This window comes from Falsiphaeobacter marinintestinus, from assembly GCF_007923355.1.
Lineage (GTDB): Bacteria > Pseudomonadota > Alphaproteobacteria > Rhodobacterales > Rhodobacteraceae > Phaeobacter_A > Phaeobacter_A marinintestinus.
In genome coordinates this window covers 1-55,761 of record NZ_VOGO01000010.1, presented here as the reverse complement: position 1 = coordinate 55,761, position 55,761 = coordinate 1, and the positions used below count along the sequence as shown (strand labels likewise).

Here is a 55,761-nt window from a genome sequence, read left to right as displayed (position 1 = left end):
ATCCTCTGGCGCTCACACGGCTGCGCTCGCAAATGCTTAGGCGGATCTCAATTGTGACAGGCGACGCGATGGTCCGCGATCTTCTGATTATGGAATTTGTATTGAACTAGGAGGCAACAGTGGAACTGATTGCAGATATTCTTCTGGTCGCGGGCGCCTTGGGCGCCGGATTTTACTGCTACGTGCTTTCCAGGCGGTTGAGCCGCTTCAATGATCTGGAAAAGGGCGTCGGCGGCGCCGTGGCTGTATTGTCTGCTCAGGTCGATGACTTGAACCAGACTCTGGGTGCGGCAAAGTCGTCCTCGGACGGGTCGAACCAGGCCTTGGAAGCGCTGACGACGCGGGCCGAGGCGGTTGCACAAAAGCTTGAACTGATGATGGCGTCGATGCATGACGTGGCGGAGTCCGTTTCGCCAACGCCAGACGGCAAGCCGACAGAAGAAGACCAGTCGCCGCGACCTGAATCTGGTCCTATGTTTGTTCGCCACGGCCGCGGGCACACTCAGGCGTCACAATGAGTAAGGTCACAACACAAAACCGACCGCGCCGGTTGCGTGGCGGGGTCTTGATGCTGATTTCCATGCTGTTGACCGGATCAGCGCTTTTACGGTTCGGGGTAGAGGCTGCACCGGCAATCGGGCGGGAAATTGCGCAAGCCGATCACCCGGTTGAGGAGCAGTCAGCGCCAGAAGCCAAGGAAGCCGCGAAGACACAAGGGCCGGTGGCGTTGCAACACGTGCTGGCAGCCTTGCAGGAACGTGAAGAACGCCTGGAACAGCGCGAACTTATTCTTGAGGAGCGGTTGGAAGCGTTGAGCATTGCAGATGCGGCCATCGACCGGAAACTTGTGGCCTTGGTCGAAGCCGAAGAAACACTGCAGCGCACATTAGCGATGGCAGATGGCGCTGCTGAAGGAGACCTTACCCAACTTACGGATGTTTATGAAAAAATGAAGCCAAAGGATGCAGCTGCGCTGTTCGAAGAAATGGCGCCAAACTTTGCCGCAGGTTTTCTGGCACGGATGAATCCCGATTCGGCGGCGGCAATCCTAGCCGGCCTAAGCCCCAGAGCAGCCTATACAATCAGTGTTGTTCTGGCAGGTCGTAACGCAAATGTGCCGACTGAGTGAAATTCCAAAACAGTCAGTCTTTCTTAAGCAGTCAGGCCCAAGTTGAACCGGAAGCGACGGAAATCGGAGAGCGGTCATGATCGGTATCATCGGAATCATTGTCATCTTTGCTATGGTGTTCGGCGGATACCTCGCCGCCGGAGGTAAACTGACGATTATCCTAAAATCTCTCCCATTCGAAATGATGATGATCGGTGGTGCAGCAACGGGCGCCTTTCTTATCAGTAACGACATGCCCGCGATCAAACACACGATCAAAGATATTGCCAAGGTGTTCAAGGGAGCGAAGTGGAAGGCCGACGATTACCGCGATCTTCTTTGTCTGCTTTTTTCTTTGATCCGCGTCGCGAAAAGCAGCCCTGTAGATCTGGAAAAGCACACGGAAGACCCACAAGCGTCAGACCTTTTTAGTAAGTACCCGAAAATCCAATCTGACAAAGAAGTTGTTGATCTGATCTGTGATACGCTCCGCTCGGCGTCAATGAACTATGATGATCCGCATCAGGTCGAGGAAATACTCGACAAAAGAATGGAATCCAATCTCCACCATGCCATGCATTCCAGCCATGCCCTTCAGACAGTGGCGGATGGTTTACCAGCGTTGGGTATCGTTGCGGCGGTATTGGGTGTGATCAAAACGATGGGCTCGATCGACCAACCTCCTGAAATTCTTGGTAGACTGATCGGTGGGGCTTTGGTGGGGACCTTTCTCGGGGTGTTTCTGGCCTATGGCCTCGTTGGACCATTTGCATCCAAGCTTCAGGCCGTCACGGAAGAAGACAGCCACTTTTACCATTTGATCCGTGAGGTTCTTGTGGCCAATCTCCACGATCACGCGGCGGCCATCTGCATCGAAGTCGGACGTCAGAACACACCTTCGCATATCCGGCCTGGCTTTGGTGACCTTGAAGAAGCCTTGAAAGCGGTCAAGCAGGAAGCTGCATGATGACGTTGCTCAGAATGCTTGTGCTGACCTTTTTGTTGGGTCCGCCAGCCTTCGCCCAGACAGTTGAAGTTCGGACGGGCGAACATGTGGGGTTCACTCGCATCGTCGTTCCGATGCACAAAAGCCAGCAGTGGACGGTTCGCAGTTCGGGGCGCACTACATTTTTGACCGTGGCCGCAACGCAGATTGTGTTTGATTTTTCGACCGTTTTTGACCGAATTCCACGTACCCGGGTATTGGATGTTTCCCAGTCTGGCCCCGGCAAGGATCTCGTTATTCATCTTGGCTGCAATTGTCGGGTAAACAGTTTCCGAGCATCGGATTCGTTGATTGCCATTGATGTTGCTGATGGGCCCGAAGGATCTGCAGGTACAGATTTGACCTTGCCCGTGGTGGCAAGGTCGGATGTCTTGCATCCGTTTGATTCTGGCACTGCTTCCAGTACCGCAGATACCATAGGTGAACCAGCGAACCTGGTATTGGAACGACCGCTGGGGCGGACTCCAAATCCGATCATTCTGAAATCTTCGGAGCAGCGCTTGTTAGAGCAGCTCGACCGGGCAACCCAGCAGGGTGTTTTGGAACCGGATCATACGGAGGCTGGCGGCGCTCGTCAGGTTGGCGATACAGATAGCTTGAACCTGCCCGGACGTAAGGCGCTCCAGATTTCGGCTATAACTGTCTTCGATCAGGAAATTGACCGCGTTACGCAGAAGTCAAAGCGAACTCATGAGCAACAGTGCATCCCGGACCGTGCAATAGACGTCTTGGCCTGGACCAACGGAAGGTCCTTTCCAGAACAGATTACGGCGATACGTGCCGATCTTTATGGAGAGTTCGACAAGGTAAATCCCAAGGCCATGACAGATCTGGTGAGGCTCTACCTGCATTTTGGTTTTGGCCTCGAAGCCGAACAGGTGTTGGGTCTCGGGCAAGACAACTCTGCGAATGACAGTATTCTTCGCGCGTTGGCCCGAACGATGGATGAAATGGAGCAAACGGAAGAACTCCCTTTGGCCGGTCAGCAGCAATGTGAAGGCACCGTCGCGTTGTGGTCTTTGTTATCTGAGGCGCGATTGAGCAAAGACGCAAACCTGAATGCCATTCAGAAGGCGAATGCCGGGCTTCCCGCGCATCTTCGCATGCATCTGGGGCCGCGACTGGCAGAGATTTTGGTTGCTGGGGGGCGTCCGGATATCGCAAAAGCGGTTCTGCGGAACACAACCCGTGCGGAGGAAGTTACTGCGCCCGCTGTTGAATTGGCAGAAGCGATGATTGCTTCTGCTGAGCAAAACTACCCAAAGGCGCTGGAAAATGCCGAAAAGGTTGCTTCGACCGAGTCCGAGTTGACCGCGCGAGCCCTGGTCGCACAAGTTGAAACCCTTTTGAAGACCGGCGACACGCTGCAACCGAACATCCCTAAGCTAATCGACGCCTTTGTTGTCGAATACCGTGATGCCCCTGTTGTCGAGGATCTCAAAAGGGCCCGCATTCTGGCGTATGCCATGGTGGGCCGATTCGATGTCGCCTTGCCTGAATTGGAGTCGATAAAACCCAATGACAGCAGGCTCACAATACAACTACTTCCGCTGCTCACCGATCTGGCGGATGATCTCACATTTCTTGATTATGTTCTGGCACCCCAAAGCGACGTATCAGCCGTGGCTGAAGCCGGCGTCGTTTTGGCTATAGCCAGACGCTTGCTAGACCTTGGTTTTCCGCGCCATGCACGAGAGATTCTAGATAAAGCGTCAGGCCAAGACGTCGATGATGCGCGACGGTTGTTGCGGGCAGAAGCGGCCTTGGCAGACGGCAAACCACATCACGCGCTCGTGGACGTTCTGGGTATCAGCGGACCCGAAGCTGACAAGATAAGGGTGTCAGCCATATGGCAGAACCAAAACTATGCTGAGGCGGCGGATCTGGCAGCGAAGATCCGTGATAACGAGAGCGCAGCCAGGGGCTTTTTCCTGTCCGGGGACTACGATGCGATCCCCGCGGAAGAGACACGTTTTGTACACGCCGGAGATGCTGCCCGGCATCTCGTCCGGCGCGAGCCGGTGGAATTTCCGCCACTGAAGCATGCGCATGCCTTGTTGGACAAGAGCGCAGCGACCCGTGCTGAGATCGATCGATTATTAGAAGAAACTTCGATGCTGAAACAGGGCGTGAACTGAACGTATCCTCTTGCAGCTGATTTGCAGACTTTAGACAACCTGGCTAACCATTTGTAAAAGAACAGCGCTTAGCCTGAATGCCAATACACCAACAATTTCAGGCAAATGCCCATGATCCTCGAATGGCGCCAGTCGCAAAAGGGCTACCCAGTTCTCCGGTCACCTGCGGTGTTCGCAGCATTCGCTTCTATACTGATATCGTCAGCCTTGGCAGCCGCGGCGGCGGCCAAGGCATATGATTGTGATCAGGCGGCAGAGGTCGCGGCGCAAAGGCACGACATTCCGGTCGATATTCTTCTGGCGATCACACGCGTTGAAACCGGTCGAACTGGCAAAGAAGGGTTGTCGCCTTGGCCATGGACGGTGAATCTTGAAGGTGCCGGACATTGGTTCAAAACCGAGGATCAGGCACGCGCGTTTGTATTTCGGCATTTCAAAAAGGGCGCCAGAAGTTTCGATGTCGGGTGCTTTCAGATTAACTACAAATGGCACGGCCGTGCTTTCCAGTCGATCGAAGACATGTTTGACCCTGTTTTGGGTGCCGACTATGCGGCTCAGTTATTGAAAAATCTCTACGCGGAACTGGGAAACTGGTCTGAAGCTGCGGGCGCCTATCATTCCAGAACGCCAGCTTTGTCCCGCAAATATTCCGCGCGGTTCGATACAATTCGCACATCATTGCCTGATTCAAATCCAGCGGGCGACATGACTAAACGCTCGTCCAGCCGTGCCGCTCGCCCACTGATCGGATCCACGCCCGCTAGTCTGGGTTCATTGGTTACGTTTCAGGACACAGACTCCCGACAACGTCTGTCTTTGATTAAACAGCGATAAAACAAAACCATGCCCAAACTCAAACTGGACTCCATTTTTGATCCAACAGTTCTTCTGGCGCTGGCTTTGATGGCGATTATTGTGATGATGATCCTACCGGTGCCCGCTTGGATTCTGGATGTCGGGCTTGCAGCGTCGTTTGCCCTGGCAATCCTTATATTCACCATCACGCTTTTCATCGAACGTCCGCTGGATTTCTCGTCGTTCCCGACAATCCTGCTGGCGTCTTTGATGCTGCGTCTGTCACTTAACATTTCCTCGACGAAGTTGATCATCGGGCAAGGGCATACAGGACCTAACGCGGCTGGTGATGTGATCGAAGGCTTCGCGCAGTTCGTCATGGGCGGCAGCGTGTTTCTTGGCCTTGTTGTTTTTGGCGTTCTGCTGATCGTCAACTTTATGGTCATCACCAAAGGGGCCGCGCGTATGGCTGAAGTGGGAGCCCGTTTTGCCCTTGATGCAATGCCAGGAAAGCAAATGGCCATCGACAGCGACATGTCGGCGGGTGCCATCGATCACAATGAGGCCCGCGAAAGGCGAGAACGCGAACAACAGGAAACGACCTTTTTTGGGTCGCTTGACGGGGCGTCGAAGTTCGTCAAGGGCGATGCCATCGCGGGGCTGCTGATCACATTGCTGAACCTTGTTATGGGGCTGATTATGGGGACCGTGGTCCACGGGATGCCGATAGGGTCAGCGTTTGAAACCTACGCCATTCTGACGGTCGGTGATGGTTTGGTCACGCAGATCCCGGCAGTGATCATTTCTATCGCGTCTGCGTTGCTGCTGGCCCGGGGCGGAACGCCCGGCGCAACTGATCTGGCCCTTTTGTCCCAGTTGGGGCGCCACCCTGCCGCGATCGCGACAGTTGCCGTTCTGATGTCGCTGTTTGCCCTTGTACCCGGACTTCCATTTCTTCCTTTCATTATTGGTGGCGGGGCGTTGGGTTTCGCTGCATATCGGTTACGCGCCGGGCCTGTCAGGTCAGATGGTGCCAGCGATCCGGAAGATGGCGGTCCTGCAGGCCCAATTGTAAAACCACTGGGCGATCTTCTCGATCTTGATGATTTGCATGTACAGTTTGCTCCCGATCTTGTCAGCATGGTGCTGGACCCCGGAACAGGGCTGGATGTGCGCATCGCAAACATGCGAACCCATGTGGCTTCGGTTTTTGGTCTGATTTTGCCGGATATCCGGCTGACGGATGAACCCGAATTGCCTCCCGGGACATATGTGATCCGTATTCACGGCGTTGAACAGGCCCGTGGCGTCTTGCATCCCGATCTGGTCCTGGCGTTGTCACCGGATGGAGTTGTTGATCTGCCCACAGGCAATGACGTGACAGAACCGGTTTATGGCGCGCCAGCGCGCTGGATCTCGCGCACTGATCAGGAGACTGCGGCGATAGGCGGCGCAACAGTTGTGGCACCTCCTGAAATTTTGGCGACCCATCTTCTGGAAGTCATAAAGCAGAATTTCTCCCGACTTCTGACGCTTAAGTCGCTGCGCAGAATTTTGGGAGAGATGACTCGTCTCAGCGATCCGGCCCGGTCCGAGGCAAATCGCAAACTTCTGGACGAACTGATCCCGGACAAGGTTCCGATCGATACTCTGCATGCCGTGTTGAGGCTGTTGCTGGAAGAGCGTGTTTCGATCCGGAATCTTCCACTGATCCTAGAAGCCGTTGCCGAAGCTCGGATTGTCACAACCCAACCTGAAGGGATTTGCGAGGCTGTGCGGCAGAGATTGGGGTTTCAACTGGTTGCCGAGCTAAAGCGCCCAGATGGCAGCATCCCTCTCGTACAACTCGCGCCCGAATGGGAAGATACGTTTTCCGGCTATCAGATCGAAAGCCGCAGTGGCGGTTTAGACGTGGCTTTGCCTCCCGATCTGTTCAACCAACTTGCAAATGGAATTGCCGAGCGGCTGGATCAGGTCGGTAATCAGGGTATTGCTGCGGCTCTTGTGACGTCATCGCCACGTCGCCGGTTCTTGCGCACGCTGATGCACGCCCGAGGTATTTCCAACCCTGTGTTTTCGTTTGAGGAAATCGGGTTGGAAGCCCGCCCGGCGCTTGTCGGCGTTGTTGCTGCGTGATGCAGGTTGCTGTCGAACTTCTTGAGTATCTGCAAAGCGGGGCTTGGCAGGGCGCGATCGTGTTTCTTCGGGTTGCGGCCACCGCATCCTTGTTGCCCGCGTTTGGAGAGCAAACGATTCCTATGCGCCTGCGACTGGTCATTGGGGTGGCGTTCTCTGTGATCGTCGCCCCGGCTGTTCCGCCTTTGGAAACGCCTGCCGGACCTGCCGGATTCGCAGCGCTTGCCGTAAGCGAAACCGCAATCGGATTGGCACTCGGGATAATGGTGCGGATGTTTGTGTTTACCCTGCAGATCGCTGGATCTATCGCTGCGCAAGCCACGTCGCTGTCGCAACTGCTTGGCGGATCCGTCTCGGAACCCGTACCGGCCATGGGGCATTTGCTGGTGACCGGAGGGTTGACGCTGGCTGTGATGTTCGGACTTCACATTAGGGCGGCAGAGTTAATGATCGGGTCGTACGAAGTCTTCCCACCAGGGGAAATCTTGCCAGCGGGCGCGTTATCTGAGTGGGGCGTTGCGCGCATATCATATGCTTTTTCGTTGGCATTCGGTCTGGCGACACCGTTCGTGATTGCTGCATTGGTCTATAATTTGACGCTCGGGGTCATAAATCGCGCTATGCCGCAGCTTATGGTCGCCTTCGTGGGTGCCCCCGTCATCACGGCAGGCGGGTTGTTGCTTTTGATGTTGGGAGCCCCGCTGATCCTCGCGGTCTGGGTGGAGGCGATGCAGGGTTTCTTTGACAACCCTCTGGATCTGACACCATGAGCGCGGGCGATAATGATACCGAGAAAAGCTTTGACCCGACCCCGCAAAAACTTCAGCGGGCTCGGGAGAAAGGCGAATTTGCAAGATCAACGGACTTGTCTGTTGCCGCTTCCTATGCTGGTTTGCTGCTGGCTTTTGCGGGATTTGGTCTTTCCCTTGTTCAGGATAGCGGCGAAATCCTTGCGTCTTTTCTGGATAAGCCAGACCGGATGACCAATCTCGTTTTTCAGGGCTCGGGCAGCGCGGGGATTGGTGCCGCCCTTTGGGGGGTGGCCCAGTCGCTCGCGGCCATGATGATGGTCCCGGCAGCAGCCGTTTTGTGTTCGATTCTGGCCCAGCGCGCCTTTGTGGTTGCGCCTTCAAAACTCGCGCTTAAGTCGAGTCGAATTTCGGTTTTGTCAAATGCGAAACAAAAATTCGGGCGGGCAGGACTGTTCGAGTTCTCCAAGAGTTTTGCAAAACTCTTGCTGTATTCGGTTTGTCTCGCATGGCTGTTGACCATCCGTTTACCCCTGATCCTGTCGGCCAGCGCCGCCCCGTATCAGTCGGGGTTATCCTTGATGGGCCGGATTTGTCTTGAGTTCCTCTTCCTTGTTCTTCTTATTTCGACCGGAATTGGGGTAATCGATACGATTTGGCAGCATCAGGAACACAGGCGAAAAAACATGATGTCGCGAAAGGACATCCAGGACGAAGCCAAGGATTCCGAAGGGGATCCCCACATGAAGCAACATCGCCGTCAACGTGGACAGGAAATTGCGGCGCGCCAGATGATGGGGGATGTTCCGAAAGCCGACGTCGTTATCGTAAATCCGACGCATTACTCAGTGGCGCTTAAATGGGACAGGGCACCAGGTTCAGCACCCGTCTGCGTGGCGAAGGGCGTTGACAAGATAGCGGCCCGTATCCGTGAAACGGCCATTGAAGCCGGGGTGCCGATCCACTCTGACCCACCGACAGCAAGGGCGTTGTTCGCGACAGTTGATGTGGGAGAGGAGGTGCGCGAAGATCAGTACCGCGCGGTCGCGGCCGCGATCCGATTTGCCGACCGCATGCGTCAACGGGCGAAGGGTGGCATCTGATGCGTGATGATCTTCCGCGCTTACTTGAGATCGTAAAAGTTCAATATCTGAAAGAGCAAGAAAGGATGCGCGCCGTATTGGCGGAAGAGTCCGCGCTGCGTGGCAAACTGGCAAAGCTGGACGAGCTGGCCGACCAGGCACAAACTGATTTGTCCCAGCCACAGGCCATGCAACAAATCGGCGCCGATCTCCTTTGGCAATCCTGGCGTGACCGGACACGACGGCAACTGAACCAAGAGCTGGCCCAGATCATGGCGCGGAAACAGCCGTTTCAAGAGAAACTGAAAGCCAGTTTTGGGCGCAAGACCGCCCTGGAACGAATGATTGTTAATGATACGCTTAGGAGGAAGAAAACAGCGGCCCAGCGGCGCGATGAACGGCTGCTTGATAGGCTTTAGAGATCATGTATTCTGCCGTGCCAGATCAGTGATCAGAACATTGATTACGTCATCACCCAGTTCCTTGCGTGCGACGTCTCGAAGAGCCCCTCTCAAGGGGTCAAGCGCCGATGCGCTGGTGAAAGCTCCGTCGAATCCGCCCATATTGGCGTGATCAAACAAGGTCTGAAGGAAGACATCTCTTAGCTTCGGCTCTCTCGCATAGAAAACCTCAGACAAGCCGGGTTGGGCTTCGAGACTTAGTGACATGACGACCAGCGCCGAAACCTCGTCGTGTCGGATGATTGGAACAACAAACTGGCTGTGCAGCTTGATGAACTCTGTTCCACCCTTATCGTCGTGGCCGTCTTTGCTATGTGTTTTTTGTTGGTGCTGATCAGGTTCGTGATCTGAGTCAGCGTTTTCCTCGGGTGGCGGGCTTAGGAAAATGCCGGCTCCGACACCAGCGCCAATACCAAGAGTCAGAAACAGTAATGGGAGGAGTTTGGACAACATAGAGGAACCTCAGAATGGCAGGATTGCGTCCAGAACCTGCTGGCCGTAGCGAGGTTGCTGAACATCTGTAATTTGACCTCGTCCGCCATAAGAAACCCGCGCCGAAGCGATCTTGTCGTAGGTGATTTCATTCTGACGGGAGATATCGTCAGGCCGGACAAAACCCGACACCAGCAGCTCGCGAATTTCAAAGTTGACCCGCACTTCCTGTGATCCCGAAATCGAAAGAACGTTGTTAGGCAAAACGTCGATGACCGTGGCAGCAACCCGCAATGTCAGTTTCTCGCTACGTTTGACCGAACCCTGACCGCTGCTGTCGCTGGAGCTGTCGATGGCCACGGCCTGATCCAAAGAAGCCCCGTCTGGGAGCCGTTCATTGGCGCGTTGCGGTAGCCCAAAAAGATGCGGGGTCCCAAGCGCTTCGGACCCGCTTCTGGATCGTTCCGTATTGTTCGAGATTTCCGCCTCTTCGTCGATTTCGATCACGACAGTCAGAATATCACCTTTCCGCAGCGCCCGCCTGTCTCCCAGGAGGGATTTCTGTTCGCCGCTCCACAATGAAGACTGGTCGACCGTGCGTTGTGGCTGGCTGTGCATGGGTAGTCCTGGCCAAAGCATGGCGACATGCTCCGAAGACTCCGTTGCAGGCGAAAAGCTGGGTGGTTTGCCCAGATGGTCGATCCGGCCACAGGCGAGCAGACTCGTAAAAGACAAGAGCGCTGTGGCGATTTTGAAGTGGACAGATTTCATTAGCGTACCTCAATTGAGCCGTCTGGCCGGACAGTCCCGCTGACGGTCATGCGGGAAGTCGTATTCATCGCCCGAACCAGATCGCCTTCGCCACCACGGCCAAGCGCCCGACCTTCAGCGATAATTTCCAGCCCGCCGTGCGTGAAGATCAGCAGAACCGTGTCGTTGCGGTCAACAATAGCTGGGGGGCCGACATCGCCGGGACGGATTGGCCGACCGGGATACAATGCGGCCCGCGCTTCCAGCCCAATAATTTCCCAGGGGTCACTGATTGCGCCGGGGACGTTTGCCGTCTTGTTCGCAAGATCGTCGGCGACAATGATTTCCCGTGCGCGGATAGTCCGTGCGGGCACGACAATGTCAGCCCATCCGGGGCCAGCAAGCAGCAGTAGACAAAAAACCAACCGTTTCATCAGCGCACCTGCGTTGTTGCGCCCATCATCTGATCGACTGCGGAAATGACTTTGGCGTTCATTTCATAACCGCGCTGCGCTTCGATCAGCTCGGTCACCTCCCGCACGGCATCAACGGAACTGTCTTCGAGATAACCTTGCCGCAGTGTGCCCAAACCGTCTTCGCCGGGATTTGAGACCAAGGGTGGTCCCGAGGCTTCCGTTTCGGAAAACAGATTGCTCCCCAGCGCCTCCAGCCCCTTGGCATTCGTGAATCCGGCCAGAGTGAACTGGCCCAGCAATTGGCCCTCGGCCGTGTCCGCAAAGTAAGCATACACTTCGCCTTCGTTGTTGATCGACAAACTGCGAGCGTCTTGTGGTATTGTGACTTCGGGGATGACTGTGTACCCGTCTGACGTCACGATAAGTCCATCAGCGGATCGTTTCAGACCGCCATCGCGGGTATAGGCCGTCTGGCCCGAGGGCAGTTCCACTTCGAGATATCCGTTGCCTTCGATTGCGAGGTCAAGATCGTTCCCCGTGGCGGAAAGCGCGCCTTGCGAAAGGTGCACCGATACGGCGGCCGGGCGCACGCCGAGACCGAGTTGGACACCAGTTGGCAAAACGGTCCCATCAGAGGCATTAACTGTGCCGGCACGGGAAACCTGTTGATAATGCAGGTCGGAAAACTCGGCCCGTCGAGCGTTGTAACCGGTGGTGTTCATGTTCGCGAGGTTGTTCGAGATCGTCTCGACGCGCATTTGTTGTGCGCTCATGCCTGTAGCGGCGATTTTCAGGGCCCGCATGGGTGCCTCCTTGGATGTGTATCAGGGCATCAGTGACTTCATGGCGTTCCGGATTCTTTCATCCTCGGCCTGAAGAAAACTCTGCCCCATTTCATAAGCGCGCTGGATTTCTATCATCCGGGTAACCTGCGCGATGGCGTTGACGTTGGAGTCTTCCAGGAATCCATGGACGATGCTGGCGTCGGTAGCCGGGTCAAAGCCCGCGTCGCTGGAAAACAGAACGCCGTCTTCCCGACTTATCCCAAGAGGGTCGACCGGTAAGAACAGGCCAACCTGGCTGATGGGGCGCCCATTGGCGCTGACCGTACCGTCGCTTGCGACGCGGACGTCGGTGGCATCGGGGGGGATGAAAATCGGTGTTTGACCTGTATCCAGCACGCGATGGCCGTTCATATTCACCAGATCTCCATCCGCATTCGGTGAGAAGTTACCGGCACGGGTCATCCGTTCACCGGCGGGTGTTTCGACCAGAAAAAACCCCTCGCCTTCGATGGCAAGATCGAACGCACCGTTTGTCTGGGTTAACGCACCCTGTGTCATCGAGGTGTTGCGTATCCGAGCCTGGGACATCGAAAGGGAGGGTTGATCGGGCCCGGAATGAATGAACTCGGAAAACATCAGACCTTCTTGCCGATATCCGGTCGTGGCGGCGTTGGCGATGTTATTGGCCACGATCTGCATCTCGCGCATCAAACCCGATTGCCGGGACAGGGTGGCATAGCCTGCATTTTCCATCATGAAGCTCCTATAATCATTGGGATGATCTGTTGTCCGAAAAAGTCGACCAGTGTTTTGGTCATGAACCCCATGGAGACCCAGAACACGGCAACGATCGCCAGAAGCTTGGGAACGAAAGTCAGGGTCATTTCCTGTATCGACGTCAGCGCCTGAAACAGGCCAATGACCAACCCGACCAAAAGCGCTGCAGTCAGGATCGGAACCGAAATCAGAACGGCCGTCATCAATCCCTGACGTAGCGTGTCATAAAATTGCCCATCACTCATCATGTCAGACAGGCATCCTCAGGATTTCCTGATAGGCTTCGACGACCTTGTTGCGCACGGTCACCGCAGCCTCGACCGCAAGTTCGGTTTGGACCAAAGCCTGGACCAGTGCATGCGGGTCAGCGTCACCTGTCATTGCTGAAAGAGCTGCGTCTTCCCCTTGTTTCAGGGTTGTCGCAAAGTCTGTGGCCGCGCCTCGAAGGGCTGCGCCCACCGTATCGCTGTTGGAGTCAGGCCGCGTCGCTGGTCGGGCGAGTGCATAGTTTTGAAGGGCGGAAAGACCTCGGGTATCCATTCTGGAACCTCCTTATTTTCTCAACAGATCCATCAATGCAGTGGACATCTGTCTGGTCTGGTCAAACATTTTCAGATTGGCTTCGTAGCTGCGCTGAGCCTCTCGGGCATCGGCGATTTCGATCATCAAATCGACGTTGGAGCCCGCATAATGACCTGAGTCGTCGGCTAGGGCATGGCTCGGGTCAAAAACGCGGTTCAAGTCGCTTTGATCCAGCCGGATCCGTCCGAGAGCAACAAGATCGGCTTTGTCTGCGCGGCCTACCACGGTTTCAAATGATACCGTCTTGCGACGATACCCCGGCGTATCAGCGTTGGAGATGTTTTCTGCCACGTGACGCAGACGCGCCGATTGAGCCTTTAGCGCGCTGGCCGACAAGGCGAGGGATTGACTGAATTCGCTCATGAGTCACCCATTTTCAAAAACCGCGACCAAGGCTGGTCCGTAGGACCGACAAAGCGGATCTGTAGATCGACAACGCGCGTTCATGCTGGCGGGCCACTTCGACGGCCTTCAGCATTTCTTCTTCGATTGAAACGGAGTTTTCGTTTGGATCTGTGGTAAGACGGGACGTGAATTCAGGCCATTGATACGCATTGTCGCCGCCCATACCCGGGGGTTGTGAAACACCGTCCCGATGCTCTTTCGACATCGCCTCGGCGAAAGGGACAATGTCGCGAGCATGGTATCCGGGCGTGTCTGCGTTCGCGATGTTTTGCGATACAACAGATTGGCGTTTTCCGGCATGGCTGGCCATCGCGTGAGCCAATTGAAAGACATTCAGATCTTGGAACATCGGGGCTTCTCCCTCGATTGATTTCAACCAAGGCTTAACTCCGATTCCTTTAGAAACGGTTTGCAGGAAATCATTAAGGGCCGGGAATGATGGCGCACGATCTGACAACTCTAAAACTGGAAGTCGAAAACCTGCCGCAAACGGTGCCTGTTGGCCGTGTTATCGGGGTTGAGGGGGGGCAGATCCAGATTTCGGGTCTGTCCGACAAGGCCGAGATTGGTGATCGCCTGGTACTGCAACGCGGCTCCGGAGAGCACCTGTCGGGTGAGGTTCTGCGTATTGCGTCCGAGACCGTTCATATGTTGCCAGATGCGGCGCCGGACGGGGTGGCTCTGGATAATCCTGTGTTTCTTTACCGGGTGCCGGCATTCGCGCCCAGCAACCGATGGATTGGTCGAGTGATCGATCCGTTTGGCCAACCTTTGGATGATAAACCGTTGTCGCGAGGACCGATCCCACGACCTGTTTTTGCCGCCCCACCCCGCGCCGGATTGCGGCGTCCGATGGGTCAGCGGTTGCCCACCGGGCTCGCAGTTCTGAACACTGTATTGCCGATCGTGGCCGGGCAGCGCGTTGGACTGTTTGCTGGATCCGGAGTTGGGAAGTCGCGACTTTTGGCAGGATTGGCCAAAGGGATGCACGCTGATGTTGTGGTTCTGGCCCTGATCGGGGAACGCGGGCGAGAAGTGAACGATTTCGTACATCGTGTCTTGGGGCCGGATGGTATGAAACGGGCTGTTGTCGTAGCAGCGACGTCCGATCAATCGGCATTGGTCCGTCGGCGTTGCGCAGGAGCGGCCATGGCCGTGGCCGAACATTTTCGCGACCTTGGGCAGAACGTGTTGTTCCTGGCCGATTCGGTGACACGATTTGCAGAAGCGCACCGAGAGATTGCTTCGGCTATGGGAGAATCCCCGTCGCTTCGCGGGTACCCGCCATCTGTGACCCCGCAGATCACGTCCCTGTGCGAAAGAGCGGGTCCCGGCGGGCCGTCGCAAGGTGATATCACAGCCGTGTTTAGCGTTCTGGTCGCAGGGTCCGACATGGACGAACCGGTTGCAGACATCCTGCGCGGTGTGCTGGATGGGCATGTCGTGTTGAGTCGCGAGATTGCGGAACGCGGGCGCTTTCCAGCAATAGACGTTGCCCGATCCGTATCGCGCAGCTTACCGAATGCAGCCAATGAAAGTGAAAACCGGATTATCGCAGAAGTGCGGAAGCATCTCGGCTCTTACGAACAATCCGAAGTCATGATCCGCGCCGGGTTGTACACCGAAGGTTCAGACCCGGTACTAGACGCGGCCGTTCGTCTTTGGCCCGATCTAGATGCGTTTTTCGCCCGTTCTGACCATAGCGACGCGGCAGATATCAGGGGCAGTTTTGATCGCTTGACTCTGGTCTTGCGCCGCGCCGGAATTTCGATTCTATAGCGGTAATCACGACTGCAGCAGTGTCAGCGCGATTGAGGCTCCTGAATAGGTGTTGGCCAGTTCCGAGATTTGTGAGCGGGCGAAGAAGAGGTCGGTTAAATGGCTGACTTTGTCAGGGTCGGTGAATTGACCTACGGTTTCACCTCCAAACGCCGACGTCGTCTTTTCCCGAAAAACCTCCAATTGTTTGTCGATGTCGAGTTGCGAAAATGATGTCGGCAAGCCGAGGGCTGTTTCGAACATGCTGCGCATGGCAGGAAGGCTCATCAGTGTATACCACTTCGTCTCTTCACTTTCCGAACCGCTGGCCAGATCAGCCAGTTCGCGCTGGGCATAAAGTGCGATTCGCAAACTGTCGTCCTGTTCACCAACAGCGACTTCGAATTCGTTTTCGAAATAGGCGTCGACGATGCGCGACATCGCGGTTTGGTTGCCAGTTTGTTGGATTTCGCCTGACCCAAATCCAAAGGCGGCGCTAAGTTGTTTATATCGGTCGTCAGAAAGCTTGTTGGCCAAGGAATCGCTGGCAGAGGCCCCTTCCTCCAAAACTTTTTGAATGAAGTACGTGTTGGAAATGTCGTCCTGCAACCCGAAGGCCCCCAAAGCCACATTCAGAAGTTGTCGGTCTGCGACCAGATCCTGAGCAGAGGTGACCGCGGCGATTTTCTCCCGAAAGGTCGCGGTGTCGCGCTGAAGCTGACCGGACTGCGAAAGCGTATCCAACTGGCTTTCATAAGTGCGTTGTAAAAACCGCCAACCGCCAAGACCGCCGGACGCAATTAGGGGCTGAAAACTCATGAAGGGGCCGTCGCCAAAAGACGGTCTTCCCTTGGCAAGAGGTTTCGGAGCGCTTTCAGGCATCGATAATGATGATCCTGCAGCAACGCTTCGCTGGCCTCAGTCAATGAGGCACGGCTAATTGGGTCCGTAAAGACTTGCGCAAGATCTTCGATTCCACGCAGCAGCGACAGGCGCGCGCCTGCAGGATCTATATCGCCGGACAGCAAGAGCTGGGCGGCATAGCAGACGCGTCGGACAGGGGTATTGGCCTCTTCCGGATGAATTGCGTCGCGCAGGCGTAGGATGTTCGCGTCCGGCGTTACGATGGACAGGCGGCTGCGTCTGTCGCCGTTTTCAATTACGGCACCGTTTATCAGGATGCGTTCTTTTGGTGCGAGTTTTAGGACTAGTCCGGCCATGTCAGGTTGCCTCTCCTCGCAGACCGCGCAAAACGGCAGTGTTGATCTCAAGTAGCGGGGTTACGGTATCTTTCCGGGCCAAAACCTTGCTTGTGTGGTGCCGGGTGAATTCAGAAAGATAAAACAGACGTGCCCTGAGATCAGGCGGCAATCCATTATCTTTGTCGGCCAGATCAGCCGCGAAAATCGTCCAGAGTCGGACGTTTTCGTGTAGCGCAGCGACCAGGGCAGGAAACCCGGCTGTTCCGTTTTGGGCAGCGTCCTGAATACGGGCTGTTATGCGTGCGACGGCTTCGTATTCGATGCTTTTGGGCGTGCGGGTCGGCGCAGAAGCAGCCGAATAGGCGCGGCGCGCCTGGGAAAGGGCGTTCACGTCAGGTCCTCATCTGTTGTTGAGAAAAAGATGCTCGGGGCGCGCCATTCTGAGCGCCCCGAGTAAAATGGATTAGCGGAACAGTGACAGGATCGTCTGAGGAGCCTGGTTGGCAATCGACAAGGCCTGAACACCCAGCTGCTGCTGAGTTTGGAGCGCCTGCAAGCGCGCCGAGGTCGCCTCCATGTCGGCATCGACCATGGCACCGATGCCGGATTTCAGCGAGTCGGTCAGGTTGGAAATAAACTCGGACTGCGTCGAGATCCGCGACTGAACCGAACCAAACGAGGCCGCAGCATCGATTGCTGTGTCGATCAAGGTTTCGACCGTCCCAAGAGCGGCCGCTGCGCCAGCGTCGCTCGACACATCAATTCCGCTCATGGCACCCAATCCGCCCGACCCTGCATTCGTGAACTGGCCGGTAATCGTCAGATCGTCACCACTGGCGTTGGTGAAATCCAGCTGCCCGGGGCTGCCGCTGTCATAGTCGACAGTCAGGCCAGTGATCCCCAGCGCATCGATGGCGCCTTTCAGGCCGATTGCCACGATGTCGGAAGTGGTGGTTGCAGCCGCGTCGTCAGCTGTCACGGTATAGGACACAACCTCATCCCCGAGACGAAGCTCGATCTTGTCTCCGGCTGCAAAAGCCGTACCCGCCGAATCGTCAATTACAATGTTATCGGTGCCACCGCCGTTATCCAGCGACAAGGCGACTGTGTCGCCATTGGCCGAAGGTGTACCACCGGACGACCCGAAAACATCGTTCGCTGTATAGGTGCCGACCGACAGATCCTGCGCGCCGACCGAGATTGAACTGGCTGTGACATTGCCCGAGCTGTCACGATCAAGCGACGCGAGTACATCCGTTGACGCGACGCTGCCATCAACCAGGTTTAGGCCGTTGAATTGGGCGGCGGACAGAACCGAGCTGATCTGATCCTTTAGCGCTGTTACGTCTGCATTGATTTTCGTACGATCAACATTGTCTTCCTGCGCGTTTACAATCTTTTCCTTCATCTGTGTCAGAAGGTCGGTGATGGTTTCCGAGGCCTGACGCGCGACCGCAACTGTAGATTCGCCTTGGCTGAGGCTGTCGGAAATTGCGGTAAACCCTTTGACATCGGACTCCATCACCTTGGAGATCGCCCAGATTGCCGAATTGTCCTTGGCGGTTGCGATATCCTTACCGGTGGAAATGGCGCTTTGGGTTTCGGCCAGATCGGAGTTGATGGATTTCAGCGTTTGCAGCGCCACCATGGCGCTATTGTTTGTCAGAATGCTGGACATTGCGTTTTCCTTCAGGCTTGGGCGCGTTCCGCCCTGTTACAACCCGCCCCTTGGAGCGGCCTAAACGTCTTTCTGACCAATGCGTACGCTTGCTGGCGTCGCGCCACCCTGTTTTCAAGGTGCGATGTCACCATGCCCGGTGATGTGCTAACGGATTGCTAAACGCCAAAGGATTGATAGATCGCATTTTTGTAAACCCGCGAATCAAGCGCGCTTTTCCAGTGCCGATTTCGTACCGGTGCTGACGCGTGTTTTCAGACCGGACCGGTCATAGATCTCCAGCCCCTGGCGCACTTTTTGCAAATCGGCCATTCGGTCCGAAACGGCCCGAATACCGTCCAGGGCGCTGTTCAATAGCGTCTGATTGCGCGCGATCTTGTCTTGTAGGGCCAGCAACTGCTCTTTCTCGAAATTCTGTGCGGTCCCGACGTCTTCGATCAATTTCGCTTTGCGTTCACCGAGTTTGCGAAGGGTTTGGAAATCCCCTCGGATCAAAGCATCTCTTTCGTGGGCGAGCAGACTGAACAAAGCATCAACCGCTGAATCTTTCTGCTCAAACATCGTTCTGGGTCTCCGACAATGACCGGAACAGAGTTTCGGCCAGACCGATTCCGCCTGCCCGGGCGATTTGATCGGCCTGTGCCCTGACCAGGAAAGATCCAAACTGATCCTCCCCAGTGCCGCCGTCAAACGATTGCCGTGCGTTGCCCAGACCTGCTGCATTCAACATTTCGGCCAGGAACGTCGCTTCAAGCTTTGTGGCGGCTTCACGCAAAGCGACCGTTGTGTGTATCTGTTGTGTCTGGGCTGTAACCCGTGACGCGTCCGTTAGAGCGTTCATGTTATCCCCTAGAATTTTCAAGACTTTCGAACAATGCACATGAGTCGGTTAAAAATTTTGAAACTGGTTTGGCCTCAGTGTCTGCAAGGCACTAACCAGAACGGGGCGGCATGAACGACATGAACACACTGAATTCGACGCAAACAGCACCGCCATCTAAACAAGCTGGGGCCGTCACGTTGGATATGACTCCATCGGACCGAGACACGCAGCTGTTCTTTGATCTGTATTCTGACATGTCTGCAAAATCCGGTTCCGAAGACGCGGTCAGTGATGATTCTATGCGGGACATCGATCAGTCTTCACCTCAACAAGAAACCACCGAGGAGACCGTCGAACCAAAGTCGATTGACGACAAAAACAACGATCCCGGGAATTCTGCAACGTTCACAACAAAAGATGCCGATCTCGCCCGACATGTGCTTGGTTCGATTGCGGATCCGGGCGCAGAAAACGGCACGGTCAGCAGATCGCATCCAGAAACCGTTTCAGATATCGGAAACGCGTCTGCAACCAGAGGTATTGACGGCATCAGAGGCACGACAGCTTCCGTTCAAATTGCGAGCTCAATATCGGGTTCGATGGAAGAGGCGACCGTTTCGACACGTGATTTAGGCCGATACCAGACGATTCTTGGCGCAGAGAGTGGTGGCGATTCGTCGCGCGATGAGTCTCTGGGAAAGCTGTTTTCGGAAAAGGTCTATCCGAACCGGACTGATGCCGGGCAAACTGGCAGTGCATTTCCCGGGCAAGAACTGGCAGCAAAAACGGCCACCAACGGACCTTCAGAGCAACATTTTGGACATCTGGAAGCAATAACACCGAGAACGGGAGAGGAGCAGAACCGGCTTCCGTTTCCTGATGTGAAGTCAACCCGACCCGTGCCTTCGAAAAACGGTATTGGGTCGTCTACCCGAGAAGCCTTTACCGCACATAAAAGCGGAACTTCTGATCTGGAAAGGGGTCAGAATCACACAACTTTGAAATCGGATCTTGTCGCTGAAAAAACCGCTGACTCTGATAGAATAACCGTTGCTGACGAGTTGCAGTTCAGCAACGAGGCAAAAGGGCGGGTTGGTCAAAAAGCACTAATCGCTCAGATGAATCAGAGCGCTCTTTCCGATCAAGCCTTTTCAGGCTTCGGGGTGCTCGATAAGGAACATGCAAGCCCGCGTCAGAACGGCCTTCTGATACATGTTGCCGGACCGGCCGCAAATTCGGCAGTGTCGGAAAGGGATTTTTCTGAACAAACCCCGCCTAAACCGCCAGAAAACCAGAGTGGGGCAGCATCAAGGCTCAATCAAAATGCTGTCCGGACTCAGACGCCTCCCCTGCATCAGGCAAACAGTCAAGACTCCATACGCACCCGTGCTTCGACCATTCGAGCTTCGGACCACCTTCAGCCGCCGCAGCGCTTGTCCGGGTCAGTATTGCCGGAACTGAACATTACGGCTCAGCACGAAAACTGTGCAACATTTCGGCTGGCCACCCAAGTCGCGCCGGGCTCCGCAGATGAAGCAGGAACATTCGATGGGGTGAAAAAACCGATTCTGACAAGGGAATGGGGTAATCCAAGCATCGTGCGTACAGCGTTTGGTGCACTAGAACAGAGAGTAGCTGGGCAGACGGGATCGACGCAACAAACGGCAGAGCAATCTTCGCTAGGCCCCAACCATGTTGATCGTGACAGGCAGCCCGAAATAGAAGTTAAATCGCTCAGCGGACAGCAAGGCTTTGGATCTCATGACCAGACATCTGATCATATGGGAAAAGAACCAAAACCCTCCAACACAGCAGGTAATTTGACGATATCTGGTTTAGGACCAAACGACAGGCAGGTCGCTTCGGTGACTGTTGTTCAACCGCGGAACAGCTTTGATCGACCAGAAACAGCAACTAACGGTGGGTCTGCCAGTTCTGATTCCGAGGCAACGGTTCACAATCTAAATCTCGCAACGTCGCCGGTTGCAGCTCACCGTGATCACGTCTGGATAAACGCTTCATTCCCAAACAGCGGTGAAGGGGCGGAAGATCTACTCCCTCGACAGGCTCCGCCTCCTGTAAACGGTCCGACCCGGCGGCCAGGCGATGTCGGGCGAACACAACTGAACGTACCCACCACCCAGGCGGATCAAGCCGTGAAAAGCTTTGCGTCAATTGCGGGTGGGAACAGCATGGAAGGTTTGGGAGTGATCACTGGCGATTTAGCTCCGTCCGAACCCCTTATCGTCGCCGGCCCTTTGCTGTCAGGGTTCGAGGCGATAGCACAATCTGGTCGGGCACATGCGCTCCCGAGTGCATCCGCCGGACCCCAGCTTCCGACCACCGCGCAGATTTTCGAATCCTTACCGACTCAGCCAGGTCAAAGCGTTGAAATCGTTCTTCGGCCAGAAGAATTGGGGCGGATTCGTATGACGTTGACCCCGTCCGATGGGGGCATGGTGTTGACGGTTGTCGCAGATCGGGCAGAAACTCTGGATCTGATGCGCCGCAATATCGGTGATCTGGGATCCGAGTTGAACCGGATGGGATACGAATCCGTTGACTTTAGCTTTTCCCAAAGCGGCGATGATCAGGATTTGCCGCAGAACCAGCCCGGATCGGATGATGGCGTCGCGCCAGGTTCTGCAGAAGTTGATGACCGATGTTCATCTGACTCAATTGTTTCAGGCATAGATATGAGAGTGTAAGCTAATGATCACAGACGTTTCTTCCGTCGGCACGCAAGGTGCCGCTGCAGACGCCCAAACGCAGGTCAGGGCCACTGCTCTGGCCTCGGACTTTGAAACCTTTCTGAAGATGCTGACAGCGCAGGCAAAGTACCAAGATCCTTTGGAACCGATCGATTCATCGGAGTATGCAGCGCAACTGGCGCAGTTTTCGATGGTTGAGCAACAAGTCCAGACCAACGAAGCACTAGCGGCTCTTCATGCCGACATCGGGTTGTCGAATATGGCTGGGTTGGCCAATTGGGTTGGAATGGAAGCACGGGCAGCAATGCCTGCATATTTTGATGGGGCATCGATATCGGTTTCGGCAAACCCGGTGTCGGTGGCTGACAAGGTTGAGTTGGTGGTCCGGAATTCCGCCGGGGAAGAAATCGACCGGAAGGACATTCCGGTTTCGGCCAAAACAGTTGAATGGGCAGGTCAGGCAGCCGGCGGGGCGATTCACCCTTGGGGCACCTATACCTTCACCGTGGAAAGCTATGCTGGCGGGTCACTGATCTCGTCCGAGCAAGCCGAAGTCTATGACCGGATCACCGAGGCACAGGCGCAGGGCGGTGAAGTGGTGTTGATTTTCGAAGGCGGGCAGGCAGTCGTGTCCACCGCCGTAACTGGACTCAGGCAACCAGACTAGTCACAGATCGCCCAGTTTCAAAGCGCCATAAAGCGCAGGCATGATGACCCGTCGGGCGCGACCGAGTGGAAATCGGGCCATAGGCTGGCGCATCTGAGACGGGTATGGCAGGTCTGGTATGGCTTCCATTGCAAGATCGGCCAACAGGCGCCCGCTATAGCTGCCCATTGCAACGCCGTTGCCGTGGAATGCCAACCCGGCAAACACTCCTGGTTGTTCTGGCACAGGTCCCACAAACGGGACCCGGTTTCGGGCCAGGCACACCATTCCGGACCAGGTATGAGTTGAAGGTACCGCGCGCCACGCCGGAAACATCTTGTCAAAATCGGCGCGGGTTCTTTTGCGGGCGGCGTGTTCGGCAGAGGGTGATGACATCAGGCCGCCGCGCATTCCAAACAGGAACCGCCGGTCTGGCATCAGTCGAAAGTAATGCAACAAATTGCGTGTATCAAATGCCATCTGGTCACTGGTCCAACCCTGCGCTGCAAGCTCATCGTCGGTCAGCGGTCGGGTCACCAAAACGGTGGATTGCGCAGGTAAATAACGACCCGCCAGCCACTTCGGCAAGTCCTCGCTGGAGTATCCATTGGTTGCAACGACTACCTTACTTGCTGTTAGTTGGCCAAAAGACGTTTCGAGTGCAAATCGGCCATCGCGGCGCGCGATGCGCTGCACTTCGGTCTGTTGATACACCTCCGCTCCGGCGGTCTGCGCGGCGTTGGATAGGCCAAACAGATACTTTCGGGGGTTCAACCCAAACCCTTCTGGTCGGGTCAGCGCACCAAGAAACGGGCCTCCGAATCCAGCTTGATCAAGGTCGGCCTTCTCGATCAGATCCGGGGTTTCCCCCGCCAATGACATCGCCTCGGCCTCTTTGCGAAGCGCGGCCATGGCCCGAGGCGAGTGCGCCAGTTCGGTTTCGCCCTTCGAATGAATGTCTGCGTCAATATCCAAACGGTCTAGCAGCTCGGCAACCAGATCAATCGCCGCAGATTCGGCAGCCTGATACACCGCCGTATCCGAAGAGCCATAAGTGCGTTTCATACTGGCCGGGCTAAGCTTTGCTCCGCCCAGACAGCAAAACCCACCGTTGCGTCCCGAGGCACCCCACCCGGGGGACTGCGCTTCCAATACAGCGACCGAAGCGCCAGTAGTTGCAAGATGATAGGCTGCGGAAAGACCTGTAAAACCACCCCCCACAATCGCAACATCGACGTCCGTCCCGCCACCGTACACAGGCCAGTCCGGGGCCGCGATGGTGTCATCCCACCAGCAACCCGCGCGTGGCCCCGGCCCATAAGTGTAAGGCGGGAAGATACGTTTCATTGCGCCCGTGCAGCAGCCTGCTCGTCGCGCTGTGCACGGACCCGGCTTTGCTTGGTGACAAGCGATGCGGTGATCACCCCGATCGTCACAATCGCGATCATGATCGTCGACAGCGCATTGATTTCGGGGCTGACCCCCAGCCGCACCGCCGAAAAGATCTTGATCGGCAAGGTTGTCGCCGACGGACCAGAGGTGAAAGACGCGATCACGAGGTCATCAAGCGACAGCGTAAAGGCCAGCAACCAACCCGAGATCACGGCGGGCGCGATAATCGGCAATGTCACCAACCGGAACGCCTGTGCCGGAGAACAGCCCAGATCCAGTGCAGCTTCCTCTAGCGAGCGATCAAAGGTCACCAAACGCGACGACACAACGACCGAAACGTAACACATTGAAAACGTTGTGTGCGCCAACACGATGGTCAGAACGCCCCGGTCCAGCCCGATCCCGATGAACAGCAACAGCAGCGACAGACCTGTGATGACTTCGGGCATCACCAACGGCGCATAGATCATGCCCGAAAACAGGGTCCGCCCAAGGAACCGACCACCCCGCACTAGAACATAGGCCGCCATAGTGCCCAGAACTGTGGCGATAGTCGACGAAAACACAGCGACTTTCAGCGTGACCCAGGCTGCATTCAGAAACGCTTCGTTGTTGATCAGCTCGCCATACCATTTGGTTGAAAACCCGGCCCAGACAGTGACCAGTTTGGACTCGTTGAAGCTGAAAATGATCAGAATGATCATCGGAATGTACAAAAAGGCAAACCCCAGCGTCAGCGAGACTGTGTTGAACCAGCTCAGCCTGTTCATTGCTCGGCCTCCTGCTGTTTTTGCTGGTTGCGCTGGAACAGCACGATCGGAACCACAAGGATCAACAACAGGATAACCGCCACGGCGCTGGCCACCGGCCAATCGCGGTTTGAGAAGAATTCTTCCCACAGGACTTTGCCGATCATCAGCGTGTCAGAACCGCCCAACAACGACGGGATCACGAATTCACCCAAGGCCGGAATAAAGACAAGGAATGACCCGGCAATGATGCCGTTTTTCGACAGTGGTATGGTCACCAGCCAGAACGCCTGAGCCCGGGAACACCCCAGATCCTCAGCCGCTTCGATCAGGGATCCGTCCAAACGCTCTAGCGCGGAATAGATCGGCAGGATCATGAACGGCATGTAAGTATAAACGATGCCGATATAGACGGCGGTCGACGTGTTCAGGATGGTCAGCGGCTCGCCAATAAGCCCCGTCCACAGCAGAAACTGGTTCAGAAAGCCTTCCTGACTAAGGATACCCATCCACGCATAAACCCGGATCAGAAACGAGGTCCAGAACGGCAGGATGATCAGCATCATCAGCGTAGGGCGCCATTCTTCGGGCGCGCGGGCCATGGCATAAGCGATGGGATAGCCGACGATCAGCGTCAGAGCGGTCGAAATGAGCGCGATTTTAAGACTGCTGAGATAGGCTTTCCAATATAGAGCGTCCTGTGCCAGCCAGGTGAAATTTTCAAAATCCAGCTGTTTCAGGAACGCCCACACCCCGTCATCCCAGCTGAACGTGGGCGTATAGGGCGGAATCGCAAGCGCGATATCGCTGAGCGAGATTTTCAGGACGATGACGAACGGCACCAAGAACAGTGCCAGAAGCCACACATACGGAATGGCGATAAGGGCGAAACGGCGCATCAGCTTTCCAGCAAAACACCGGCCGTGGCTGTCCAGGACAGCCAGACGGTGTCTTCCCAAGTGAAACTGCGGCGTGCGATCCGACGCGTGTTGGCAGTTTGTGCCTTGATCATGTGTCCGTTGGGCAGCTTGACATGATAGGTGGAGAGATTGCCCAGATAAGCGATGTCATGCACCGTACCCTGCAGAACATTTGCTGCGTTTTCGGGCCGCTCAGATGAAATCGCGACCTTTTCCGGGCGGATGGCAAGGTGACAGGTCTGATCGTTTGAAAACGACCGAGTCGAGCTTGCAATTAAAGGTTGCTGCCCTTCGGCCCAGTCGATCTGGTATTGATTTTCGCCCGTTGCGCGGGCGCGTCCTTCGATAATGTTCACGTCACCGATGAAATCCGCAATATAGACAGTCGCCGGGGCCTCATAGATCTCATCGGGCGTGGCAACCTGCATCAACTTGCCTTCGTCCATAACGGCGATGCGACTGGCGACGGTCATCGCCTCTTCCTGATCATGAGTCACGATCACGAAAGTGGTACCGGTGGTTTCCTGAATATCCATCAGTTCGAACTGGGTGTCCTGACGCAGCTTCTTGTCCAGCGCGCCCAACGGTTCATCCAGCAACAAAAGCTTTGGCGCTTTGGCCAGTGACCGGGCCAGTGCGACTCGCTGGCGTTGTCCACCCGAGATTTGATGGGGTTTGCGGCGAGCGAATTTTTCCAGCCGGGTCAGTTTGAGCATCTCTTCGACGCGATCCTGAATATCATGCTTGGGCAGGTTGTCGCGCCGCAGACCAAAGGCGATGTTGTCCCAGACCGACAGGTGCGGGAACAACGCATAGGATTGGAACATCATGTTCACGGCGCGTTTGTTTGGCGGCACAGGAGCGATATTCTGCCCGGCCAGTTCAATCCGGCCTGCGCTGGGCGATTCAAACCCGGCCAGCATCCGCATCATCGTGGTCTTACCGCAACCCGATGGGCCGAGAAGGGCAAAGAATTCTTTCTCAAAGATATCAAGCGACAAGTCGTCGATGGCGGTGAAGTCACCGAACCGCTTGGTGACATTCTGAAAACGGATCAGCGGCTTTTCATCCGGGTCGACCCATGGCGCGAAAACGGTGGCGTTCACGACAAGCCCTCGCTGATTGAAAACTGGGGTGACGGGCCCAGACAGGGCCCGTCCATGCAAACCGGGGTCAGGTGCCCGACTTGATCTTGGTCCACAGACGGGTCACGACCCGCTGCACCTTCGCCGGATAAGGTGTGGTGGTGTACAGCGTTTCCAACGCAGCTTCGGTCGGATAAATCGCCGGATCGCCGATCACGTCTTCCTCAAGCATCGGCTGCGAGGCCAGATTGCCGTTGGCGTAATAGACATAGTTCGACGCGTCCGCCATGTTCTGAGCGTCCATGATGAAGTTCAGGAACACATGCGCGCCATCAGGGTTCGGCGCATCAACCGGGATCGCCATCTGGTCGAACCACATCAGTGACCCTTCCTTTGCAGCGTTATATGCGATTTCCACGCCGTTTTCGGCTTCGGCAGCGCGGTCGCGGGCCTGAAGAACGTCACCCGACCAGCCGACAGCAACGCAGATATCTCCGTTTGCCAGCGCGTTGATGTATTCTGACGAATGGAACTTTTGGATATAGGGGCGCACAGCGGCCAGAACCGGCTCGGCCTTGGCGATGACGGCAGGGTCGTGGCTGTCTGGATTTTCGCCGATATAGGCCAGCGCGGCCGGAATAATCTCAGCCGGGGCATCCAGGAAATGCACGCCACAGTCGGCCAGTTTTTCCATGTTAGCTGGATTGAAGATCAGCTCCAGACTGTCGATCGGGGCGTCTTCGCCCAGGGCTTCGGTCACTTTTCCGACATTCACACCGATGCCGGTGGTGCCCCACATATAGTTGATCGAATAAGCGTTGTCGGGGTCGTACGCGATGGTGCGCGTTTCAATTACGTCCCACATGTTCTTGTGGTTGGGCAGTTTGGCCATGTCCAACTTCTGGAAGGCTCCGGCCGTGATCTGGCGCTGCAGGAAGGTGCCAGACGGCACCACCACGTCATAGCCTGACCCACCGGCCAGCATCTTGGTTTCCAGAACTTCATTGCTGTCGAACACGTCGTAGATCAGCTTCAGGCCGGTTTCTTCTTCGAATTTCGACAGCAGTTCTTCGTCGATATAGTCTGACCAGTTGTAGACGCGCACTTCGTCGGCGAAGGCTGCGGCACTGCTCAGAGCCAGCACCGCCGTCAGTGACAGAGTTTTGAAAGTCATAAATGTCTCCCCATGGACGCGGCGGTTTTTTTGAACCCGCCTGCGCAGATTTGATCAAGTTTTGCGTTCTATGACAACACTGGCTATGTTTCCACGCGCAGCGACACGACGCAAGCGTACACGGGGTATTCGGGATCTGTCCAATGAATTTGATCAAAAAATCAGCAATAGCCCCTGCCGACCCCGGTCAAAAGGCACCCGCTCATGAAATTGTTTATCAGCGGCTGAAGGCTCAGATCCTGTTCGGTGACATGGCCCCGGGTCAGGCGGTGACCATTCAGGGGCTGACCGAATCGTTGGGTGCGGGCATGACACCTGTCCGCGAAGCAATCCGCCGGTTGATTTCAGACGGCGCGCTGACATTTCAGGGCAACAGACGCGTCAAGGTGCCCGAGATGACAGTGGCAGATGTCGAACAGGTCACGTTCGTGCGAACCAGCATCGAAGCCGAGCTTGCGCGTCGCGCTACAAAAAACATGGATGCTGACACGATCCAAAGCCTTGAAAACATAGATTCCCGGCTGGATGCCGCCATCTCGGTGGGGGATGTCGAAGGGTATCTCAAACACAATTACGATTTCCACGCAGCCATTTACGCTCAAGCCAACGCTCCGATCATGGTGGATTTGGCCGAGCGCCTTTGGTTACGGTTTGGACCATCCCTGCGTGTGGTCTGTGGTCGTTTTGGGACACAGAACCTACCTGACCTCCACAAGGAAATGATGGATGGATTGCATCGCAAGGACGCCGAAGCCGTCGCTATGGCTATGGCTCAAGATGTCGAACAGGGGATGAATTTGGTGGCAGCGGTGCTGGCAGAACAAGACGCAGCACGCTGATTCGATTGACACGTCAAAATTTGATCATATCCTGTGACCAATCACAGTAGTTTCGGAGTACGACATGACTGCAATTACCAATCACATGCCCACCGCCGAACTGCAGGCGCTGGATGCTGCCCACCACATTCATCCGTTTTCGAACAATGCAGAACTTGCCAAGAAAGGTGCCCGGGTCATCACGCGCGCGAAGGGCGTGTATCTGACCGATAGCGAAGGCGAAACAATCCTTGATGGCATGGCCGGCCTCTGGTGTGTGAACATCGGTTATGGCCGGGATGAACTGGCCGAAGCCGCCGCGCGTCAGATGAAGGAACTGCCGTATTACAATACGTTCTTTCAGACGACCCATGTTCCCGTTATCGCGCTGGCTGCGAAAATCGCCGAACTTGCGCCGGGCAACCTGAACCACACGTTCTTTGCCGCTGGCGGGTCCGAGGCCAACGATACCAATCTGCGTATGGTGCGCACGTATTGGGCAGCCAAGGGCAAGCCAACCAAATCCATCGTGATCAGCCGGATCAACGCCTATCACGGGTCGTCCGTCGGCAGCGCGTCACTGGGCGGCATGGTGCACATGCACGAACAAGGCGGAATGCCGATCCCGGACATCCACCATATCAACCAGCCGAACTGGTGGGCCGAAGGCGGCGATATGACTCCGGAAGAGTTCGGTCTGGCCCGTGCACACGAACTGGAAGAAGCCATTCTGGACCTGGGTGAAGATCGCGTTGCGGCGTTTATTGCTGAACCGATTCAAGGCGCTGGTGGGGTTATCGTCCCACCTGCAACCTATTGGCCGGAAATTCAGCGTATTTGCGACAAATACGAAATACTTTTGATCGCGGATGAAGTGATCTGTGGATTTGGCCGGACCGGCAACTGGTTTGGCAGCGAAACTCTGGGTATCCGCCCCGACATCATGACCATCGCCAAAGGTCTGAGCTCGGGCTATCAGCCCATCGGCGGGTCGGTCGTGACCGATGAATTTGCCGCCGTCATGGACGAGGTCGAATTCAACCACGGCTATACCTATTCCGGTCACCCGGTCGCTGCGGCTGTCGCACTGGAAAACCTGCGCATCATGGAAGAAGAAGGCATCGTCGATCAGGTGCGCGACGTCACCGGACCGTATCTGGCCGAGAAATGGCACACACTGGGCGATCATCCGATGGTGGGCGACACCCAGATTGTCGGCATGATGGCCTCGCTGGCTCTGACCCCGGACAAAAACAGCCGCGCCAAGTTCGCAAGCGCGCCGGGTACGGTCGGTTACATGTGCCGCGACCGTTGTTTTGCCAACAATCTGATCATGCGCCATGTCGGCGACCGCATGGTGATCTCGCCTCCGTTGGTGCTCTCGATTGACGAAATCGACGTCCTGATCTCGCGCGTGCGGACGGCGCTGGACGAAACCTATGCCCAGGTAAAAGACGCAGGCTTGTTCAAACCGGCATCTTAAGGCCGGATCAGACCTTTCAACATGGCGCGATTTGCGTCACGCTCCCCCGGCCCGCAGCCGGGGGAGTTTTATTTTTGAAGACCCATGTCACTTAGAACCAGTACATTGATCAGTGCAGTTGAACGGGCGAACCTGTCCGACGGTGCGACGATTTCCTTCCATCACCACCTGCGCAATGGCGACCGGGTGATGGTGCAGGTTTTGATGGCCTGCCAGACGCTCGGGTTACGCGATCTACATATCGCGCCGTCTTCGCTGTTTCCCTGCCATGCTGATCTGATCCCGCTCCTCCACGACGGCGTGGTGACCCGGATCACGACGTCTTACATGAACGGCCCTCTGGCCGATGCAGTGAAATCCGGCCTGCTGCCATATCCGGTGACGCTGCAAACGCATGGCGGGCGGGCCCATGCAATCGAAACCGGCAGGCTTGCCATCGATTGCGCCTTCATTGCGGCCCCTGTGGTGGACGCGATTGGCAACCTTTCGGGCGCAGATGGTCCAAACGCTTGTGGACCGCTGGGATATGCGATGGTCGATGCGGCCCATGCGTCGCGCGTTGTCGGGGTCACGGATCACTTGGCGTCGACCTTGTCCCGCATCTGCATCCCGGCAACGCAGGTACATGATGTTGCCAAAGTCGACAGCATTGGCGAGGCCCGCCAGATTGTGTCTGGTACCACGGCCCGTGACCCTTCTGCAAACGGGCGCGCGATTGCCGACATGACCGTTGGCCTGATCGCAGCCTCGGGTTTGTTACGGGATGGGTTCAGCTTTCAGACCGGGGCCGGGGCGACATCCTTGGCCGTAGCCAATTTTTTGGCGCCGGTAATGGCCGATCAGGGTATCACGGGCCGCTTTGCGGCCGGAGGCGTCACCGGCCCTTTGGTCGACATGCATCGCGCTGGCCTGTTTCGAGAAATCTGGGATGTGCAGGCGTTCGATCTTGCCGCTGTTGACTCCTACCGTAACGACCCCGCGCATCACGCGATGTCGGCATCCAAATATGCCAGTCCGGGCCGAGCGGATGCGATCGCCAACCAGTTGGACGTTATGATCCTTGGCGCGGCGCAGATCGATACGGGCTTCAACGTGAATGTCACACAAGCCAGCGATGGGCGGATCATTGGAGGATCCGGCGGGCATGCAGACACCGCAGCCGTCGCGAAACTTCCTATTGTGACGACGACCCTCACCGCCGGAGGATTTGCCAAGGTCGTTGATCAACTGACCTGCCTGACCACGCCGGGCGATACGATCGGCGCTGTGGTGACAGAAGCCGGAATCGCAATTGGCCCGGAGCGCCCTGAGCTTGTCAACGCGGCCCGAAAAGCCGGGCTACCGATCAAACCCTTTGCAGAACTTGAACATCTTGCCCGTCAGCAGGCCACGCGATTGCCTGAACCACGTGCGACCGGCCGCGTCATCGCCTTTAGCGAATACCGCGATGGCCGGGTCATCGACGAAATCCGGGCTTAGCCCGCCGCACCATAGCGGGAAACAAGCCGGACAGCTGGGCAATGCCGGGCGTTTTTTTGGTCGATGCGTGCAAATGGGCGAAATTCCCGCATTAATTTAAGCCATCTAGGGTCTTTTCAACCCGTGGGCGCATTCGCGCACTTGATGCTGCCGCACCAAACCTCAATATCGGTGACACCTTGTTCTGGAGCAGTTGTCTATGTTCACCAGTTTTTCCAATTTCGCAAATTACCCCGTGTTTTCAGGCGCAAAAGCCCGCAACACGATGCTTGATTGGTTTTTCTATGACGTGGGTGGGCTGACTGCAGAAGAACGCTCCGAACTGGTCAGAGAACGCGATATCGAAGGCTCGATTCTTGTCGTCTGGCCAAAAGGCGAACGCGGCGATGTCAGTGTTCGCAAGTTCGATGATTACGAAGCTCTGCGTGCCGCGTCGGGGGATCTAGTGACCCGGTTCACCATTGCAGGCGTGGGTAGTTCCGATGTCGGCGCGGCGGCTTTCGCGCGGACTGTGGCCAACCACTTCGGATGTCCCGTGGGTGCCATTGTTGCAGGCTATGGCGTGGCCGATTTGCTAAGCGAAGCGATGGGCGGCTGGTTCGTTCTGGGCGGCGCGAACCGTGTCCTGCAAATGTATCAGGATGCGATGGATCATCAGACGGCGGATCAGGCGGTGGAACCCCAGGCCACTCTTACGGAGCGACGCAAAGATGCGGAAACAGCCGAAACCGGCGACGACTCAATTGCGCTGGTCAGCTTGCTGACCGACAAGGATCGTCAGATTGAACTGATTTGCGGGCATTCCAAAGGCTGCCTGTCCATCGCCAGTGCACTTGATTCTCTGGCCCAGTCCGGCAAGACAGATGCCATCGAACGCCAGAAGGATATGCAGATCATCACGGCGGGCGCGGTGGTCGCGCTGCCGCAGGTGTTCAGAAACGTTACGCAAAACCTCGGCGAACTGGACTGGTTCGGCGGAATGAATTCGCGGCTGTCGCTTGATTATACGACTGTGCCGGGCGCCTGGCATCACCTGAACACGACCTTGCCGGGCCATCTGGACTTTGACGAAGTCCTGGAAAGCGCCGCGCTCTGATCAGAAATCGATGCCGCGTTGGGCTTTGATTCCAGCAGCATAGGGGTGCTTGATTTCCGTCATCTCGGTGACCAGATCGGCATAATCGCACAACAGTTGCGGTGCATCGCGACCCGTCAAAATCACACTCGTGCGTTTGTTGCGGGCCTTCAACCCATCGACCACCTGCTCTGGCGACAGATATTCGTACCGCAGTGCGATGTTGATCTCGTCCAGCACGATCAGGTCGAAGTCACCGCTTTCCATCATTTCGCACGCTTTGGCGAACGCAGCCTGAGCAGCCGCGATATCCCGGTCGCGGTCTTGCGTGTCCCAGGTGAACCCTTCGCCCATCGTGTGCCATGTCACGTCGCCCAGCTTGTCAAAAAAGCGCCGCTCTCCGGTGATCCATGTACCTTTGATGAACTGAACAACTCCGACGGTCTTGCCCCAGCCAAGCGCTCGGATGATCACGCCAAACGCGCTTGAGGATTTGCCCTTGCCGTTACCGGTATGAACCAGAACCAATCCCCGGTCAGGGTCCTGCGCCTCGGCCACTTTGGCGCGGTGCTTGGCCTGCACGCCCTTCATCTTTTGCTTGTGATCGTCAGCGTCGTTCATCGCGGGGTTCCTTCTGCTCGCGGCGCCACCTTATCGCCAAGTCGGGAAAGGTAAAGATCACCCTTTTGGATCACTCACCGATCTGGCTTTGCTGCGCTCCAGACCCAATTGATGTTCGCGCCAGATCACCAGCACATTGCCAAGGATCACCAGCGCCGCACCGATCAGCATCACAACGGTCGGCACCTCGGAGAACCAGAAATACCCAATGATGATCGAGAACAGCATCGAGGCATAATCATAAGGCGCAAGCATCGAAGCTGGGCCAAAACGATAGGACGACGTCACAAGGATTTGCGCGACGCCGCCGATCAGACCGGACAGGATCATCAGCGTGGCGATGTGGACGCTGGGCATCACCCACCCGAAGGGAATCGTCAAAAGCGACAGGACCGATGCCGTGGCAGAGAAGTAGAAAGTTATGGCTGCCGTATGTTCGGTCTGCACCATCTTGCGGATATGGATCTGGACAAGCGCGCGGAACATCGTGGCACCAAGGATCAAAAGCGCGCCGGTCGTCGCGGCATCTTCAAGCCCGGCGCCATCACCCAGACGCGGCCAGATCATGATCAGAACGCCGACTATGCCCAAAAGAACGGCGGTGATGCGGATCATGCGGATACGTTCACCCAGCATCACAGCGGCAAGAATTACGGTGAAAATCGGCGCCGCATAGCCGATCGCCGTAACCTCGGGCAAAGGCAAAAGACCCAGACCGGCAAAGGTCATCCCCATCGCCGTGGTGCCAATCAGACCGCGCAGAATATGCATGCGCGGATACCGGGTGATCAGGCCGTATCGCAATTCTCTTCGCAGGATCAGCCAGACCAGAATCACCGGGATGGCAAAGAATGAACGAAAGAACACCGCTTCGCCGGGGGGAACGTCGTCTGACACTGCTTTGACCAGTGCAGCCATCACCGTAAACAGGAAAATGGCGCTTAGCTTCAGCAGAATCGCCAACCCAGGTCGATGCGATGTTAAGGAACCGGACATGCGGCGACCCTGCGCCTGTTATCGGGAAAGTTCAACGGGGTCCGGGCTGTATTTCCCAGTCAAATTGCCTTTCGCGGCAAGCACGGTCGTTACACCAGCCAGTACAGTATCGCGCTGATCGTTATGAAGGCCACTGACGTCGTCACAAGCATTGCGATTGAGGCCATGCCTTCCAACCCCCGTTCCTGCGCCAACACCGTATAAATCCCGAACATGGGCATCGCGGAACTCAGGATGACGGCGGCAAACAAATCCGGGCTGAGGCTGACCATGCCAAGCGCTGCAAAGGCCGCGACGGCAAGCCCGGTCAGGACCGGGTGCATCACCAGCTTGGCGGTCGCAATTTGTGCGGCCATGCGTTGGTTTCCGCCCAACGGCAAACCAACCAGCGATCCGCCGATCACGATCAGCGACAGCGCGGCTGCAGAGTTTGCGAGCAGTGTGAACAACCGGGCTGTGGCGTCTGGCAGCGGAATTCCTGCGATAGAAACAGCAAGGCCCAATAGCAGACCGATGATCATTGGTCGTTTCAGGACGCCCCAAAGGATCAGCCCGATCCGACGCGGGATAGAATGGTGGACGGGACCCTGTGACAGATCCAGAAGGATCAGGCAAATCGGGATCAAGATTATGTTTTCAATCAGAAAATTCATACCCAATACGATTCCGGCAATGTCCGGATAGGCCAGCAGCATGACCGGGTAGCCAATAAAACCGTTGTTCGGACAAGAGCTTCCCATCACGGCTACGGCGCGACGTCCGGCATCGGGGGCGGTCATGCTGAACCACAGGTAGGCGACGATGATCGTTGCAAGGCTGCCGACCAGATAGACCAGCATGTAATCGGGTCGGATTGAATGCGCGACATCGCGCGAGGCCACCGTGATGAACAACAGCGCGGGCATGGCGACTTGCAGGACGAAATCGCCCAGAACTTTCATGTCCTGCCTGCGAAACCATCCGATTTTGACGACGGCGTATCCGATGGCAATGACCGCGTAGATCGGGAAGGTGATGCCTAAAATATAGGCCAACGGTTCAGCCGATCCGACCTCGGTTCTCGCCGATCTGACCGCGATGCAGTAGCAGGTGATCAAGGATGACACAGGCCATCATCGCTTCGCCCACCGGAACCGCGCGGATGCCAACGCAGGGGTCGTGCCGGCCTTTGGTAATGATTTCAGCAGCTTCGCCAGACTTGGTGATCGTCTGGCGGGTCTTCAGGATTGACGAAGTCGGCTTGACCGCGAAACGCACAACCAGATCCTGACCGGTGGAGATACCGCCAAGGATGCCGCCCGCATGGTTCGAAGAAAACACCGGCTGGCCATCATTGCCCATGAAGATTTCGTCGGCGTTGTCTTCGCCGGTCAGCGCTGCCGCGTTCATGCCTTCGCCAATCTCAACGCCTTTGACCGCGTTGATCGACATCATCGCCGCAGCCAGATCGGTATCGATCTTGCCGTAGACCGGTGCACCCAATCCTGCCGGAACGCCCTTGGCCACAACTTCGACAACGGCGCCGACCGAGTTGCCGGATTTGCGCAGACCATCGAGGTAATCGGCCCATTCGGTCGCGGCTTGCGGATCCGGGCACCAGAAGGGGTTTTGTCCGATTTGTACATCGTCAAAACGCTCATTGTCTATTTTGTACGGCCCGATCTGGGTCATGTAGCCCTTGATCTCGACCCCGGGCGCAAGCGCTTTGATCGCTTCGCGCGCCAGCCCACCTGCGGCCACCCGCGCGGCGGTTTCGCGGGCCGAAGATCGTCCTCCACCGCGATAGTCGCGGATGCCGTATTTCTGCCAATAGGTGATATCGGCATGACCGGGGCGGAATTTCTCCATGATCTCGGAGTAGTCTTTGGAGCGCTGATCGGTGTTTTCGATCATCAGCTGAACCGGTGTGCCGGTGGTCTGGCCTTCGAACACGCCAGAGAGGATTTTCACGGCATCAGGTTCGCGCCGCTGCGTGGTATATTTGTTTTGCCCGGGTTTGCGCCGGTCCAGCCAGTGCTGGATCATCGCCTCGTCAATCGGAACGCCCGGAGGGCAGCCATCTACCGTTGCACCAAGAGCTGGCCCGTGGCTTTCGCCCCAGGTGGTGACGCGGAAAAGGTGACCGAAAGAGTTCAATGACATGGGCAAGCTCCTTTGCGCCCCGTGATTACCGGCGGGTGCGGGGTGGAACAAGCGGTAATTGGGGGCTCTGCCCCCCGCGCTGCGCGCGTCCCCCGGGATATTTCTGGCAAGAGGAAACGTATGGCCGGGCTTGTCATTTGTTGGAGTCGGTCCTAGGGTCCGCGTCACCTCGGGGTGCCTCACAAGGGCTGAGACGCATGACGCGGACCCGTTGAACCTGAACCGGCTAATACCGGCGGAGGGAAGGTTTGTGGACATCCCCTGACCCTTACCCTGTCGCCGCAAAGGAGGATGCCATGAAGTATCTTGCGTTTGCAGCGTCTGTTTTTGGTGCCACGGCAGCATTTGCCGAGACACCCGAACTGACTGTTTACACCTATGACAGTTTTGTCTCGGACTGGGGCCCCGGCCCGGTGGTCGAGGCGGCCTTTGAGGAGGTTTGTGGCTGTGATCTCAAGTTTGTTGGGGCGGGCGATGGCGCAGCGTTGCTGGCGCGGCTCCGTTTGGAAGGCGCGCGCAGCGATGCGGATGTTGTTCTGGGGTTGGATACCAACCTGACGGCAGCGGCGGCTGAAACCGGATTGTTCGCGCCGCATGCCGTGTCGGTCGAATATGATTTGCCGGTGGCATTCGAGGACCCGTTGTTCGTGCCGTTTGACTGGGGGTATTTCGCCTTTGTTCACAACGCAGATCTTCAGGGACCTACAGATTTCAAAGCGTTGGGTGCATCGGATCTGAAGATTGTCATTCAGGATCCACGATCATCGACGCCGGGTTTGGGCCTGCTGATGTGGGTGAAAGAGGCCTATGGCGCAGACGCGCCTGCGATCTGGGACGGTTTGGCCGACAATATCGTGACCGTCACCAAAGGCTGGTCCGAGGCCTATGGTCTGTTCCTTGAAGGTGAGGCCGATATGGTTTTGTCTTACACCACGTCTCCTGCCTATCACCTGATCGCGGAAGAGGACGCGTCGAAAGCCGCGGCGGTTTTTGACGAAGGCAATTACATGCAGGTCGAAGTCGCGGGCAAGCTGGCTGCGAGTGATCAGAGCGAGTTGGCCGATCAGTTCCTGGCGTTTATGGTGTCGGATGCGTTTCAGTCGGTGATCCCGACCACCAACTGGATGTACCCGGCGGTGACACCCGAAGCGGGTTTGCCGGATGGGTTCGACACTTTGGCCCAGCCGGGCACATCCTTGCTGATGTCTTCGCAGGCCGCAGCGGACGCGCGGGATGAGGCGTTGGCCGAATGGCTCACCGCGCTCAGCCAGTAAGCGCAAAACCCGGGATTGGCGCGGCGCTGTGTGTTGCCGTGCTGATCCTTGGCAGTCTGCTGGCTGTTGTGTTGCGGGCCGAGGCAGGTCGCGGGCTTGGTCCTGCTGACTGGCAGGCGGTGCAGTTCACGGTGGTGCAGGCGCTTTTGTCAGCCGGTCTGAGCGTTGGGTTGGCGGTGCCGGTGGCGCGCGCGCTGGCGCGGCGGCGGTTTCGCGGGCGGCGGATGCTGATCACCTTGCTGGGCGCGCCGTTTATTTTGCCGGTGATTGTGGCTGTGCTTGGGTTGCTGGAAGTGTTTGGTCGCAGTGGCTGGATCAGCCAATTGCTTGGCGCACCGGTGCAGATCTATGGTTTGCACGGGGTGGTGCTGGCGCATGTATTCTTCAACTTGCCGCTGGCAACGCGGTTGATCCTGCAAGGTTGGCAGGAAATCCCGGCGGAGCGGTTTCGGCTGGCGGCGCAATTGGGTGCCGGACCGCGCGAGATCAGGACCTTGCTGGAATATCCGATGCTACGGCGCGCTGTGCCCGGGGCTTTGGCGGTGGTGTTTGCGATTTGCCTGACCAGTTTCGCGGTTGCTTTGACGTTAGGCGGCGGGCCGCGGGCGACGACGATTGAGCTTGCGATCTATCAGGCGTTTCGGTTCGATTTCGACCTTGGGCGGGCGGCTTTGTTATCCTGTATCCAGATTGGTCTGACGGTTGGTGCGGCTTTGGTCGCGCTGCGGGTCTCGTCAGGGGATGGCTTTGGTGCCGGGCTTGATCGTCCGGTGCAACGTTGGGACGGGCAGGGGCTTGGCTTGCGGGTGCTGGATGGCGGGATGATCGGATTGGCGACAGCCTTTCTGGTGCTGCCGCTTATCGCGATTGTTCTGTCGGGGGTGCCAGGGTTGGCGCGCTTGCCGGGCAGTGTCTGGAATGCGGCGCTTTGGTCGGTGATGGTTGCGTTGGCCAGTACGGCGATCCTGTTGCTGTTGGCAGTGCCGATTGCCGCAGCAATTGCAGTGGGGCGGCAGAGGCTGGAACTGGCAGGGCTTTTGGGGCTTGCGGCCTCTCCCCTCGTGATTGGCACAGGGTTGTTCCTGATGATCCATCCGATTGCCGATCCGTTTGCTTTTGCCTTGCCGGTGACGGCGGTGGTGAATGCAGTAATGGCGTTGCCCTTTGCTTTGCGCATCCTTGTGCCGCGCGCGCGGCAGGTGGTGGCAGAGTTCGGGCGGTTGGGGATGATGCTGGATATGAGCGGATGGCCGTTCGTGCGGTTTGTGCTTTTGCCCCGGATGCGGGCGCAGATCGGATTTGCTGCCGGGTTGGCAGCGGCCTTGTCGATGGGAGACCTTGGCGTGATCGCGTTGTTTGCAGATCCCGAGGTCGCGACTCTGCCGTTGCAGATCTATCGTCTGATGGGGGCCTACCGGATGGAGGCGGCGGCGGGCGGGTCGTTGTTGCTTTTGGTTTTGTCGATGTCGCTGTTCTGGATCTTCGACCGGGGAGGTCGCTGGCATGCTGAAACTTGACTCATTGGTGATCGCGAACGGGGATTTTCGTTTGTCGGCAGATTTTGAGGTGCCTTTGGGCTGCAAGGTGGCCGTGATCGGGCCGTCGGGGGCGGGGAAGTCGACCCTGATAGGGGCAATTGCTGGGTTTCAGACGGTTGAGAGTGGACGGATCCTGTGGGGCGGGCGTGCGATTGAGCAGGACCAGCCCGGGCAGCGACCCGTGGCGATGCTGTTTCAGGACGGCAACCTGTTTCCGCATCTGACCATCGCGCAGAATGCCGGCTTGGGGATCCGTCCGGATCTGAAGCTGACGGCGGATCAGGACATGGCCGTTCTGGCGGCGCTGGATCGGGTGGGACTGTCTGGCATGGGCGGGCGCAAACCGGGTGAATTGTCGGGCGGACAGCAAAGCCGGGCAGCATTGGCGCGGGTGCTGGTACAGGACAAGCCGCTGGTGTTGCTGGATGAACCATTCGCGGCGTTGGGTCCGGCGTTGAAGGGCGAGATGCTGGATCTTGTGGATGCCTTGCTGCGTGAAACCGGGGCGACGTTGTTGATGGTCAGCCATGATCCGTCGGATGCCCGACGGATCGCGGATCAGGTGATACTGGTCGAAGGCGGGCGGGCCCATGCCCCGGTCGAAACACATGGGTTGCTGGACAATCCACCGCCCGCCTTGAAGGCCTATCTGGGTTAAGCGGCCAGTTTGGCGCGGGTTTTGCCGATGGCCAGCGCCGCACGGGCGGCCTCGCGGCCTTTTTCGACAAAATGCGCGCGGTAGATATCGTTGTGGTGTTCGGTTTCCTGATAGTGGTGCGGGGTCAGCGACACGGACAGGACCGGAACGCCGGTGTCCATCCCGGCACGCATCAGGCCATCGACCACGGCCTGGGCCACGAAATCATGACGATAGATACCTCCGTCCACGACAAAGGCGGCGCAGGCGACGGCACCGTATTGGCCGGTGGCGGCCAGATCGCGGGCCAACAGGGGCATTTCGAACGCGCCGGGCACATCGAACACATCAACCTGATCGGCGGGAATCAGTTCAAGAAAGCCATCCAATGCCCGATCAACGATGTCGGCATGCCAGTTGGCCTTGATGAACGCATAGCGGGTGTGTGTCATTTGTCATCTCCTTTGGTCACAGACACGTCACCCAAGGCGATCACGAATGGTCAGGCTCGTGCTGCACACGGTCCCGTCATACGTTTCTCTTTCATCCGGACTATGACCGTCGGCTCTGGAATCTCACCAGATCTGCTGTCACCCCGGATTTCTGCGGGGCCGCTCGCGGGCTGACGGGTCATGCCCGCATACCGCCGGTGGGGAATTTCGCCCCGCCCTGAGAACAGTTGCAACTTGCCAATGATGGGCGAGGGTTTCAAGACTTACGCAACGCAGAAAGGGTCATCATGCATCCGAATCCGGTTTTTCACACGAGCACCGACGACAAGAACCTCGCCTTTGCGCGGGATCGAGGGTTCGGCGTTTTGACGGTGAACGGGCCCGACCGGCCCATGTTGGCGCATATTCCGTTCTTGTTGCGCGATGAGGGACAGGTGATCGATCTGCATCTGGTGCGGTCAAACCCGATTGCCCGCGCGCTGGGCGCACCATTGCAGGCGGTTTTGGCGGTGTCGGGGCCGGACAGCTATGTATCGCCCGATTGGTACGGGATCGACGATCAGGTGCCGACCTGGAATTATGTTGCCGTGCATCTGAGCGGTGTGATCGAGAAGCGCCCGGCGGACGAGCTGCGCGATGTGCTGGACCGGGAATCGGAATTGTTTGAACGTCGTCTGCTGCCGAAACTGCCTTGGGCGGCGGCGAAGATGGATGGCGCGGCGCTGGACAAGATGATGCGGATGATCGTGCCCTGCCGGATGCAGATCACGTCAATCGACGGCACTTGGAAGCTGAACCAGAACAAGGCGGATGACGTGCGTTTGCGTGCTGCGGATCATGTCGAATCAGATGGCGTTGGGACCGGGCTTGCCCGGTTGGCCGCAATGATGCGCGATCCATAGACAGGCGGCGCGGTCGCTTCTAGGGTGGCGACGAAACGGCCCGGGAGGAAAGCCATGAAACTGATCACAGCCGATGCGTCACCATTTGCGCGCAAAGTGCGCGTTGTTCTGCGCGAAACCGGACAGACCGACGCGGTCGAAGAGGTTCAGGTCATGACCACGCCTGTGGCAACCGCGGACGAGGTCAAGGCGGCGAACCCGCTTGGCAAGATCCCGGCGCTGATTCTGGATGATGGCCGGGCGCTGTTCGACAGCCGGGTCATCACACGGTACCTTGATTCGGTTGCAGGCGCTGGGTTGTACCCCGAAGACCGAATTTGGGACATTCTCACCTTGGAAGCGATGGCCGACGGTATTCTCGAAGCGGCTGTGCTGATGGTTTACGAAGGCCGGGTGCGGCCCGAAGAGAAGCAGTATGCCGGTTGGGTCGAAGCGCAGTGGGCAAAAGCGATTCGCGGCGTTGGCGCAGTTAATGACACCTGGATGGAAATGCTGTCAGGGCCGCTGAACATGTGCCAGATCAGTGTCGGATGTGCGCTTGGATACCTTGATTTCCGCCATCCTGACCGTGACTGGCGTGCCGATCATCCGGCTTTGGCCGAATGGTACGTAACGTTCGGCGCGCGTCCCGCCATGGAAGAAACCCGTCCGGCTTAGGCCTGATCGGCTTATATGGGGTCACACAACTGTGTCTGCACCGCGACAGGCAGGCGCACCTGCGACTTCATGCGCCTTCACAACGTCTGGACGAACGCTTTGCACCCGGCTAGATACCCGCGGTGAGACACCGCCTGTGCGCGGTGCATATTCATGTTTGCCCTTATAGGGCGCTGGAATCGGAGAGAACCTCGTGTCCCACGCAGAAGATCACGAAGGCACCCGGAGAGACTTCCTCTACTACGCCACCGCTGGCGCAGGTGCTGTAACCGCGGGAGCTGCTATTTGGCCCCTGGTCAACCAGATGAACCCGTCGGCTGACGTTCAGGCCTTGTCCTCGATCCGCGTGGACATCAGCGGCGTCGAAGTCGGAACGCAGATCAGCGTCAAGTTCCTGGGCAAGCCGGTTTTCATCCGTCGCCGCGCCGAGGACGAGATTGCCGAAGCCCGCGCCGTTCCGATGGACGATCTGCCGGATCCGTTTGCCCGCAACATCAACAAGGGCAACGCCATTCCGGCCACCGACGAAAACCGGACGATGGACGAAGCTGGCGAATGGCTGGTGATGATGGGTGTGTGTACGCACCTTGGCTGCGTGCCGCTGGGCGACGGAGCCGGAGACTTCCACGGCTGGTTCTGCCCCTGCCACGGATCGCATTATGACACTGCCGGTCGGATCCGCAAAGGTCCCGCGCCTGAGAACCTGCCGGTTCCGGTCGCTGAATTCACCGACGAAACCACGATCAAGCTGGGATAAGGAGAACACTCATGTCCGGAATTCCGCACGATCATTATGAACCAAAAACCGGTTTCGAAAAGTGGATCCACACGCGTCTGCCTGTGGTTGGTCTGCTGTACGACACCATCATGATCCCGACCCCGAAGAACCTGAACTGGATGTGGATCTGGGGCATCATCCTGACCTTCTGCCTGGCGATGCAAATCGTGACCGGCATCGTTCTGGTGATGCATTATACGCCGCATGTCGATCTGGCCTTTGCGTCGATCGAACACATCATGCGCGACGTGAATGGCGGGCATATGCTGCGCTATCTGCACATGAACGGCGCGTCGCTGTTCTTCCTTGCGGTCTATATCCATATATTCCGCGGCCTGTTCTATGGCTCGTACAAGGCACCGCGTGAAATCACGTGGATTGTCGGCATGCTGATCTATCTGTGCATGATGGGCACCGCGTTCATGGGCTATGTGCTGCCATGGGGTCAGATGTCGTTCTGGGGTGCCACCGTGATCACCGGCCTTTTCGGTGCGATCCCGTTCATCGGTGAATCGATCCAGACATGGTTGCTGGGCGGACCCGCCGTGGACAACGCCACGCTGAACCGCTTCTTCTCGCTGCACTATCTGCTGCCGTTCGTGATTGCGGCGCTGGTCATCGTGCATATCTGGGCCTTCCACACCACCGGCAACAACAACCCGACGGGTGTTGATGTCCGTAAGGGATCGAAAGCCGAGGCCGAGAAGGACACGCTGCCGTTCTGGCCTTACTTTGTGATCAAAGATCTGTTCGCACTGGCCGTCGTGCTGGCCGTGTTCTGGGCCATTGTCGGCTTCATGCCGAACTATCTGGGCCACCCTGACAACTATATCGAGGCCAACGCCCTGGTCACGCCAGCGCACATCGTGCCTGAATGGTACTTCCTGCCGTTCTACGCGATCCTGCGGGCATTTACCGCTGATGTGTGGGTCGTTCAGTTCGCATCGTTCATCACCGGCGGCATCGTTGACGCCAAGTTCTTCGGTGTTCTGGCGATGTTCGGCGCGATTGCTGTCATGGCGCTGGTGCCTTGGCTGGACACATCGTCGGTGCGTTCGGGCAGGTACCGTCCACAGTTCAAGTGGTGGTTCTATCTGCTGGTCATCGACTTCATCGTGCTGATGTGGTGTGGCGCAATGCCGGCGGAACCGCCGTATTCGACCATATCTCTGATCGCCTCGGCTTATTGGTTCGCCTACTTTCTGGTGATTCTGCCGATCCTTGGTGTGATCGAAAAGCCGGATACGCCGCCAGCGACGATCGAAGACGACTTTAACGCGCACTACGGCAAGGCGGATTCTGACGCCACGCCGGCCGAATAAGAGGGACAGGAACAATGTTCAAGAAACTTGCAATCGGCGTCGCGTTCGCTTTGGCCCTTGCCCCGGTGGCGTCGCACGCCGCCGGTGGCGGTGAGCAGCACATCGAAGACTTCGCCTTTTCGTTCGAAGGTCCGTTCGGCACCTTTGATCAGAACCAGCTTCAGCGCGGTCTTCAGATCTATACCGAGGTCTGCTCGGCCTGCCACGGTCTGCGCTATGTGCCGTTGCGCACACTGGCGGACGAAGGTGGGGTCGGCTGGACCGATGATCAGGTGCGTGCTTATGCGGCTGAAACCTTCAGCGTCTATGATGCGGAACTGGACGAAGATCGCCCGGCGAAACCAGCCGACTTCTTCCCGGCCAATGACAATGCCGGCGCGCCTGACCTGAGCATGATGGCCAAGGCCCGCGCGGGTTTCCATGGCCCCTATGGTCTGGGGATCAACCAGATGTTCAGAGGCATGGGTGGCGCAGAGTACATCGCGTCGCTTTTGACCGGGTATACGGGTGAGGAAAAGGAAGAAGCGGGCGTGACCCTGTACGAAAACACCGCCTTCCCGGGTGGCTGGATTTCGATGGGCCCGCCGCTTTATGGCGAGGATGTTGATTTCGCGGATGGTCATTCTAACAGCCTGCACCACGAAGCCGAAGACGTGTCGGCCTTCCTCATGTGGGCGGCCGAGCCCAAGATGATGGCCCGCAAGCAGGCCGGTCTTGTCGGCGTGATCTTCCTGTCGATCATGTCCATTCTGCTGTACCTGACCAACAAAAAGCTCTGGGCCCCGATCAAGGGCAAGAAATACGTCGGCTGATCGGCCTTCGGTTTTGTTCAGTATTTAGGCCTCCGGCGCGATCGTCGGAGGCTTTTTCTGTCTGTGAAACCCATTCGTGGGCCGTGACCAAAGGGGCGTGCCGCTGTGCTGTTGATAAAGGGATCACTGCTTGGCCTGCTGCAGCTTGCCGTTGTCGCCGCGCTGCTGATCGTTCCTGCAGGTTTGTTTGCCGGAGACTGGGGATGGACGCGGGGCTGGCAGGTGCTGACCGTCTATGGCGTGGTCCAACAGGTTTGCATCGTTTGGCTGGCCATCCGCGCGCCTGAAAGCCTTGAGGCACGCCTGAGGCCCTTGTCCGGCCCCTCTCAACCCGCTGCCGACCGCGTGGCGACAGGGCTGATCATCCTGTCGGGATCAGCCTGTGTCGCGTTTATGCCGCTGGACGTTCTGATCTGGCAGATCTTTGCGCCGACTGGCGCTGGTATCGCGTTTGTTGCAGGTGCGATCATGATGCTGGGATTTGGCCTGATCATCTGGACACTGTACGAAAATCGGTTTGCCATCCCGATTGTCGAGGATCAGAGTTCTGATCGGCAAAAGCTGGTCGACACCGGCCCTTATGCCATCGTCCGCCACCCAATGTATCTGGGTGCGCTGGTGTTCCTGATCGGGCTGGGCCCATGCGTGGGCAGTTTGGCCAGCCTGGTCATGGTTGTGCCGGTCTTTCTGGCACTGGTGATGCGCATTCGGATTGAAGAACGGATGCTGGTGGCGACCCTGGCCGGATACGAGGCCTATCAGAGCAGGCGGCCTTATCGGGTCATTCCGTTGATCTGGTGATCAAAGGGTCACGCGGTCAACTGAGTTCCGGACCGTCCAGTGATCTGCGCGTCAACGATCTGACCTTCGGTTTGCGGGATGGCAAATGTGACTTCGGCAAACTGCTCGGTCCGGCCCATATGCGGGTTCTCCATCAGAATCCGATGGGCTTTCCCGATCTGGGCGGCGAGATGGCTTGAGACCGCCTGTTCGCCAGCTGCCCGCAGCCGAGCTGCCCGTTCTTTGATCGCACGCCCATCGACCTGCGGCATCCGGGCGGCGGGGGTGCCGGGGCGGGGCGAATAGGGGAAGACATGCAGCCAGGTCAGATTGCAATCCTCGACCAGCTTCAGCGCGTTTTCGAAATGGGCCTCGGTTTCGGTCGGGAACCCGGCGATGATGTCAGCGCCAAAGGTCATGTCGGGCCGCAGTTTCCGGGCCTCTTGCGCAAACTGGATCGCATCGTCGCGCAGATGGCGGCGTTTCATCCGCTTGAGGATCAGATCGTCACCATGTTGCAGGGACAGGTGCAGATGCGGCATCAGGCGCGGTTCGGTCGCGATCGCTTGCATCAAAGCTTCATCGACCTCGATCGAATCAATCGACGAGATCCGCAAGCGCGGCAGATCCGGCACCAGCTTGAGGATCCGCATCACCAGATCGCCAAGGCGGGGTTCTGACGGCAGGTCAGCACCCCACGAGGTCAGATCGACTCCGGTCAGCACGACCTCGTTATAGCCACGCTGAACCAGCCGCTTGATCTGATCGACCACCACGCCCGCAGGTACCGAGCGCGAATTGCCGCGACCATAGGGGATGATGCAGAACGTGCAGCGGTGATCACAGCCGTTCTGAACCTGCACATAGGCGCGCGACCGGGTGCCAAACCCGTCAATCAGGTGGCTGGCGGTTTCAGTGACCGACATGATGTCATCGACCTGACATTTTTCGGTCTCGCCTATGAAGTCGCCTGCCAGACCAGCCCATGTATCGGGTTGCATTTTCTCCGTATTGCCGATGACGGCGTCGACTTCGTCCATGGCCGCAAAGGTTTCGGGCTCGGTCTGGGCCGCACAGCCGGTGACGATTACCCGCGCGTCAGGGTTTTCGCGCCGCAACCGACGGATTTCCTGCCGGGCCTTGCGCACCGCTTCGGAGGTCACGGCGCAGGTGTTCACGATCACCGCGTTCTCAAGCCCCGCCTGCGTCGAAAGCTCTTTCATGGCTTCGGTTTCATAGGCATTCAGACGGCAGCCTAACGTGGTGAATCGCGGGGCGGTCATGTCAGACTTTCCAGAAACTGGGGCGTCAGAACGCCCGAGAAGACATGCGACGTCGGCCCGGTCATCCAGACCCCGTCGTCGCGCCAGTCGATCCACAGCGTGCCGCCGTCCAGATCAATCTGCACCTTGCGCCCGGTCAGACCACGGCGGGCCGCAGCAACGGCAGTGGCACAGGACGACGACCCCGAGGCCAGCGTCTGGCCAACCCCACGTTCCCACACGCGCATCCGGATACGGTCAGGGCCAGTGATCGTCGCGACCTGCACATTGGTGCGCTCGGGATACAGCGGGTGATGCTCATACCGTTGGCCGAATTCTTCCAACGGAATCAGGTCGGCATCTTCCACGAAGAATGTGCAATGCGGATTGCCCATGCCCGTGGCGGTGGGGCTGCCTTCGATGGGCAGTTCAAGCGTATCCATGGCCTCGGCCAGCGGGATATCGGCCCAGTCCAATTGCGGGCGCCCCATGTTGACCGAGGTCAGGCCGTTGCCTGCATCCCGAGCCTCAAGATCGCCGCGATCCGTGGTCAGCTTCAGGTGGTCTTTGCCGGTTTCATCCATCAGAAACCGGGCAATACAGCGCGTGGCATTCCCGCAGGCCGCCGACGTCGATCCGTCCGCATTCAGGAATGTCAGATGGGCGTCGCCATCACCCGGGGTGATCACGGCAAGCTGGTCGAACCCGACACCAAAATGGCGATGCGCAATGCCCTGCGCCAGCGCGGGCGAAATCGCCAGCGGCTGTGCGCGCGCATCGACAACGACAAAATCATTGCCCAGCCCGTGCATCTTCATAAAGGGCAGTCCGGTGTTCGAAAAATCCTGCATTGCGCGCATATAGACCCGCCGCGAAACCGAATCCACCCTTCCGTTGCTTTTCTCTGTGAAAAGGGCTTGACCGCCTGCCATGGCTTGCCTAGTTAGGCCGCCTATTGGGCGACGAGGAATCATCTTCTTCTGACCCTGATGCAGCGAATTAGGCGCTTGATCCTTAGGGAAAAATTGTCCTAAAGAGCGACATGAAACGGGGAACCGTTTCAACACAGAGTGGGCCGTTAGCTCAGTTGGTAGAGCAACTGACTTTTAATCAGTGGGTCGCAGGTTCGAATCCTGCACGGCTCACCACTGAAATCAAAGGCTTAGAAGGCTTTGGGCGTGATGCTGGACCCGCATTACCTCGTTTTGGGGGACGTATGGGGGACAAAGTCGGGTGTTTGTCAGTCTCAAGCGCAGCGTACGACACTTTGGGCGTATTTTGTTGAAAAACTCGTGCTTGATCGAGGGGCATCGGGCTGATTCACTTTCCGCATTGGGCGGGAGGATTTGCGATGATGGGACCAAGGCATGAGGCGCAGCCGTCGCTGTTCTACGAGTTCTCGCTGGAAGATCATGTCCCTCAGTATCACCTTCTTCGGTCCATCGAGCGCTTCGTCGATCTGACTGACGTCCGTGCACATCTGGCAGACTTCTACAGCCACACGGGCCGTCCATCCGTCGATCCCGAGTTGCTGATCCGCATGCTCCTGGTCGGCTATTGCTTCGGCATCCGGTCGGAACGGCGGCTCTGCGAAGAGGTGCATCTGAACCTGGCGTATCGTTGGTTTTGCCATCTCGATCTGAGCGACCGGGTTCCGGATCACTCGACGTTTTCGAAGAACAGGCACGGGCGTTTTCGCGACAGCGAATTGCTGCGCCACCTGTTCGAGATGACCGTCGCACGCTGTATTGAAGAGGGCTTGGTCAGCGGCCAACGCATGGCCATCGACGCCAGCCTGATCGAAGCGGATGCGAACAAGCAGAACTCGACGCCGAGGGAAGAATGGGATGCATCCACCGTCGATCCCGCCGATGCGCCCCGCGCTGTGCGTGAGTATCTTGATACGCTGGATGAGGCTGCGTTCGGTGCTGCCAGCGAGGTTCAGCCCAAGTTCACCTCGCATTCTGATCCCGCCAGTCAGTGGACAGCAGCCCGCAAAGGCCCGGCCTTCTTCAGCTATTCCGACAATTATCTCATCGACACGGATCATGGTGTCATCTTGGATGTGGACCCCACCCGCTCCATCCGGCAAGCCGAGGTCGGGTCGACAAAAGACCATGTTGAAGCGGGTCAAAGAGAAGTTCGACCTGCACCCCGAACGCCTGATCGCTGACACGGCCTATGGCACCGGGCCGATGCTGGGTTGGCTGGTTGAACGCAAGATTAACCCGCACATCCCCGTCTTCGACAAATCTGGCCGCAGCAACGGCACCTGGAGCCGGGCTGACTTCGAGTGGGACGCAGAGAACGACCAATACATCTGCCCCGAGGGCCAAGAGCTGAAGCAGTTCCGGCGGAACTATTCCGATCCGAACCGAAGGCCGACCGGACAGGGCAGAACCAAATATCGTGCCCTAAAACTGACCTGCCAGGCCTGCCCGTCCAAGGCGAAATGCTGCCCGAACGCAGACGCCAGATCGATCACCCGCGAAGAACACGAAGACGCCCGCCAGGTCGCCCGAGACATCGCTAAGACCAAGCAATACGATATCTCCATGAAGCTCCGGAAGAAGGTCGAGATGCTTTTCGCCCACCTCAAACGCATCCTCGGCCTCGGAAGGCTCCGATTACGTGGCCCATGCGGTGCAAATGACGAATTCCTGCTCGCCGCAACCGCCCAAAACCTCCGCAAATTGGCCAAGATCTTTCCTGCACCGCAGCAAACGCGCAAAGCCTGATAGGAAAGGCGCTCGCGCTCCGTTTGGGGCCATGCTTTCTGCGCCAGCAACACGTGGTTTTTCAACATAGTGTAATCTGAATCCGGCTCTGCAAATCGGCTGGTAGACTGAACCAGCAAGCAATTGGAAGAGCTGATAAATGGAGTATTTTGCTGGTTTAGATGTCTCGATGGAGGAGACGCATATTTGTGTGCTGGATCGCGAGGGTACATTGATCCGAGAAGGTAAAGCACGTTCCTCGCCAGGTGCGATCAATGACTTTCTGTCCGCAGGTCCGACCTGCACCGGAGTTGTGTTCGAGACAGGGAGGATGGCTCCCATGTTGTATCACGGGCTAAATGAACGCGGCGTTGCGGTCCAATGCATTGAAAGCAGACAGGCCTATCAAGCGCTTAAGTCTTTGGCTGGACATAAGTCGGATCGCACTGACGCGCGCGGCCTGGCCCATTTGGCGCGCACGGGGTTTTACAAACCGACCCATGTCAAATCGCTGTCAGCGCACGCGATACGGTCATTGATTGCAGCACGCAAAAAGCTGGTCGGTCAGCGGGTGACGATCGACAATCAGATCCGCGGTCTGGTCGTGGTGTTTGGCGTGCGGCTGCCTCGGGCACTGTCGCCAGCATTCAAAGACGCTGCCCTAAAGGTTAGTGACGGCGTCCCAGGCCTCCACGCTGCATTGCATGGATTGTTTGCTGCGCGCGAAGCAATACTTGCAGCGGTCTCAGCGATTGACGCTGACGTCAAAAAGATGGCTCGCAAGTCCGGGACCTGCGCACGCCTGATGACCGTACCAGGTGTCGGGCCAATCACAGCCCTGGCCTTTGCCGCCGCAATAGATGATCCGACACGGTTCAAAAGATCGCGCGAAGTCGGGCCGTATCTCGGGCTTGTCCCACAACGGCATCAGTCCGGAGAAATTGACTATATCGGCAGCATCTCGAAACGGGGTGATACCAGGGTCCGAACGCTGCTGTATGAAGCGGCCAATGTCATGCTGACAAGGTATGCCGGTCCGCTCAAGTTGAAAGACTGGGCCCTTGCAATCGGGGCACGCTCAACAATGAGAAAAGCTCGCGTCGCCCTGGCCCGACGCCTCGCAATCATCCTGCATGCGATGATGCGTGACCAAACCGAATTCCAGATCGCATAAGAACCAACACACAAACAAACGAGGATTCCAAACACCAGTTCCCAGCGGGAACGATGCCCGAGGGAGGGCGTGAGACACGGCGTCGATTCTGTAGCAACAGCCAAGCACAACGGCATGATTGCGGTTTCCACCTTGCCGACCCACACCCAGCCAACCCCATCATGAGCCCCGGAGCTCGAACAGAACAAAGGCAACCTCTGACATCAGGACACAGGAATTCTAGGAAACACGCATTGACGGATTAGAGAACAGAATCGGCGGATTGCAGTCATTCGCCGCGGGTGCGAGCCAACCCTGCCGAGACATTGGAAGCCGACGTTCAGGCGACCCTGAAACTCGGTTTCACTCTGCACCGCCGCAAGGCTGCTTTCTGCCCTTAGCTGCCGATTGAGATCGGTCCTCGCGAATGCTTCTTTAGGTGGTGAAGCAGACGTCAGGTATCTGATCTGGGAGGGTTAGCCTTCCCATTTTGGCTTTTCAGTGTTTTAGTCAGCTTCGAGCCATTCTGGAGCAGTCTATGACGAGAAAAGGAACCGCCCTTTCTTTGTTGGTTGTGTCGTTGGCAATCGCAATACCGACGACCTCAATGGCGAACCAGTGCGAGAGCGCCAGTTTTTCACCCATGCCCGACGTTGCTCTTATGGTCGTCGCCTTTGAAGAAACGCCGAAGCCACACTGTCGGGTCGTTGGGGTCATCGGTACCGAAACAGAGTTCGAGCTGCTACTGCCGAATGACTGGAACGGAAAGTTTATAATGGGCGGCAGCGGAGGTTTTGCCGGAAACTTTGACAACGCGGCCGAGGGGTACTGGGGGGTTGTCGAAAACGGATGGGCGACTGTTTCGACCGACACGGGGCATAAGGGAAACAACGTGAGCGCTGTTTGGGCGCTCAACAATCTCGAACGGCAGGTGTCGTTCGGGTTCCAAGCTGTGCACCGAACGGCGGTAACGGCTAAAGCTTTGATTTCAGAATATTACGGATCCGAAAGCCAACGCGACCTCTTCTTTGGGTGCTCCCGTGGCGGCGGACAGGCATTGATGGCAGCACAGCGGTCACCTGATGTGTTCGACGGCATTTACGCCGGGGCCCCGGCCTATTCCTGGACGAAGGAAATGGCTGGCCGATGGACCCACGACTCCCAGATAATGTATCCCGATCCGAACCAGATCGCGACGCCAGTGATAGATGCCGATGCCCTTGCCGTCCTTGGGGGTGCGATCATGGACCATTGTGATGCACTGGATGGGCTTGAAGACGGGATACTGAATGATCCAGGACAGTGTGACTTTGATGTCTCGACACTGACCTGCGGCGAAGGTCAAACCAATCAATGCCTCAGCCTGGAACAGGTAGCAGCAGCCAAAGCCATATACGGCGACGCGGAATTCGGCGGCTCCGTCTGGCCTGGGACGTCAATGGGAGCGGAATTGCCGGGCAATCCGCTTGGCTGGGCGACCTGGATAACCGGAGGCTACGTGGAAGGCGCCGACATCGATTTCCATCCGGGTTCGGAGGAGAGTGCGTTTGAAAGCCCAAAGATCCCGAATGCACGTTGGGGATTTGCGACGGAGCTGATGAAGTACTTCTTCTACGGCAACCCGGACTGGACCTACGAAGGTTACGATTTCTCGGAGTTCGCGCACCACGCAGCACGCCTCAGTCCGACAATCGACGCGGACAATCCAGACCTTTCTGAATTCCGGGCCAACGGCGGTAAACTCATCATCGACAACGGCTGGATGGACGGTTCGCTCACAGCCTACGGCACAATCGCCTACTACGAGAGCGTGCTGGAATTCGACCCGACCGCCCTGGATGACGTGCGGTTGTTTGTCCGTCCCGGCGTCACTCATTGTCGTGGCGGTCCTGGTCCGGACGGCACCGACTATATTGCTGCGCTGGAAGACTGGCTGGACACGGGCGTGGCACCCGAGCAGCTTGACGCGCCCTACGCCTCGCCTGCGCCGGGTCGCCCTCCCACCGGACAAGGCGGACGGATCATCTGCGCCCACCCCGGTGTCGTGACCTACAATGGCAGCGGTGCCCCGAACGACCCGATGAGCTTCAGTTGCCGAGTTCCGCAATAGGCATTTAACTGGCAGGCTCAAAATGCACCGTTATCGTGTCAGAAACCTGCTGCCCAATGTTTGGGATGAACGTCGTTGACGAATGAGTTTTCCGCGAGATTGCTGACCCTGCGATCGCTCTTTCTGGCGATGGCATCGGTGCAACTTGTGACCGCCGCGTCGGGAACTCTGGTGGCGCTATACTTCGCCGAAACCGGCGCGTCACAGGAAGTTGCAGCACTCGCTCCGGCAGCTTACTCGCTTGGGTTCCTTATCGGGTGTTTCTACATCGCGGGGTGGATAACCAAGGTCGGCCATATCCGCTCATTCGCTGCAGGCGCGGCCATCTGCATCGGCTCGACCCTGACCTTCGCGCTCAGCGAGCCCGTTCCGGTTCTGCTGTTCGTCAGGTTCGCGACCGGTGTTGCTACGGCCGGATTGTTCGCTCTGGGTGACGCGTGGATCAGCGTCTCTGCCGAGAAGGCCAGTCGCGGGCGGCTTCTGGCGGTTTATGCGACGGTGCTCGGCGTGATGTCCGTCGGCAGCCAGCTTATGATCCAAGTTTTGCCCGAAGACCTGAACGAAGCCTTCATCGTGGTTTCGCTGCTCTATTGCGTTGCAATTGTCGTGCTGACCGCCGCGCGATCTGACCCTCCTACCGTCCAGTCCAGCGCCAATGTGCGGATTCGCGGGTTGCTCAAGGACTCGCCCACTGCTTGGGTCGGAGCCTTTACGGTCGGAATGGTCGCAACAACATTGCTCAACGTTACGCCCTACAGAGCCGCCACTTTCGGGATCAGCACCAAGGAGATCGCTCTCCTGATCGGAGCACTGTATCTCGGCCGGATTCTCTTCATGTACCCGCTCGGGTGGGCATCCGACCGCCACGACCGGCGGGTCATCATTCTGATAAACGGAGTGATCGCCTCAGCCTTGCTTTTATATTTCTCGATAGTTGGCAGCGGTGACGGGTCGGCCTATCACGCGATTTTCGGAACAATCCGGCATTCGGTATTCCTCGGCCTCATGGTGATCCTGGGCGGAGCCTTGCTGACAATGTATTCGCTTCTCGTCGCACACGCGATGGACCGAACGCCCCCTGTCTATGTCGCTGCAGCCTCAGTGACGATGCTTTTTGTCACGACTGCCGGAGGTATTGCAGGCCCGTTAGTTGTCAGCCTTGCTTCAGCGGTCTTCGAGGATTCTGCGTTGCACTGGGCGCTGTTCCTCATGATGGCTGGCTTTACGGTGTTCGTGAGCGTCAGATTCGCAAAACGCGACGCCTCTTCGCCAGCCGAGAAGACCAGTCACGTCGTGGCGGGAACGACCAGTACCGAGGTCGCGCCAGACAACAAAAGGTAGGGGAAGATACATGGCGCATGGGGAAGGAAACGGGCTGCTCTTGGATTGGCCGATAGCGCTAATTTGGCTGACGTTGGGCATCGGTCGGCTTGCAGCTCTACTTGAAACGGACCTTGCTTGAGTTACCGTGGACGACGGCTACGTCCCGCATTGCAGTCACTCGCTTCTCGAAAATGCTGCGCAATGAACGAACGGCTGGTCTGGTGAAGCTGCAATGCGGCGTGAACCGACCAAGTGAATGCCTCCTGTGGGCCGATGTGGCTTCCCAAAGCCACGCGGGGTCGCCTGTGTTGATGACCGCAAAGTGCTGAGTGGCATCATCCATGTCATTCGGAATGGTCTGCGCTGGCGGGACGCTCCGCCTGGTTAAGCCTGCACCCACCCAAGCGATCAATCGCCTCCAAAAACCCGGCGATCAAACCGTCGTCGTCGGAAACGCCTTCGAAACACTTTACGACGGCGCCCCGCGGGTCGTTTTTGAACTCCTCCCAATCAATTCCCAGGATCTTCAAATTGGTGCGTATCGCCTCAATCAATTCCTCATCGGTCAGTTTGGTGAGATCCGAGCTTTCCGCCACGAAATCTCTTTCCATCTTGGAGAATCGAGCCCGCCATCTCATTTTCTCATCTCCAGAGCGTCGATCCGTTTCTCGAACTCGGTGAGTTCCAATGCCCGCCTGTATTGCTCCACTAACCCCATCACTGCAGCTCCTTCGAGCGGGGTTATCTCACCGCCTGACACCGCCGACAGAACCGCCTCAGCCGCTTTAGCTGCTTCCACCGCAGATTGCATAGCAGGCAGATCGAAGCTGACAGGCGCGTCTTTCCTCGCCGGAGCGATACGGTCAATACAAAGCCGCAGCGCCGTCACGTCGCCTTCAAGTGCCCGATCAATGGCTTTCTGGGTTAACACTTCTGCTTGCCCCTGCAGCAATTCCTCAACCGCCCGTGTTATCGCGTGACGCGCGCCTTTTGGCTTGCCCCGGTTTCCCGGCCCAAATGTGCCGTCATCGTTTCGGCCCGTATTTGATCCGTTTTTACGGTTGCTCATGTTTTGCCCTTTCCTCAGTAGTTGCCAACAGTACTTCACCGCCCGAAAGGTGAATCGCGATTCCAACGTCAATTCTCTCGTGATTTACGAATGACCTGATTTGCCGGACATGGTCTTGAGCAGCAACACGGGGCAGCGCGGGCAGCATGGGGGCAAGGGCCTGATCAAGCCTTCCTTGCGCTCCCGTGGCCGGGATTGCCCCTGAAACCGCCTGTGTGGCGATTTCTGCGGTTATGTGGTGTAGGTCGGTTGCGTGACTCATGACACATCCCCGAATTCGTCGATCTCGAACCGACCGGATAGGCCGGATACGTCCCGGACAAATCCATCCTGTTTTGCGTCAGGCAAGCAGGCCAAGGGCACCGTCACAACTGTCACACCCCTATAGGGGTGGTGTGACTTGTGTGACGCTTGGGTGCCCCCGTCACGTTCGTAACATGTGGCGGAGGTGTGACAGGTGTGACGGTCAATACAAACCGAAGGATTTTCTATATTTTTCAATTATTTGAAGCCTTCCCAGTCATTTGAGCCTCCCCCTTTGAAGTGGTCCGCCCCTATGATTAGGAAAGCGGAGGATCAGAGATGGCCATTAAAAGACCCA

58 protein-coding genes, 1 tRNA gene, 1 pseudogene and 2 riboswitches (1 of these 62 only partly in view) are annotated in these 55,761 nt (G+C 57.3%); of the genes and pseudogenes, 31 read left to right on the top strand and 29 right to left on the bottom strand.

All coding sequences use genetic code 11. From position 1 onward, the window contains the following. The 10 genes from FOY56_RS18565 to FOY56_RS18520 form a co-directional block, all read left to right on the top strand. On the top strand, positions 1-110 hold the final stretch of the coding sequence (locus FOY56_RS18565; RefSeq protein WP_146347534.1) for a flagellar basal body-associated FliL family protein. The gene continues 385 nt to the left of window position 1, outside the view; 110 of the gene's 495 nt are visible here — the last part of the coding sequence; the start codon falls outside the window, past its left edge; it ends in the stop codon at positions 108-110. 9 nt (positions 111-119) lie between these two features. After that, positions 120-518, top strand: coding sequence for a hypothetical protein (locus tag FOY56_RS18560; protein WP_146347532.1), 399 nt, complete (start codon positions 120-122; stop codon positions 516-518). Beyond that, complete coding sequence (locus FOY56_RS18555; RefSeq protein ID WP_146347530.1) at positions 515-1,129, top strand: MotE family protein; 615 nt, start codon at positions 515-517, stop codon at positions 1,127-1,129. The genes FOY56_RS18560 and FOY56_RS18555 overlap by 4 nt, the downstream gene beginning before the upstream one ends. Before the next feature lie 76 nt (positions 1,130-1,205). After that, the gene (motA, locus tag FOY56_RS18550; protein WP_146347529.1) at positions 1,206-2,075 is read left to right on the top strand and encodes a flagellar motor stator protein MotA; all 870 of its coding nucleotides are present in this window, start codon (positions 1,206-1,208) and stop codon (positions 2,073-2,075) included. Then, the gene (locus FOY56_RS18545; RefSeq protein WP_146347527.1) at positions 2,072-4,252 is read left to right on the top strand and encodes a hypothetical protein; all 2,181 of its coding nucleotides are present in this window, start codon (positions 2,072-2,074) and stop codon (positions 4,250-4,252) included. The genes motA and FOY56_RS18545 overlap by 4 nt, the downstream gene beginning before the upstream one ends. A 111-nt stretch (positions 4,253-4,363) precedes the next feature. Beyond that, entirely contained in the window at positions 4,364-5,086 is a 723-nt protein-coding gene (locus FOY56_RS18540; RefSeq protein ID WP_146347525.1) for a lytic transglycosylase domain-containing protein, read from the top strand. 9 nt (positions 5,087-5,095) lie between these two features. Then, entirely contained in the window at positions 5,096-7,183 is a 2,088-nt protein-coding gene (gene flhA, locus FOY56_RS18535) for a flagellar biosynthesis protein FlhA (RefSeq protein ID WP_146347523.1), read from the top strand. Beyond that, positions 7,183-7,953 carry a flagellar biosynthetic protein FliR gene (locus tag FOY56_RS18530; RefSeq protein WP_146347732.1) on the top strand — a complete coding sequence of 257 codons (771 nt, stop codon included), beginning with the start codon at positions 7,183-7,185 and terminating at the stop codon, positions 7,951-7,953. Before flhA ends, FOY56_RS18530 begins: the two co-directional genes overlap by 1 nt. Further along, complete coding sequence (flhB, locus tag FOY56_RS18525; protein ID WP_146347521.1) at positions 7,950-9,035, top strand: flagellar type III secretion system protein FlhB; 1,086 nt, start codon at positions 7,950-7,952, stop codon at positions 9,033-9,035. The genes FOY56_RS18530 and flhB overlap by 4 nt, the downstream gene beginning before the upstream one ends. Next, complete coding sequence (locus FOY56_RS18520; RefSeq protein WP_146347519.1) at positions 9,035-9,433, top strand: hypothetical protein; 399 nt, start codon at positions 9,035-9,037, stop codon at positions 9,431-9,433. Before flhB ends, FOY56_RS18520 begins: the two co-directional genes overlap by 1 nt. Before the next feature lie 3 nt (positions 9,434-9,436). On the opposite strand, the gene FOY56_RS18515 is transcribed toward FOY56_RS18520, so the two are convergent. The 9 genes from FOY56_RS18515 to FOY56_RS18475 are packed head-to-tail and all read right to left on the bottom strand — an operon-like array spanning position 9,437 to position 13,971. Beyond that, positions 9,437-9,928, bottom strand: coding sequence for a flagellar basal body-associated FliL family protein (locus FOY56_RS18515; protein ID WP_146347517.1), 492 nt, complete (start codon positions 9,926-9,928; stop codon positions 9,437-9,439). Positions 9,929-9,937: 9 nt separating this feature from the next. Beyond that, positions 9,938-10,678, bottom strand: coding sequence for a flagellar basal body L-ring protein FlgH (flgH, locus tag FOY56_RS18510; RefSeq protein WP_146347515.1), 741 nt, complete (start codon positions 10,676-10,678; stop codon positions 9,938-9,940). Then, the gene (gene flgA, locus FOY56_RS18505; protein ID WP_146347514.1) at positions 10,678-11,091 is read right to left on the bottom strand and encodes a flagellar basal body P-ring formation chaperone FlgA; all 414 of its coding nucleotides are present in this window, start codon (positions 11,089-11,091) and stop codon (positions 10,678-10,680) included. Before flgA ends, flgH begins: the two co-directional genes overlap by 1 nt. Continuing rightward, entirely contained in the window at positions 11,091-11,876 is a 786-nt protein-coding gene (gene flgG / locus FOY56_RS18500; protein WP_146347512.1) for a flagellar basal-body rod protein FlgG, read from the bottom strand. Before flgG ends, flgA begins: the two co-directional genes overlap by 1 nt. 21 nt (positions 11,877-11,897) lie before the next feature. Further along, positions 11,898-12,611, bottom strand: a complete 714-nt coding sequence (locus FOY56_RS18495; RefSeq protein WP_146347730.1) for a flagellar hook-basal body complex protein — start codon at positions 12,609-12,611, stop codon at positions 11,898-11,900. After that, positions 12,611-12,883 carry a flagellar biosynthetic protein FliQ gene (locus tag FOY56_RS18490; RefSeq protein WP_146347510.1) on the bottom strand — a complete coding sequence of 91 codons (273 nt, stop codon included), beginning with the start codon at positions 12,881-12,883 and terminating at the stop codon, positions 12,611-12,613. The genes FOY56_RS18495 and FOY56_RS18490 overlap by 1 nt, the downstream gene beginning before the upstream one ends. Before the next feature lies 1 nt (position 12,884). Next, the gene (fliE, locus tag FOY56_RS18485; protein WP_146347508.1) at positions 12,885-13,175 is read right to left on the bottom strand and encodes a flagellar hook-basal body complex protein FliE; all 291 of its coding nucleotides are present in this window, start codon (positions 13,173-13,175) and stop codon (positions 12,885-12,887) included. Between the two features lie 12 nt (positions 13,176-13,187). Continuing rightward, positions 13,188-13,580, bottom strand: coding sequence for a flagellar basal body rod protein FlgC (gene flgC / locus FOY56_RS18480; RefSeq protein WP_146347506.1), 393 nt, complete (start codon positions 13,578-13,580; stop codon positions 13,188-13,190). Between the two features lie 13 nt (positions 13,581-13,593). Next, entirely contained in the window at positions 13,594-13,971 is a 378-nt protein-coding gene (locus FOY56_RS18475; RefSeq protein WP_146347504.1) for a FlgB family protein, read from the bottom strand. 89 nt (positions 13,972-14,060) lie between these two features. Here FOY56_RS18475 and FOY56_RS18470 point away from each other — a divergent pair, with 89 nt between their 5' ends. Beyond that, on the top strand, positions 14,061-15,401 hold the full coding sequence (locus FOY56_RS18470) for a FliI/YscN family ATPase (RefSeq protein WP_246139534.1): 1,341 nt from the start codon (positions 14,061-14,063) through the stop codon (positions 15,399-15,401). Positions 15,402-15,407: 6 nt separating this feature from the next. On the opposite strand, the gene FOY56_RS18465 is transcribed toward FOY56_RS18470, so the two are convergent. From FOY56_RS18465 to FOY56_RS18440, 6 genes are all read right to left on the bottom strand, one after another. Beyond that, positions 15,408-16,124: a DUF1217 domain-containing protein gene (locus tag FOY56_RS18465; protein WP_246139528.1), complete on the bottom strand. Its 717-nt coding sequence runs from the start codon at positions 16,122-16,124 to the stop codon at positions 15,408-15,410. Between the two features lie 71 nt (positions 16,125-16,195). Next, positions 16,196-16,600 (bottom strand): flagellar biosynthesis repressor FlbT, encoded by a 405-nt coding sequence (gene flbT, locus FOY56_RS18460; RefSeq protein ID WP_146347498.1) that lies wholly within the window; start codon positions 16,598-16,600, stop codon positions 16,196-16,198. A gap of 1 nt (position 16,601) precedes the next feature. After that, entirely contained in the window at positions 16,602-16,973 is a 372-nt protein-coding gene (gene flaF, locus FOY56_RS18455) for a flagellar biosynthesis regulator FlaF (protein WP_146347496.1), read from the bottom strand. Positions 16,974-17,045: 72 nt separating this feature from the next. Further along, positions 17,046-18,260 carry a flagellin N-terminal helical domain-containing protein gene (locus tag FOY56_RS18450; RefSeq protein ID WP_146347495.1) on the bottom strand — a complete coding sequence of 405 codons (1,215 nt, stop codon included), beginning with the start codon at positions 18,258-18,260 and terminating at the stop codon, positions 17,046-17,048. 204 nt (positions 18,261-18,464) lie between these two features. After that, positions 18,465-18,821, bottom strand: a complete 357-nt coding sequence (locus FOY56_RS18445; protein WP_146347492.1) for a flagellar biosynthesis protein FlgN — start codon at positions 18,819-18,821, stop codon at positions 18,465-18,467. Further along, on the bottom strand, positions 18,814-19,101 hold the full coding sequence (locus FOY56_RS18440) for a rod-binding protein (RefSeq protein ID WP_146347490.1): 288 nt from the start codon (positions 19,099-19,101) through the stop codon (positions 18,814-18,816). Before FOY56_RS18440 ends, FOY56_RS18445 begins: the two co-directional genes overlap by 8 nt. A 110-nt stretch (positions 19,102-19,211) precedes the next feature. Between FOY56_RS18440 and FOY56_RS18435 the strand changes: the two genes are divergently transcribed. Beyond that, positions 19,212-21,791 (top strand): flagellar hook-length control protein FliK, encoded by a 2,580-nt coding sequence (locus FOY56_RS18435; protein ID WP_146347488.1) that lies wholly within the window; start codon positions 19,212-19,214, stop codon positions 21,789-21,791. 4 nt (positions 21,792-21,795) lie between these two features. Then, positions 21,796-22,461 (top strand): flagellar hook capping FlgD N-terminal domain-containing protein, encoded by a 666-nt coding sequence (locus FOY56_RS18430; RefSeq protein ID WP_146347485.1) that lies wholly within the window; start codon positions 21,796-21,798, stop codon positions 22,459-22,461. Here the strand turns inward: FOY56_RS18430 and FOY56_RS18425 are convergent, their stop codons facing one another. The 5 genes from FOY56_RS18425 to FOY56_RS18405 all read right to left on the bottom strand — a co-directional run bounded on the left by FOY56_RS18425 (position 22,462) and on the right by FOY56_RS18405 (position 27,760). After that, a complete protein-coding gene (locus tag FOY56_RS18425) occupies positions 22,462-23,787 on the bottom strand; it encodes an NAD(P)/FAD-dependent oxidoreductase (protein ID WP_146347484.1) in 1,326 nt (441 codons plus the stop codon). After that, the gene (locus tag FOY56_RS18420; RefSeq protein ID WP_146347482.1) at positions 23,784-24,602 is read right to left on the bottom strand and encodes an ABC transporter permease; all 819 of its coding nucleotides are present in this window, start codon (positions 24,600-24,602) and stop codon (positions 23,784-23,786) included. Before FOY56_RS18420 ends, FOY56_RS18425 begins: the two co-directional genes overlap by 4 nt. Beyond that, the gene (locus FOY56_RS18415; RefSeq protein WP_146347481.1) at positions 24,599-25,480 is read right to left on the bottom strand and encodes an ABC transporter permease subunit; all 882 of its coding nucleotides are present in this window, start codon (positions 25,478-25,480) and stop codon (positions 24,599-24,601) included. The genes FOY56_RS18420 and FOY56_RS18415 overlap by 4 nt, the downstream gene beginning before the upstream one ends. Then, a complete protein-coding gene (locus FOY56_RS18410) occupies positions 25,480-26,607 on the bottom strand; it encodes an ABC transporter ATP-binding protein (RefSeq protein ID WP_146347479.1) in 1,128 nt (375 codons plus the stop codon). The genes FOY56_RS18415 and FOY56_RS18410 overlap by 1 nt, the downstream gene beginning before the upstream one ends. Before the next feature lie 67 nt (positions 26,608-26,674). Then, positions 26,675-27,760 carry a polyamine ABC transporter substrate-binding protein gene (locus FOY56_RS18405; RefSeq protein WP_146347477.1) on the bottom strand — a complete coding sequence of 362 codons (1,086 nt, stop codon included), beginning with the start codon at positions 27,758-27,760 and terminating at the stop codon, positions 26,675-26,677. Positions 27,761-27,903: 143 nt separating this feature from the next. On the opposite strand from FOY56_RS18405, the gene FOY56_RS18400 reads away from it, so the two are divergent. The 4 genes from FOY56_RS18400 (at position 27,904) to FOY56_RS18385 (ending at position 32,636) form a co-directional block, all read left to right on the top strand. Continuing rightward, positions 27,904-28,599, top strand: coding sequence for a GntR family transcriptional regulator (locus tag FOY56_RS18400; protein WP_146347475.1), 696 nt, complete (start codon positions 27,904-27,906; stop codon positions 28,597-28,599). A 64-nt stretch (positions 28,600-28,663) separates the two neighbouring features. Next, positions 28,664-30,061: an aspartate aminotransferase family protein gene (locus FOY56_RS18395; RefSeq protein ID WP_146347473.1), complete on the top strand. Its 1,398-nt coding sequence runs from the start codon at positions 28,664-28,666 to the stop codon at positions 30,059-30,061. Between the two features lie 84 nt (positions 30,062-30,145). Continuing rightward, entirely contained in the window at positions 30,146-31,540 is a 1,395-nt protein-coding gene (locus tag FOY56_RS18390; protein WP_146347471.1) for a citrate lyase subunit alpha, read from the top strand. Positions 31,541-31,739: 199 nt separating this feature from the next. Continuing rightward, on the top strand, positions 31,740-32,636 hold the full coding sequence (locus FOY56_RS18385; RefSeq protein ID WP_146347469.1) for a hypothetical protein: 897 nt from the start codon (positions 31,740-31,742) through the stop codon (positions 32,634-32,636). Here the strand turns inward: FOY56_RS18385 and cobO are convergent, their stop codons facing one another. From cobO to aroC, 4 genes are all read right to left on the bottom strand, one after another. Next, positions 32,637-33,236: a cob(I)yrinic acid a,c-diamide adenosyltransferase gene (gene cobO / locus FOY56_RS18380; RefSeq protein ID WP_146347468.1), complete on the bottom strand. Its 600-nt coding sequence runs from the start codon at positions 33,234-33,236 to the stop codon at positions 32,637-32,639. A gap of 57 nt (positions 33,237-33,293) precedes the next feature. Then, positions 33,294-34,232, bottom strand: a complete 939-nt coding sequence (locus FOY56_RS18375) for a DMT family transporter (protein ID WP_146347466.1) — start codon at positions 34,230-34,232, stop codon at positions 33,294-33,296. Between the two features lie 89 nt (positions 34,233-34,321). Beyond that, positions 34,322-35,266, bottom strand: a complete 945-nt coding sequence (locus tag FOY56_RS18370) for an AEC family transporter (RefSeq protein ID WP_146347464.1) — start codon at positions 35,264-35,266, stop codon at positions 34,322-34,324. Positions 35,267-35,270: 4 nt separating this feature from the next. After that, positions 35,271-36,374 (bottom strand): chorismate synthase, encoded by a 1,104-nt coding sequence (gene aroC, locus FOY56_RS18365; RefSeq protein WP_146347462.1) that lies wholly within the window; start codon positions 36,372-36,374, stop codon positions 35,271-35,273. Between the two features lie 160 nt (positions 36,375-36,534). Then, a riboswitch (TPP riboswitch) is annotated at positions 36,535-36,635 on the top strand. A gap of 35 nt (positions 36,636-36,670) precedes the next feature. Between aroC and thiB the strand changes: the two genes are divergently transcribed. The 3 genes from thiB to FOY56_RS18350 are packed head-to-tail and all read left to right on the top strand — an operon-like array spanning position 36,671 to position 39,844. Continuing rightward, a complete protein-coding gene (thiB, locus tag FOY56_RS18360) occupies positions 36,671-37,648 on the top strand; it encodes a thiamine ABC transporter substrate binding subunit (RefSeq protein WP_146347461.1) in 978 nt (325 codons plus the stop codon). Then, positions 37,624-39,165: a thiamine/thiamine pyrophosphate ABC transporter permease ThiP gene (locus FOY56_RS18355; RefSeq protein WP_146347459.1), complete on the top strand. Its 1,542-nt coding sequence runs from the start codon at positions 37,624-37,626 to the stop codon at positions 39,163-39,165. Before thiB ends, FOY56_RS18355 begins: the two co-directional genes overlap by 25 nt. Beyond that, the gene (locus FOY56_RS18350; protein WP_146347445.1) at positions 39,152-39,844 is read left to right on the top strand and encodes a thiamine ABC transporter ATP-binding protein; all 693 of its coding nucleotides are present in this window, start codon (positions 39,152-39,154) and stop codon (positions 39,842-39,844) included. The genes FOY56_RS18355 and FOY56_RS18350 overlap by 14 nt, the downstream gene beginning before the upstream one ends. On the opposite strand, the gene FOY56_RS18345 is transcribed toward FOY56_RS18350, so the two are convergent. Next, the gene (locus tag FOY56_RS18345) at positions 39,841-40,275 is read right to left on the bottom strand and encodes a 6,7-dimethyl-8-ribityllumazine synthase (RefSeq protein ID WP_146347443.1); all 435 of its coding nucleotides are present in this window, start codon (positions 40,273-40,275) and stop codon (positions 39,841-39,843) included. The two genes, FOY56_RS18350 and FOY56_RS18345, sit on opposite strands and share 4 nt — an antisense overlap. 79 nt (positions 40,276-40,354) lie before the next feature. Beyond that, positions 40,355-40,504: riboswitch (FMN riboswitch) on the bottom strand. 58 nt (positions 40,505-40,562) lie between these two features. Between FOY56_RS18345 and FOY56_RS18340 the strand changes: the two genes are divergently transcribed. The 6 genes from FOY56_RS18340 (at position 40,563) to FOY56_RS18315 (ending at position 45,547) form a co-directional block, all read left to right on the top strand. Beyond that, positions 40,563-41,177 (top strand): FMN-binding negative transcriptional regulator, encoded by a 615-nt coding sequence (locus FOY56_RS18340; protein ID WP_146347441.1) that lies wholly within the window; start codon positions 40,563-40,565, stop codon positions 41,175-41,177. A gap of 54 nt (positions 41,178-41,231) precedes the next feature. Continuing rightward, entirely contained in the window at positions 41,232-41,834 is a 603-nt protein-coding gene (locus tag FOY56_RS18335; protein WP_146347440.1) for a glutathione S-transferase, read from the top strand. A 193-nt stretch (positions 41,835-42,027) separates the two neighbouring features. After that, positions 42,028-42,591 carry a ubiquinol-cytochrome c reductase iron-sulfur subunit gene (gene petA / locus FOY56_RS18330; RefSeq protein ID WP_146347438.1) on the top strand — a complete coding sequence of 188 codons (564 nt, stop codon included), beginning with the start codon at positions 42,028-42,030 and terminating at the stop codon, positions 42,589-42,591. 11 nt (positions 42,592-42,602) lie between these two features. Next, on the top strand, positions 42,603-43,934 hold the full coding sequence (petB, locus tag FOY56_RS18325; protein WP_146347436.1) for a cytochrome b: 1,332 nt from the start codon (positions 42,603-42,605) through the stop codon (positions 43,932-43,934). Between the two features lie 14 nt (positions 43,935-43,948). After that, positions 43,949-44,746: a cytochrome c1 gene (locus FOY56_RS18320; RefSeq protein WP_146347434.1), complete on the top strand. Its 798-nt coding sequence runs from the start codon at positions 43,949-43,951 to the stop codon at positions 44,744-44,746. A gap of 105 nt (positions 44,747-44,851) precedes the next feature. Beyond that, positions 44,852-45,547, top strand: coding sequence for a methyltransferase family protein (locus FOY56_RS18315; RefSeq protein ID WP_146347432.1), 696 nt, complete (start codon positions 44,852-44,854; stop codon positions 45,545-45,547). An 8-nt stretch (positions 45,548-45,555) separates the two neighbouring features. On the opposite strand, the gene mtaB is transcribed toward FOY56_RS18315, so the two are convergent. Then, positions 45,556-46,809: a tRNA (N(6)-L-threonylcarbamoyladenosine(37)-C(2))-methylthiotransferase MtaB gene (gene mtaB / locus FOY56_RS18310; protein WP_146347430.1), complete on the bottom strand. Its 1,254-nt coding sequence runs from the start codon at positions 46,807-46,809 to the stop codon at positions 45,556-45,558. Then, positions 46,806-47,648 carry a diaminopimelate epimerase gene (gene dapF / locus FOY56_RS18305; RefSeq protein ID WP_146347728.1) on the bottom strand — a complete coding sequence of 281 codons (843 nt, stop codon included), beginning with the start codon at positions 47,646-47,648 and terminating at the stop codon, positions 46,806-46,808. Before dapF ends, mtaB begins: the two co-directional genes overlap by 4 nt. Positions 47,649-47,860: 212 nt before the next feature. On the opposite strand from dapF, the gene FOY56_RS18300 reads away from it, so the two are divergent. From FOY56_RS18300 to FOY56_RS18280, 5 genes and pseudogenes are all read left to right on the top strand, one after another. Next, positions 47,861-47,936: transfer RNA gene (locus FOY56_RS18300), tRNA-Lys, on the top strand. A gap of 203 nt (positions 47,937-48,139) precedes the next feature. Next, positions 48,140-49,526, top strand: a pseudogene (locus tag FOY56_RS18295) (IS1182 family transposase). A gap of 139 nt (positions 49,527-49,665) precedes the next feature. Beyond that, positions 49,666-50,679 (top strand): IS110 family RNA-guided transposase, encoded by a 1,014-nt coding sequence (locus FOY56_RS18290; RefSeq protein ID WP_146347428.1) that lies wholly within the window; start codon positions 49,666-49,668, stop codon positions 50,677-50,679. A gap of 517 nt (positions 50,680-51,196) precedes the next feature. After that, positions 51,197-52,768 (top strand): tannase/feruloyl esterase family alpha/beta hydrolase, encoded by a 1,572-nt coding sequence (locus tag FOY56_RS18285; protein ID WP_146347426.1) that lies wholly within the window; start codon positions 51,197-51,199, stop codon positions 52,766-52,768. 75 nt (positions 52,769-52,843) lie between these two features. Next, positions 52,844-54,109, top strand: a complete 1,266-nt coding sequence (locus FOY56_RS18280) for an MFS transporter (RefSeq protein ID WP_146347424.1) — start codon at positions 52,844-52,846, stop codon at positions 54,107-54,109. Between the two features lie 326 nt (positions 54,110-54,435). On the opposite strand, the gene FOY56_RS23670 is transcribed toward FOY56_RS18280, so the two are convergent. Together FOY56_RS23670 and FOY56_RS18270 are read right to left on the bottom strand one after the other, a co-directional pair. Further along, complete coding sequence (locus FOY56_RS23670; protein WP_186766395.1) at positions 54,436-54,687, bottom strand: hypothetical protein; 252 nt, start codon at positions 54,685-54,687, stop codon at positions 54,436-54,438. A gap of 38 nt (positions 54,688-54,725) precedes the next feature. After that, positions 54,726-55,160 (bottom strand): DUF5681 domain-containing protein, encoded by a 435-nt coding sequence (locus tag FOY56_RS18270; protein ID WP_146347422.1) that lies wholly within the window; start codon positions 55,158-55,160, stop codon positions 54,726-54,728. Positions 55,161-55,761 lie beyond the last annotated feature (601 nt).

Excerpts from the sequence above, each read along its gene's own strand:
- FOY56_RS18440 (WP_146347490.1), bottom strand. The coding sequence starts at position 19,101 with ATGAACGCTCTAACGGACGCGTCACGGGTTACAGCCCAGACACAACAG.
- FOY56_RS18335 (WP_146347440.1), top strand. The coding sequence starts at position 41,232 with ATGAAACTGATCACAGCCGATGCGTCACCATTTGCGCGCAAAGTGCGC.
- FOY56_RS18435 (WP_146347488.1), top strand. The coding sequence starts at position 19,212 with ATGAACGACATGAACACACTGAATTCGACGCAAACAGCACCGCCATCT.
- motA (WP_146347529.1), top strand. The coding sequence starts at position 1,206 with ATGATCGGTATCATCGGAATCATTGTCATCTTTGCTATGGTGTTCGGC.
- petB (WP_146347436.1), top strand. The coding sequence starts at position 42,603 with ATGTCCGGAATTCCGCACGATCATTATGAACCAAAAACCGGTTTCGAA.
- FOY56_RS18450 (WP_146347495.1), bottom strand. The coding sequence starts at position 18,260 with ATGTCCAGCATTCTGACAAACAATAGCGCCATGGTGGCGCTGCAAACG.
- FOY56_RS18445 (WP_146347492.1), bottom strand. The coding sequence starts at position 18,821 with ATGTTTGAGCAGAAAGATTCAGCGGTTGATGCTTTGTTCAGTCTGCTC.
- FOY56_RS18540 (WP_146347525.1), top strand. The coding sequence starts at position 4,364 with ATGATCCTCGAATGGCGCCAGTCGCAAAAGGGCTACCCAGTTCTCCGG.
- FOY56_RS18390 (WP_146347471.1), top strand. The coding sequence starts at position 30,146 with ATGTCACTTAGAACCAGTACATTGATCAGTGCAGTTGAACGGGCGAAC.
- FOY56_RS18355 (WP_146347459.1), top strand. The coding sequence starts at position 37,624 with ATGGCTCACCGCGCTCAGCCAGTAAGCGCAAAACCCGGGATTGGCGCG.
- FOY56_RS18405 (WP_146347477.1), bottom strand. The coding sequence starts at position 27,760 with ATGACTTTCAAAACTCTGTCACTGACGGCGGTGCTGGCTCTGAGCAGT.
- FOY56_RS18470 (WP_246139534.1), top strand. The coding sequence starts at position 14,061 with ATGGCGCACGATCTGACAACTCTAAAACTGGAAGTCGAAAACCTGCCG.
- FOY56_RS18395 (WP_146347473.1), top strand. The coding sequence starts at position 28,664 with ATGACTGCAATTACCAATCACATGCCCACCGCCGAACTGCAGGCGCTG.
- flgA (WP_146347514.1), bottom strand. The coding sequence starts at position 11,091 with ATGAAACGGTTGGTTTTTTGTCTACTGCTGCTTGCTGGCCCCGGATGG.
- flgC (WP_146347506.1), bottom strand. The coding sequence starts at position 13,580 with ATGAGCGAATTCAGTCAATCCCTCGCCTTGTCGGCCAGCGCGCTAAAG.
- flgG (WP_146347512.1), bottom strand. The coding sequence starts at position 11,876 with ATGCGGGCCCTGAAAATCGCCGCTACAGGCATGAGCGCACAACAAATG.
- aroC (WP_146347462.1), bottom strand. The coding sequence starts at position 36,374 with ATGTCATTGAACTCTTTCGGTCACCTTTTCCGCGTCACCACCTGGGGC.
- FOY56_RS18400 (WP_146347475.1), top strand. The coding sequence starts at position 27,904 with ATGAATTTGATCAAAAAATCAGCAATAGCCCCTGCCGACCCCGGTCAA.
- FOY56_RS18320 (WP_146347434.1), top strand. The coding sequence starts at position 43,949 with ATGTTCAAGAAACTTGCAATCGGCGTCGCGTTCGCTTTGGCCCTTGCC.
- FOY56_RS18285 (WP_146347426.1), top strand. The coding sequence starts at position 51,197 with ATGACGAGAAAAGGAACCGCCCTTTCTTTGTTGGTTGTGTCGTTGGCA.
- FOY56_RS18490 (WP_146347510.1), bottom strand. The coding sequence starts at position 12,883 with ATGATGAGTGATGGGCAATTTTATGACACGCTACGTCAGGGATTGATG.
- FOY56_RS18545 (WP_146347527.1), top strand. The coding sequence starts at position 2,072 with ATGATGACGTTGCTCAGAATGCTTGTGCTGACCTTTTTGTTGGGTCCG.
- FOY56_RS18515 (WP_146347517.1), bottom strand. The coding sequence starts at position 9,928 with ATGTTGTCCAAACTCCTCCCATTACTGTTTCTGACTCTTGGTATTGGC.
- FOY56_RS18345 (WP_146347443.1), bottom strand. The coding sequence starts at position 40,275 with ATGACACACACCCGCTATGCGTTCATCAAGGCCAACTGGCATGCCGAC.
- mtaB (WP_146347430.1), bottom strand. The coding sequence starts at position 46,809 with ATGACCGCCCCGCGATTCACCACGTTAGGCTGCCGTCTGAATGCCTAT.
- dapF (WP_146347728.1), bottom strand. The coding sequence starts at position 47,648 with ATGCGCGCAATGCAGGATTTTTCGAACACCGGACTGCCCTTTATGAAG.
- thiB (WP_146347461.1), top strand. The coding sequence starts at position 36,671 with ATGAAGTATCTTGCGTTTGCAGCGTCTGTTTTTGGTGCCACGGCAGCA.
- cobO (WP_146347468.1), bottom strand. The coding sequence starts at position 33,236 with ATGAACGACGCTGACGATCACAAGCAAAAGATGAAGGGCGTGCAGGCC.
- flhB (WP_146347521.1), top strand. The coding sequence starts at position 7,950 with ATGAGCGCGGGCGATAATGATACCGAGAAAAGCTTTGACCCGACCCCG.
- FOY56_RS18420 (WP_146347482.1), bottom strand. The coding sequence starts at position 24,602 with ATGAACAGGCTGAGCTGGTTCAACACAGTCTCGCTGACGCTGGGGTTT.
- FOY56_RS18350 (WP_146347445.1), top strand. The coding sequence starts at position 39,152 with ATGCTGAAACTTGACTCATTGGTGATCGCGAACGGGGATTTTCGTTTG.
- flbT (WP_146347498.1), bottom strand. The coding sequence starts at position 16,600 with ATGGCCGGACTAGTCCTAAAACTCGCACCAAAAGAACGCATCCTGATA.
- FOY56_RS18375 (WP_146347466.1), bottom strand. The coding sequence starts at position 34,232 with ATGTCCGGTTCCTTAACATCGCATCGACCTGGGTTGGCGATTCTGCTG.
- FOY56_RS18555 (WP_146347530.1), top strand. The coding sequence starts at position 515 with ATGAGTAAGGTCACAACACAAAACCGACCGCGCCGGTTGCGTGGCGGG.
- FOY56_RS18425 (WP_146347484.1), bottom strand. The coding sequence starts at position 23,787 with ATGAAACGTATCTTCCCGCCTTACACTTATGGGCCGGGGCCACGCGCG.
- FOY56_RS18495 (WP_146347730.1), bottom strand. The coding sequence starts at position 12,611 with ATGGAAAATGCAGGCTATGCCACCCTGTCCCGGCAATCGGGTTTGATG.
- fliE (WP_146347508.1), bottom strand. The coding sequence starts at position 13,175 with ATGGATACCCGAGGTCTTTCCGCCCTTCAAAACTATGCACTCGCCCGA.
- FOY56_RS18290 (WP_146347428.1), top strand. The coding sequence starts at position 49,666 with ATGGAGTATTTTGCTGGTTTAGATGTCTCGATGGAGGAGACGCATATT.
- FOY56_RS18430 (WP_146347485.1), top strand. The coding sequence starts at position 21,796 with ATGATCACAGACGTTTCTTCCGTCGGCACGCAAGGTGCCGCTGCAGAC.
- flgH (WP_146347515.1), bottom strand. The coding sequence starts at position 10,678 with ATGAAATCTGTCCACTTCAAAATCGCCACAGCGCTCTTGTCTTTTACG.
- FOY56_RS18415 (WP_146347481.1), bottom strand. The coding sequence starts at position 25,480 with ATGCGCCGTTTCGCCCTTATCGCCATTCCGTATGTGTGGCTTCTGGCA.
- FOY56_RS18530 (WP_146347732.1), top strand. The coding sequence starts at position 7,183 with ATGCAGGTTGCTGTCGAACTTCTTGAGTATCTGCAAAGCGGGGCTTGG.
- FOY56_RS18340 (WP_146347441.1), top strand. The coding sequence starts at position 40,563 with ATGCATCCGAATCCGGTTTTTCACACGAGCACCGACGACAAGAACCTC.
- FOY56_RS18475 (WP_146347504.1), bottom strand. The coding sequence starts at position 13,971 with ATGTTCCAAGATCTGAATGTCTTTCAATTGGCTCACGCGATGGCCAGC.
- FOY56_RS18520 (WP_146347519.1), top strand. The coding sequence starts at position 9,035 with ATGCGTGATGATCTTCCGCGCTTACTTGAGATCGTAAAAGTTCAATAT.
- flhA (WP_146347523.1), top strand. The coding sequence starts at position 5,096 with ATGCCCAAACTCAAACTGGACTCCATTTTTGATCCAACAGTTCTTCTG.
- FOY56_RS18385 (WP_146347469.1), top strand. The coding sequence starts at position 31,740 with ATGTTCACCAGTTTTTCCAATTTCGCAAATTACCCCGTGTTTTCAGGC.
- FOY56_RS18270 (WP_146347422.1), bottom strand. The coding sequence starts at position 55,160 with ATGAGCAACCGTAAAAACGGATCAAATACGGGCCGAAACGATGACGGC.